This is a genomic window from Streptomyces flavotricini (genome assembly GCF_020639365.1).
Classification (GTDB): domain Bacteria; phylum Actinomycetota; class Actinomycetes; order Streptomycetales; family Streptomycetaceae; genus Streptomyces; species Streptomyces flavotricini.
The window spans coordinates 8,131,604-8,188,443 of the sequence record NZ_JAINUL010000001.1; the positions used below are offsets into that span (position 1 = coordinate 8,131,604).

Annotated in this window: 47 protein-coding genes and 5 pseudogenes (1 of these 52 cut by a window edge); 29 read left to right on the forward strand and 23 right to left on the reverse strand. The window is 71.7% G+C overall.

All coding sequences use genetic code 11. The features are described from left to right. The first annotated feature begins 251 nt into the window (after nucleotides 1–251). Nucleotides 252–596 (forward strand): hypothetical protein, encoded by a 345-nt coding sequence (locus tag K7B10_RS37250; protein ID WP_229343659.1) that lies wholly within the window; start codon nucleotides 252–254, stop codon nucleotides 594–596. A gap of 167 nt (nucleotides 597–763) precedes the next feature. Here K7B10_RS37250 and K7B10_RS37255 read toward each other — a convergent pair whose 3' ends face one another. Beyond that, a complete protein-coding gene (locus tag K7B10_RS37255; RefSeq protein WP_229343661.1) occupies nucleotides 764–1,489 on the reverse strand; it encodes a restriction endonuclease in 726 nt (241 codons plus the stop codon). Between the two features lie 521 nt (nucleotides 1,490–2,010). Here K7B10_RS37255 and lepB point away from each other — a divergent pair. Next, nucleotides 2,011–2,667, forward strand: a complete 657-nt coding sequence (gene lepB / locus K7B10_RS37260; RefSeq protein WP_229343663.1) for a signal peptidase I — start codon at nucleotides 2,011–2,013, stop codon at nucleotides 2,665–2,667. 63 nt (nucleotides 2,668–2,730) lie between these two features. On the opposite strand, the gene K7B10_RS37265 is transcribed toward lepB, so the two are convergent. Beyond that, a complete protein-coding gene (locus K7B10_RS37265; RefSeq protein ID WP_229343665.1) occupies nucleotides 2,731–4,248 on the reverse strand; it encodes a tetratricopeptide repeat protein in 1,518 nt (505 codons plus the stop codon). 3 nt (nucleotides 4,249–4,251) lie between these two features. Next, the gene (locus tag K7B10_RS41420; protein ID WP_229343667.1) at nucleotides 4,252–7,830 is read right to left on the reverse strand and encodes a CHAT domain-containing protein; all 3,579 of its coding nucleotides are present in this window, start codon (nucleotides 7,828–7,830) and stop codon (nucleotides 4,252–4,254) included. Nucleotides 7,831–7,891: 61 nt separating this feature from the next. Between K7B10_RS41420 and K7B10_RS37275 the strand changes: the two genes are divergently transcribed. Beyond that, nucleotides 7,892–8,326 carry a hypothetical protein gene (locus K7B10_RS37275; RefSeq protein WP_229343669.1) on the forward strand — a complete coding sequence of 145 codons (435 nt, stop codon included), beginning with the start codon at nucleotides 7,892–7,894 and terminating at the stop codon, nucleotides 8,324–8,326. Next, the gene (locus tag K7B10_RS37280) at nucleotides 8,323–9,240 is read left to right on the forward strand and encodes a hypothetical protein (protein ID WP_229343671.1); all 918 of its coding nucleotides are present in this window, start codon (nucleotides 8,323–8,325) and stop codon (nucleotides 9,238–9,240) included. Before K7B10_RS37275 ends, K7B10_RS37280 begins: the two co-directional genes overlap by 4 nt. 123 nt (nucleotides 9,241–9,363) lie before the next feature. On the opposite strand, the gene K7B10_RS37285 is transcribed toward K7B10_RS37280, so the two are convergent. Together K7B10_RS37285 and K7B10_RS37290 are read right to left on the reverse strand one after the other, a co-directional pair. After that, complete coding sequence (locus tag K7B10_RS37285; RefSeq protein ID WP_229343674.1) at nucleotides 9,364–11,403, reverse strand: protein kinase domain-containing protein; 2,040 nt, start codon at nucleotides 11,401–11,403, stop codon at nucleotides 9,364–9,366. Nucleotides 11,404–11,889: 486 nt separating this feature from the next. Beyond that, entirely contained in the window at nucleotides 11,890–12,630 is a 741-nt protein-coding gene (locus K7B10_RS37290; RefSeq protein WP_229343677.1) for a nucleotidyltransferase domain-containing protein, read from the reverse strand. 475 nt (nucleotides 12,631–13,105) lie between these two features. On the opposite strand from K7B10_RS37290, the gene K7B10_RS37295 reads away from it, so the two are divergent. Continuing rightward, nucleotides 13,106–13,369 (forward strand): hypothetical protein, encoded by a 264-nt coding sequence (locus tag K7B10_RS37295; protein WP_229343679.1) that lies wholly within the window; start codon nucleotides 13,106–13,108, stop codon nucleotides 13,367–13,369. Nucleotides 13,370–13,496: 127 nt separating this feature from the next. After that, nucleotides 13,497–14,906: an NAD(P)/FAD-dependent oxidoreductase gene (locus K7B10_RS37300; protein ID WP_229343681.1), complete on the forward strand. Its 1,410-nt coding sequence runs from the start codon at nucleotides 13,497–13,499 to the stop codon at nucleotides 14,904–14,906. Between the two features lie 238 nt (nucleotides 14,907–15,144). Here the strand turns inward: K7B10_RS37300 and K7B10_RS37305 are convergent, their stop codons facing one another. Next, complete coding sequence (locus K7B10_RS37305) at nucleotides 15,145–16,398, reverse strand: NAD(P)/FAD-dependent oxidoreductase (RefSeq protein ID WP_229343683.1); 1,254 nt, start codon at nucleotides 16,396–16,398, stop codon at nucleotides 15,145–15,147. 118 nt (nucleotides 16,399–16,516) lie between these two features. Between K7B10_RS37305 and K7B10_RS37310 the strand changes: the two are divergent. From K7B10_RS37310 to K7B10_RS37330, 4 genes and pseudogenes are all read left to right on the forward strand, one after another. Then, nucleotides 16,517–16,803, forward strand: a pseudogene (locus tag K7B10_RS37310) (GNAT family N-acetyltransferase); the annotation flags it as partial. A gap of 115 nt (nucleotides 16,804–16,918) precedes the next feature. Further along, nucleotides 16,919–19,264 (forward strand): Orn/Lys/Arg family decarboxylase, encoded by a 2,346-nt coding sequence (locus K7B10_RS37315; protein ID WP_229343685.1) that lies wholly within the window; start codon nucleotides 16,919–16,921, stop codon nucleotides 19,262–19,264. 285 nt (nucleotides 19,265–19,549) lie between these two features. Then, a complete protein-coding gene (locus tag K7B10_RS37320; RefSeq protein ID WP_229343688.1) occupies nucleotides 19,550–19,975 on the forward strand; it encodes a CBS domain-containing protein in 426 nt (141 codons plus the stop codon). A 457-nt stretch (nucleotides 19,976–20,432) separates the two neighbouring features. Next, entirely contained in the window at nucleotides 20,433–21,044 is a 612-nt protein-coding gene (locus K7B10_RS37330) for an endonuclease (RefSeq protein WP_267502708.1), read from the forward strand. Between the two features lie 612 nt (nucleotides 21,045–21,656). Here the strand turns inward: K7B10_RS37330 and K7B10_RS37335 are convergent. Then, a complete protein-coding gene (locus tag K7B10_RS37335) occupies nucleotides 21,657–22,595 on the reverse strand; it encodes a glycoside hydrolase family 16 protein (protein WP_229343693.1) in 939 nt (312 codons plus the stop codon). Between the two features lie 305 nt (nucleotides 22,596–22,900). Beyond that, nucleotides 22,901–23,434: a hypothetical protein gene (locus K7B10_RS37340; protein ID WP_229343695.1), complete on the reverse strand. Its 534-nt coding sequence runs from the start codon at nucleotides 23,432–23,434 to the stop codon at nucleotides 22,901–22,903. Between the two features lie 62 nt (nucleotides 23,435–23,496). Here K7B10_RS37340 and K7B10_RS37345 point away from each other — a divergent pair, with 62 nt between their 5' ends. The 5 genes from K7B10_RS37345 (at nucleotide 23,497) to K7B10_RS37365 (ending at nucleotide 29,475) form a co-directional block, all read left to right on the forward strand. After that, nucleotides 23,497–25,590: a bifunctional polysaccharide deacetylase/glycosyltransferase family 2 protein gene (locus K7B10_RS37345; RefSeq protein ID WP_372481580.1), complete on the forward strand. Its 2,094-nt coding sequence runs from the start codon at nucleotides 23,497–23,499 to the stop codon at nucleotides 25,588–25,590. Continuing rightward, nucleotides 25,587–26,864, forward strand: a complete 1,278-nt coding sequence (locus K7B10_RS37350) for an acyltransferase family protein (protein ID WP_229343697.1) — start codon at nucleotides 25,587–25,589, stop codon at nucleotides 26,862–26,864. Before K7B10_RS37345 ends, K7B10_RS37350 begins: the two co-directional genes overlap by 4 nt. 591 nt (nucleotides 26,865–27,455) lie before the next feature. Continuing rightward, on the forward strand, nucleotides 27,456–28,079 hold the full coding sequence (locus tag K7B10_RS37355) for a hypothetical protein (protein ID WP_229343699.1): 624 nt from the start codon (nucleotides 27,456–27,458) through the stop codon (nucleotides 28,077–28,079). A gap of 198 nt (nucleotides 28,080–28,277) precedes the next feature. Next, complete coding sequence (locus tag K7B10_RS37360) at nucleotides 28,278–29,006, forward strand: helix-turn-helix transcriptional regulator (RefSeq protein ID WP_229343701.1); 729 nt, start codon at nucleotides 28,278–28,280, stop codon at nucleotides 29,004–29,006. A gap of 34 nt (nucleotides 29,007–29,040) precedes the next feature. Next, the gene (locus tag K7B10_RS37365; protein ID WP_229343703.1) at nucleotides 29,041–29,475 is read left to right on the forward strand and encodes a nuclear transport factor 2 family protein; all 435 of its coding nucleotides are present in this window, start codon (nucleotides 29,041–29,043) and stop codon (nucleotides 29,473–29,475) included. Nucleotides 29,476–29,703: 228 nt separating this feature from the next. On the opposite strand, the pseudogene K7B10_RS37370 reads toward K7B10_RS37365, so the two are convergent. The 5 genes and pseudogenes from K7B10_RS37370 to K7B10_RS37390 form a co-directional block, all read right to left on the reverse strand. Further along, nucleotides 29,704–29,868 (reverse strand): annotated as a pseudogene (locus K7B10_RS37370) (IS5/IS1182 family transposase); the annotation flags it as partial. A 349-nt stretch (nucleotides 29,869–30,217) separates the two neighbouring features. Then, entirely contained in the window at nucleotides 30,218–30,703 is a 486-nt protein-coding gene (locus K7B10_RS37375; protein ID WP_229343705.1) for a hypothetical protein, read from the reverse strand. Continuing rightward, entirely contained in the window at nucleotides 30,700–31,212 is a 513-nt protein-coding gene (locus K7B10_RS37380) for an RNA polymerase sigma factor (RefSeq protein WP_229343707.1), read from the reverse strand. Before K7B10_RS37380 ends, K7B10_RS37375 begins: the two co-directional genes overlap by 4 nt. Further along, nucleotides 31,209–31,667 (reverse strand): DUF3995 domain-containing protein, encoded by a 459-nt coding sequence (locus tag K7B10_RS37385; protein ID WP_229343709.1) that lies wholly within the window; start codon nucleotides 31,665–31,667, stop codon nucleotides 31,209–31,211. Before K7B10_RS37385 ends, K7B10_RS37380 begins: the two co-directional genes overlap by 4 nt. Before the next feature lie 284 nt (nucleotides 31,668–31,951). Continuing rightward, the gene (locus K7B10_RS37390) at nucleotides 31,952–32,098 is read right to left on the reverse strand and encodes a hypothetical protein (protein ID WP_229343711.1); all 147 of its coding nucleotides are present in this window, start codon (nucleotides 32,096–32,098) and stop codon (nucleotides 31,952–31,954) included. A 915-nt stretch (nucleotides 32,099–33,013) separates the two neighbouring features. Here K7B10_RS37390 and K7B10_RS37395 point away from each other — a divergent pair. Next, nucleotides 33,014–33,376, forward strand: a complete 363-nt coding sequence (locus K7B10_RS37395; RefSeq protein WP_504967670.1) for a hypothetical protein — start codon at nucleotides 33,014–33,016, stop codon at nucleotides 33,374–33,376. 90 nt (nucleotides 33,377–33,466) lie between these two features. On the opposite strand, the gene K7B10_RS37400 is transcribed toward K7B10_RS37395, so the two are convergent. Then, entirely contained in the window at nucleotides 33,467–33,985 is a 519-nt protein-coding gene (locus tag K7B10_RS37400; protein WP_229343713.1) for a cupin domain-containing protein, read from the reverse strand. 82 nt (nucleotides 33,986–34,067) lie between these two features. On the opposite strand from K7B10_RS37400, the gene K7B10_RS37405 reads away from it, so the two are divergent. Further along, nucleotides 34,068–34,676, forward strand: coding sequence for a TetR/AcrR family transcriptional regulator (locus K7B10_RS37405; protein ID WP_229343715.1), 609 nt, complete (start codon nucleotides 34,068–34,070; stop codon nucleotides 34,674–34,676). A 116-nt stretch (nucleotides 34,677–34,792) separates the two neighbouring features. Here K7B10_RS37405 and K7B10_RS37410 read toward each other — a convergent pair whose 3' ends face one another. Further along, complete coding sequence (locus K7B10_RS37410; RefSeq protein ID WP_229343716.1) at nucleotides 34,793–35,338, reverse strand: hypothetical protein; 546 nt, start codon at nucleotides 35,336–35,338, stop codon at nucleotides 34,793–34,795. Nucleotides 35,339–35,809: 471 nt separating this feature from the next. On the opposite strand from K7B10_RS37410, the gene K7B10_RS37415 reads away from it, so the two are divergent. The 3 genes from K7B10_RS37415 (at nucleotide 35,810) to K7B10_RS37425 (ending at nucleotide 37,204) form a co-directional block, all read left to right on the forward strand. Further along, nucleotides 35,810–36,037 (forward strand): hypothetical protein, encoded by a 228-nt coding sequence (locus K7B10_RS37415; protein WP_229343718.1) that lies wholly within the window; start codon nucleotides 35,810–35,812, stop codon nucleotides 36,035–36,037. Between the two features lie 52 nt (nucleotides 36,038–36,089). Beyond that, nucleotides 36,090–36,656, forward strand: coding sequence for a SixA phosphatase family protein (locus K7B10_RS37420; protein ID WP_229343720.1), 567 nt, complete (start codon nucleotides 36,090–36,092; stop codon nucleotides 36,654–36,656). 110 nt (nucleotides 36,657–36,766) lie between these two features. After that, nucleotides 36,767–37,204 (forward strand): VOC family protein, encoded by a 438-nt coding sequence (locus tag K7B10_RS37425; RefSeq protein ID WP_229343722.1) that lies wholly within the window; start codon nucleotides 36,767–36,769, stop codon nucleotides 37,202–37,204. Nucleotides 37,205–37,229: 25 nt separating this feature from the next. Here K7B10_RS37425 and K7B10_RS37430 read toward each other — a convergent pair whose 3' ends face one another. Further along, nucleotides 37,230–38,624 carry an alpha/beta hydrolase family protein gene (locus K7B10_RS37430; protein ID WP_229343724.1) on the reverse strand — a complete coding sequence of 465 codons (1,395 nt, stop codon included), beginning with the start codon at nucleotides 38,622–38,624 and terminating at the stop codon, nucleotides 37,230–37,232. Between the two features lie 263 nt (nucleotides 38,625–38,887). On the opposite strand from K7B10_RS37430, the gene K7B10_RS37435 reads away from it, so the two are divergent. Next, entirely contained in the window at nucleotides 38,888–40,117 is a 1,230-nt protein-coding gene (locus tag K7B10_RS37435; protein ID WP_229343727.1) for a serine hydrolase domain-containing protein, read from the forward strand. Nucleotides 40,118–40,201: 84 nt separating this feature from the next. Then, entirely contained in the window at nucleotides 40,202–41,101 is a 900-nt protein-coding gene (locus K7B10_RS37440; protein ID WP_229343729.1) for an NAD-dependent protein deacetylase, read from the forward strand. 43 nt (nucleotides 41,102–41,144) lie between these two features. Here the strand turns inward: K7B10_RS37440 and K7B10_RS37445 are convergent, their stop codons facing one another. Then, entirely contained in the window at nucleotides 41,145–42,329 is a 1,185-nt protein-coding gene (locus K7B10_RS37445; protein ID WP_229345696.1) for a permease, read from the reverse strand. Nucleotides 42,330–42,519: 190 nt separating this feature from the next. Here K7B10_RS37445 and K7B10_RS37450 point away from each other — a divergent pair, with 190 nt between their 5' ends. Continuing rightward, nucleotides 42,520–44,286 (forward strand): FG-GAP repeat domain-containing protein, encoded by a 1,767-nt coding sequence (locus K7B10_RS37450; protein ID WP_229343731.1) that lies wholly within the window; start codon nucleotides 42,520–42,522, stop codon nucleotides 44,284–44,286. A gap of 104 nt (nucleotides 44,287–44,390) precedes the next feature. Here the strand turns inward: K7B10_RS37450 and K7B10_RS37455 are convergent, their stop codons facing one another. The 3 genes from K7B10_RS37455 to K7B10_RS37465 form a co-directional block, all read right to left on the reverse strand. Next, the gene (locus tag K7B10_RS37455; protein ID WP_229343733.1) at nucleotides 44,391–46,841 is read right to left on the reverse strand and encodes a SpoIIE family protein phosphatase; all 2,451 of its coding nucleotides are present in this window, start codon (nucleotides 46,839–46,841) and stop codon (nucleotides 44,391–44,393) included. Between the two features lie 220 nt (nucleotides 46,842–47,061). Continuing rightward, a complete protein-coding gene (locus K7B10_RS37460; RefSeq protein WP_229343735.1) occupies nucleotides 47,062–47,406 on the reverse strand; it encodes a GNAT family N-acetyltransferase in 345 nt (114 codons plus the stop codon). 26 nt (nucleotides 47,407–47,432) lie between these two features. Then, nucleotides 47,433–48,428, reverse strand: a complete 996-nt coding sequence (locus K7B10_RS37465) for a pirin family protein (protein ID WP_229343737.1) — start codon at nucleotides 48,426–48,428, stop codon at nucleotides 47,433–47,435. Nucleotides 48,429–48,528: 100 nt separating this feature from the next. Between K7B10_RS37465 and K7B10_RS37470 the strand changes: the two genes are divergently transcribed. Then, nucleotides 48,529–49,029 (forward strand): carboxymuconolactone decarboxylase family protein, encoded by a 501-nt coding sequence (locus K7B10_RS37470; protein WP_229343739.1) that lies wholly within the window; start codon nucleotides 48,529–48,531, stop codon nucleotides 49,027–49,029. Between the two features lie 123 nt (nucleotides 49,030–49,152). On the opposite strand, the pseudogene K7B10_RS37475 reads toward K7B10_RS37470, so the two are convergent. Next, nucleotides 49,153–49,521, reverse strand: a pseudogene (locus tag K7B10_RS37475) (VOC family protein); the annotation flags it as partial. A gap of 207 nt (nucleotides 49,522–49,728) precedes the next feature. Between K7B10_RS37475 and K7B10_RS37480 the strand changes: the two are divergent. Continuing rightward, on the forward strand, nucleotides 49,729–50,979 hold the full coding sequence (locus tag K7B10_RS37480) for a YhgE/Pip domain-containing protein (protein ID WP_229343742.1): 1,251 nt from the start codon (nucleotides 49,729–49,731) through the stop codon (nucleotides 50,977–50,979). Here K7B10_RS37480 and K7B10_RS37485 read toward each other — a convergent pair. Beyond that, nucleotides 50,960–51,361 (reverse strand): annotated as a pseudogene (locus tag K7B10_RS37485) (homoserine O-acetyltransferase); the annotation flags it as partial. The gene K7B10_RS37480 and the pseudogene K7B10_RS37485 sit on opposite strands and share 20 nt — an antisense overlap. Nucleotides 51,362–51,366: 5 nt before the next feature. Here K7B10_RS37485 and K7B10_RS37490 point away from each other — a divergent pair. Next, nucleotides 51,367–52,013 (forward strand): annotated as a pseudogene (locus tag K7B10_RS37490) (M4 family metallopeptidase); the annotation flags it as partial. 133 nt (nucleotides 52,014–52,146) lie between these two features. After that, the gene (locus tag K7B10_RS37495) at nucleotides 52,147–53,103 is read left to right on the forward strand and encodes a poly-gamma-glutamate hydrolase family protein (protein WP_229343745.1); all 957 of its coding nucleotides are present in this window, start codon (nucleotides 52,147–52,149) and stop codon (nucleotides 53,101–53,103) included. A 189-nt stretch (nucleotides 53,104–53,292) separates the two neighbouring features. Here K7B10_RS37495 and K7B10_RS37500 read toward each other — a convergent pair whose 3' ends face one another. Continuing rightward, nucleotides 53,293–54,402 carry a C40 family peptidase gene (locus K7B10_RS37500; RefSeq protein ID WP_229343747.1) on the reverse strand — a complete coding sequence of 370 codons (1,110 nt, stop codon included), beginning with the start codon at nucleotides 54,400–54,402 and terminating at the stop codon, nucleotides 53,293–53,295. Nucleotides 54,403–54,567: 165 nt separating this feature from the next. Here K7B10_RS37500 and K7B10_RS37505 point away from each other — a divergent pair, with 165 nt between their 5' ends. After that, on the forward strand, nucleotides 54,568–56,073 hold the full coding sequence (locus tag K7B10_RS37505) for a protein kinase domain-containing protein (protein ID WP_229343750.1): 1,506 nt from the start codon (nucleotides 54,568–54,570) through the stop codon (nucleotides 56,071–56,073). 198 nt (nucleotides 56,074–56,271) lie between these two features. After that, nucleotides 56,272–56,840: the 5' portion of an amidohydrolase family protein gene (locus K7B10_RS37510; RefSeq protein ID WP_030869333.1), read on the forward strand. It continues 397 nt past the right edge of the window; 569 of the gene's 966 nt are visible here — the first part of the coding sequence; the start codon lies at nucleotides 56,272–56,274; its stop codon lies off the right edge, out of view.

The following is a 56,840-nucleotide window of genomic DNA, read 5'->3' on the forward strand; positions in this document are numbered from 1 at the left end:
TGCCCCCGGACTGCCCGTCGGCAGCCCGGTTCTTAGGCGATCGCCGGAAATGACACCCGCATGAAAGCCGGTGCGCGAAGTACTCCCGGTGCTTCAACTGTACGCCCGTTCGGCCGGCCATGGCCGATCTGACCAGGTATTTCTCCGACGTTCGGCGAGGGTGTTCGAGGCTGGCAGTCTGAGTACCGCGCACCCGCGAGGTGAGTACCTGGACGGCTGTGCAGGTCCCGCTGCTGCGGTGGGATGGGGGCATGAAAGCAACCGCTCCCTCTGCGGCACACCCGGTGCCGGTGGCCAGGGGCAAGGACCGCACCCGGCTCTGGTCGGGCCTGTCCGCTGCCTTGTTCGTGCCCGCAGTCCTGGCGACCGTCATGCTGCTCCTGTCCTCCGTGCGCGTGTCAGGCTGCGTGACGTACGGGGTCCAGTGCACCAGAGGGCTTCCCGGGTGGCTGTTCCTCTGGAGCACCGGAGTCGGCATCGTGGCGTTCATCGCGGCCTTGGCCGCTCCCGCCCCGCAGGTACGGCGGGCGGCGCTCGCCACCCAGCTCCTCGCAGAAGTCACGGCGCTTCTGGTGATCCTCAGCTACTACGCCTGACCTGCCAGCCGTGGTCGCGGGGGCATCGGGCAGCCGGCTTCGTACGCGGGAATCCTGGGATCGGTCGGCGGCCGTGGCGGCCGACCGGTACCAGCGCACGGCGGCTCGGGGGTGTTCGGCGGTGACGGCCGCGCCTGCTGCGGACAAGGGCCGGCACGGGGTGTGGTTCATGACGATGCTCCCCGAGTCGGTACGGACGGACCCGCCTCCCACGGAGGGGGCGCCTGCTGCCCGGTCCACGCGTCCAGGGCCTCTCCGTCGACGCAGACGATCCCGCACGTGTCGGCGTACTCGGCCGCGGGTGCGGTGAGCGAACCGGTCGTGACCAGGACGGCGACATCGGCCCCATGGACCGCGAAGCAAGTGCCGCCGAACCGCTGGAGGTCCTGCGAGCCGACCCGGTTGTCCTCGGAGTAGTGCTTGCACTGGAGCACCACCCGCCGGCCGTCCGCCGTCGTCGCGAGGACGTCGGCACCCAGGTCGCCCGCGCCCCCGACCACTTCCACCGAGGTGCATCCGTCCCGCGCGCACAGGGCGGCCACCGCGTGTTCGAAACCGTCCGCGTCGACCGCGGCATGGTCGAGGGCCTCGCTCCCCACGTCGGGAACCTCGGGCGGTGGTGCGTACCCGGCCGGCGCCGCCAGCGGACGCGGCGACCGGGCGCCGCGCCGGCCTGGTGCGATGCTCCACTTCGCCAGTGCCGCTCCGAGCAGCAGTACGCCCAGGGCCGCGACCGGCGGCACCGGCAGCCCGGCCCAACTCGTCGGAGCGGCCTTCAGGAAGGCGGTCAGCCCGCCGATGCCGATGCCCAACAGCCCGACCGCGAGCACCACATCGCGCCCCCAGCCGGTCTCCCGCACGGACGCGGGCACGTCCTCCTCGGGTGTGGTCATGCCGAGGTCCCCTCCCCTCCACGCGCCGGGTCCCCGACCGCGGCGAACACTGTCCGACGCCCGTATCGCCGCGATTCCGGCTCTCAAACGGCCCCCGGGCGCGGGCTGTCCACCCGCCGGGCCGAAAATGTCCGTCCGTGCGGAGTTCCTCCTGCACGGTCACCCCTGCGACCCGCGTCACGGCGACGCCTACGACCGCTCGGTGGCCTGCTCCAAGGCGCCGGCGCTCTTCGCCCCGGTGCGATGCGCCTGTCCGTCGCCCGCATCTACGACTGGCTCGACGACACCCTCGCCGCCGCGGCCTGACGCGCCATGACCGCTCTTCTCGGCTGCCAGGCGGAGTTCCGCAACGCCGGAGAAGAGGCCTCTCCCGACCGCTCCTCCTCGCCCTGCTGCGAAGGCAGAGACCTGCCCTCGGAGCTGGCGGGCCGTATGGTCGGCCAGGTCCTGCGTGCCCTGACCACCGCGCCGGTACTCCGGGTCGGTAGTGTGCAGCGCGGACTGCCGGGAGGGGCTGAAGGATGAGACCGGGGCGAAGACTGCGGATCACGGCGCTGGTGCTCATGCCGCTCGGGATGCTGCTGGCGATCGGCACATGGCTGTTCGCCGACTTCGCGTTCGGGGGGCACAGCGTGGAATCCGACGGGATGCGGCCGACGTACGAGCAAGGCGACATCGCCTTCACGAAGAAGATCCATGGCAGTGAGCTCCACCGCGGAGACGCTGTCTTCTATCACCTGCCCGGCCGGTACGCGGACACTGACACGGTCTTCCAGCGTGTCATCGGTCTGGGCGGTGACCGGGTCAGCTGTGACGGCAAGCAGGTGCTGCTGAACGGCAAGCCGCTGAAGGAACCCTACGTAGCCGGGGGCAACCCCGCCGGGAGCGGCACCACTTATGACGTGGTGGTGCCGGAAGGCCGCCTCTTCATGATGGGCGACAACCGCGTCGCCTCCAACGACTCCCGTTCCTTCCTCACGGACGGACACAGTGGCGCCATCCCCGTGAACACGGTCCGTGAGCTGGCGTTCGAGGATGCGGACGGCGTGCTCCTCACGGTGCTCTCCGTCGTGATCGGTGGGGTCCTTGTCGCCCTCACCGGGATCGGATGCGGCCTCGCCGGACACCTGATCCAGCGCCGTGCCGTACGCACACGGCCCGTACATGTGACCGTCTGACATCAAAGTCCCGCTGCAAGTGGCTTGAGGCACGCCTACGGCATCACCCGTGGACGGTCGCGGTCACGACCAGTCGGGACGGTTGAGTGCCAGTGACGCACGGTGCGCGGCCAGCGCCCGGACCAGCGGATGTCCGAAGCCCAGCCCTTCGATGATGTCCGCCAGGCGCGTTTCCAGCAGGGCCTGGTGATCGCCGAGGCGATCCTGCTGAAGGAGCAACGTGAGTACGTTCACGGCGGCCATCAGGGTCTCGTAGTGGGTGCGGCCGAGGCTGCGATCCGCCTCCGCCAGGGCGTCCTCGGCCGCGGCCAGGGCCGCGTCGGCATCTCCTCCCGCATCCAGCGCGTACGCCATCCGGTAGCCGGCGGAGACCATGAGCGGATGTCCGGGGCCCAGGGCGGCCCGGCCCCGTTCGAGGGCCTCCCGGAAGGCGGTGACGGCCTCGTCGTGGCGGCCCTGGTCGCGCAGGGCCGTGGCGCGTTCGACGTGCGCGGCGACGGCCTCCTGGGTGGGCTCGTGGGACGAGGCGGCGAACCGGGCGATCCGTTCCTCGACCTCCGTGAGGTCGGCGGTCCGGTCCGTGTCGTCGTGGTCCCTGCGGGCCCGGAAGAGGGCGGCACGCACCACGATGGCGTCCGTGTCGTCCTGACCGAGGGCGGCCTCGAACTCGGGAAGCACCGCCTCCCACAGGGCGACGGCTTCGTCGCGGCGCCCTGCTCGGCGGGCGATGACGGCGAGGTTGTTGCGGGCCATCAGGGTGAGCCGGTGGGCGGGCCCGAGCACCTTGGTGCGGTGGGCGACGACACCCTGAACGATCCGCGTGGCCTTCTCGTACTCGCCGAGGGTCAGGCGGATGCCGCCGAGGTTGTTCCACGCCTCCCACACGTCGGGGTGGTCCGGGCCGAGCTGCGCGGTGCGGGCCGCGATGACCTTCTCCAACAGTCTTGCGCCTCTGCGGTGTTCGCCGGCCTGGTCGTACACGGAGGCCAGATTGGCCCGTACGGAGAGGGTTTTGGGTGAATCCGGTCCCATGTGCATCTCGGCGGTTCGGGCGACCCGCTCGGCCAGGGGGAGGGCGGCCGAACCCATTTGGTTGTTGAGCAGCAGTACGACGGCCCGGCCGAGGAAGGTGGCTCCGTCCGGCGTGTCGTCCTCGGGGCGGGTCAAGGCGGTCCACCGGGTGAGATGGGGCAGCAGGTGCAGACAGCGTGCCGTCTCCCCGGGGGAGCCGGGTTCGCCCAGGTGGCTTCGGAGGATGCCGAGGGCCAGGTCGCGGCCCTCGCCGCCGAGAGCAGTGTGGATCTCCCGTCGGGTGGCCTCGGGAAGCGTGAGGCGGCCGTCCGGCCGGGATGCGAGCAGCCCCGCCGCGGCGAGGGAGGACAGCTCTGCGGGGTCCGGCGGGCCGGCGGGGCCGGCGAGCAGGTCGAGGGGGACCGGGTCGCCGTCGAACCAGGACGCCACGACCAGCAGGCCGCAGGCTCCGACGCCGAGCGCGGCCAGTCGCAGGGGCAGCTCTCCGGCCGGGCGGCCCGGTGGCGGATCCCCGGAGGGGCGGTCGGCTGTCGGGTTCGGTTCGGTCATGGATCAGGCCCCCGTGTGGATGTACGACGCCCAGATGGTGGGTGTGGCGGGGTAGGCGGCACGCAGTTCCCGTACCGCCGCATGGAGGGCGAACGCGGCCTCGTCGGTACGCGGCGGACGCGTCCCGGAGGCCGTGAGGTGGGCGTAGAAGGCGCGGGAGACCTCGCCCGCGGTGGCGTCGCTGACGGGCCAGAGCGCGCCGGTGACATGGCGGAACCCGGCGAGCTGGAAGGCGCCGGTCAGATGCAGGGCCTCGTTGGTCAGATCGGGGCTGATCTCGGAGGTGCTGCAGGCGGACAGCATGGCGAGCTGGCGTCCGGGCAGGTACAGGGCGGAGAGTTCGGCGACGGTGAGGGGTGCGCTCTCGTGGTCGGCCAGCAGCAGGCGGCTGGTGCCGGGGGCATGGACGTCGGTCATGGCGTGGCAGGCCAGGTGTACGGCGTCGTGGTCGGCGAGCGCGGCGAGGACCACCTCCTTGGTGGCCTCGGCCCCGGCGATGAGCGTCGCTCCGGGCAACAGGGCCTGAAGGAGGGCCACTTCCTCCATGACACCGCGCAGCGGGGAGGCACCGGGGGCCTCCGGCTGGGCCACTATCAGGGTGCGGGGGTGCGCCGGGGCGCCGGGCATGCTGCGTACGTAGGCCAGGGCGCGCAGGCTCGCGGTGTACGAAGAGACCGCCCGGTCCAGCACCCCCTCGCCGGTCGGGGGTCCTGCGGCGTGCCAGGGAAGGTAGCTGAGGAACCCGACCGGGCACCACCACAGGCGGGGCCAGGGGCCGCTCTGCGGGGTCGGGGTTCCGGTGAGGCCGAGGGCTTCGAGGACGGGCCCGGCGGCGGCCGTCCAGAGCCAGGCGAGGGTGTCGCGCACCTCGGCCTGCGCGCTCTGGCGCACGCGCAGGGGATAGGCGTCCGAGGTGGCGAAGTGGCGGGCGGTGAGGAAGGTGAGGACCCTCTCGTCGGCCGACCGGCGGTCCAGTCCCGGGAGTTCGAGGACTTCCACGGGCCGGGCGGGGTTGCCGGTGAGGAGGAAGGCGTAGCCGCCGGAGCGGACGGAGGCGACGAGGACCAGCGGGCCGTCGGCGGCGAGTGCCGTGAGATCGGGGGCGTCGTCCGCCGGTTCCTCACCGCGCAGTCGCGACCAGTGTTCGGTGAGGCGGGCGCGCTCGGCGGCCAGTTCGCGGTCGAGTGCGCGGCGCTGTGTGAAGTCCTCGGCGGCCGCGGCCCGGTCCTGTGCGTCAAGGGCCCGCAACCGCGCGTCGATCAGACGGAGTTCCTTCGCACGTGCGGGATCGAGGTCGTGCAGGTCCCGCCGGATGTCCATGGCGTCTTCGGACAGCAGTCCCCGGCTGCGTTCGAGCACGGTGACCAGGCGCTCCGGGTCGTCGGCGGCCAGCCCGGTGGCGATGATGCGTTCGGTGAGCCGGGAGAAGCTGCGCAGGGCGTGTTCGCGGTCGTTCCACAGCGGCCCCGAGGTGACGGTCCGGCGCAGCAGGTCGACGGTCTTCGCCAGGTGCTCCAGGGCGTCCGGCGCGGTGACGTCGGTGGCATTCAGTTGGCGCAGGGCCGCGAGCATGCGCACGTCGGCCCGGCCGCCCTCGCTGTCCCGGGCGCGGGCGAATCCGGCGGCGGCCGCCGACCTCAGCTCCGCGGCCGCCGCCGGGTCGGTTTCGAGGGCGGCCAGGTGGTCGAGCGCGTGGGCGCGTTCGATCTCTGCCGCGACGAGGGCGGCACGGACGGCGTGATCGCCGAGGGCCAGCGCCCGGTCCGCCAGGGCGACAGCCGTGCGCAGCCGGCCGGGGTCGGCCTCGGCACCGCCCAGCAGCCTCTGGGCGCGGGCGAACTCGTTGAGGACGAAGGGCTCCACGTGGTCGCCCGGCGCCACCAGGGCCATCGCGCTTTCCCCCACGCTCACGGCCTCCTCCAGAGAGCTCAGCGGCTCGTCGGGAATCAGCACCCAGGCGTCGGTGAGCATGGACAGCAGACCGCAGAGCACGGTGACCCGGCGAGCCGGGACGCCCGCCGGTGCGGCAAGACGGAGCCGGACGTCGGGCAGTGCGGCGACGCGGCGCTGGGCATTCAGCGCCTCGCGCAGGAGCGCCAGATCGCGCGTCCGGCTGGCGTAACGGTGCAGGATCATCGCCTGGGCGGTGACGAGTCCGGCGTGCTCGGCGTGTTCCTCCGGGGCGAGGGCCTCGACTGCCCTCCTGCTCGCGTACACCGCCTCCCGCTGGGCTTCCAGGTCCCCGGTGAGTTCGAAGAGCACGTTGTGGGCCGTGGCGAGGTTGGCGCGGGCCATGGCTTCGTCCAACCGCTCGGCGAGCGTTGCGCAGTCGAGTGCGGTGCGGGCCAGCGCGATGGCCTCGCGGGCGGCGGGTACGTCCTGGGTGTGCTGGGCGAGCACCCGCAGGGCGCTGGATGCGTTGTTGGCGGCTTCCCCGCGGGCCTCCGGGTCGTCGGAGACGGCCAGCACCCGGCGGCACAGGGCGACGGCCTCGCGCAGGGCGGCCAGGTCGGAGTGCTCCTCGGCCTGCTGCATCCGGATGATGCCCAGCACGCGCATCAGCAGTACGTCGGCGGGCCGGTCGGGGCCGGGGTGGTCCAGCAGCGTCGCGCAGAGTGCGGCCAGCCGCTCGTACGACAGCGACTCGGGCCGGCGCAGGAGCATCCCCAAGGCCGCGTCGAGGTTGTTCACCGCCGTCTCCCCGGCGCGGTCGGCTGCCGCGTGGAACAGCGCCACCGCCTCGAACAGGGGCTCCTCGCCGTCCACCAGTCCCGCCAGGACCGCGAGCGCGCCCCCGAGGTTGACGCCGCGGCCGCCGTCCTCGTCCTCGCCCAGGGCGAGCGCCGTGCGGAAGCAGCGGACCGCCAGCTCGGCGGCCGGCCGGTCCTCCAGCCGCCGGGCCAGTTCCAGGGCGGCCAGCCCGGTGTTGGCGAGGGTGAGCCCGTGCGCCGGGTCGCCCGGCGGCAGCTCCCGCAGGGCCGCCCGCCCCACTTCGACGGCCTCGCGGCATGCGGCGAGGTCGCCGGTGGCCGCACGGTACAGGCCGAGCAGGGCCGCGGTACCGGTCAGCAGCTGCGGCAGGATCGGATGCGACGGCCCGGCGGACAGGCGGGCCAGCCGCAGTAGCGCCAGCGCGAGGGAGAGGTAGGCCCGGCCGGCCCGGTCCTCGTCGGAGACGAGATACCGCTGTGTCGGATCCTTGTGCAGCTCCCACCACACGGAGGGGTCGGTGGTGAAGCCGGTGTCCGCCGAGAAGTGCTCCCACGGATCCTGGCCGTTGGCGTAGAAGGCCCGGACGCGGGCTGGGACCAGGTGGGGTGCACTGGCGTAGACCGGGCCGAGCAACTGCGCGGCGGCCACCATCTCCACCGTTCGCCGTTCGGGCCGCTGCCGCATCGCGCGGTGGAAGAACAACAGCCCGGCCGTGACGAGCGCCTCCAGATCGAGGCCCTGAGAGCGGCGATGGGACAGCAGACCGACCGCCTCGCTCAGCGCCTCCCAGGACAGTACGTCCCCGCCGTCTTCCCTGCGCTCCGCGGCCCTGATCCTCGCCCGGAGGCTCTCCAGCAACTGCGCGCGCACGTCCCACCCACCGATCCACGGAGCGACTGACGTATCAAATTACCGCCGCTAGAATGGAGATGTGGCTCATCCCGCGGGTCCCGCACTCAGTCAAGAAGCCCTGGTCGAGCTCGCCGAGCGAGTGGAGCGCCTGTGCCGTGAACACGGTCGCGGCGGACAGCTGGTGACCCTGCTGGAAGAGGACGGCGTCGAGGGCCTGCTCGACGAGGCCGTCGCCCTGGCCACGGCCGCCCACTACGCACCCGCGCGGATGCGACAGGTTCTCGACGCGATCGAGAGGGCGCTCGCGGCACAGGGCGTGCACGGACTGACCCGCCCCGACCGTGCGTTCAGCGCACTGCCCGGTGTGCAGAGCGGTCCCGACGGGGCGACGTCGGCGCATGTCTGCCCGTTGTCCAGGTGCACGCGCGGCGAGGCCGAGCAGGGCCGGTGCGCGCTGGCGGACCGGCCGTTGGAGTCGATACCGCTCGACGGGCCGGGGCGCGGGCGGCCGTGACCACGCTGCTGCAGGAGTTGTCGAAGAAGGCGGCCGAACGCTGGGCGGCGATCCTGCTGGGGCCGGGGCTGCTCTTCGTCGCCTGTCTGATCCTTGCGCACCACCAGCGGTTCGGTCACGCCCACGACCTCGCGTACCTGCGGGCGTACGTAGGGGCCCTCGCCACGGACAAGGCGAACCAGGAGCCCGCCGGTCTGTTCGTGAAGGCGGCCCTGGTCCTGCTCGGTGCTGCGACCGCGGGACTGCTTGCCGCCTCGGCGGGCCGGTTCGTCGAACGGTGCCGGCTTCCCGAGCGCCCCTGGTGGTACGTCGCCGCCCTGACCGGATGGCGGGCCTGGCGGTGGGACCGTGCCGACGCAGCCCTCGCGCGTGCCGTGACCAAGGCCGGACAAGCATTGGCGCGGGACAGGCTGCTGGGCGTGACCACGGTACGCCGCTTTCCCGCCGTCGAGCGGCGGCAGGCCCGGCGGGACCGGATCTCCGGGACACGGCCGGTGAAGCCCACCTGGCCGGCCCAGCGGATGACCGGCGCCGCGGATCGCGTACGCCGCCGCTACGGCGTGGACCTCGCCGAAGTCTGGCCGCACGCATGGTCGCTGGCGAGCAGCGAGCTGCGCGGCGACATCCAGACGGTTCGGGACGGTTTCGCGGCCTCGGCCCGGCTGACCGCCTGGGCCTGGGGGTACGCGGCGATCGCGGTCTGCACCGGCTGGTGGCCCGCGGCGCTGCTGGCCGCGGTACTGCTCCCGGTGGCCGGGCGACGGGGCCGTGAGGCTGTCGACGCGCTGGCCACGCTGGCCGAGAGCGCGGTGGACCTGCACGTACGGGAGGTGGCCGAGCGCCTGGGCGTGGCCTGTCCCGACGCTTTCGGACCCACCACGGCCGCCGCGGTCAACACGATCCTCCGGGCCTGAGGCAGGAACTTCGCAGCGGCGTCCGTCCCGGGCGGGACGCGGGACATCCGCGGCTGGTCGCTCAGCGCTCCTGGACGAACGTGCCGGCCCTGCGGGATCCCTGGGAGCAGGAACGCTTCTCTCTCAGCGCCAGGCGGGATGTCCCTCGGCGGAGGCACCGGTGGTGAGCGTGCGCTCGCCGGTCTTGTCCGCGCGAACGGCCCAGATCACGGGCTGCTCGTACGGGCCGCGGACGAAGGCCACCCACGTGCCGTCGACGGACCAGGTGGGGTCCATCTCATGGGCGCTGGTGGCGATCAGTTCACGATCGTTGCCTCCGTCGGAGTCCACGAGGTGGATGTCGCCCTGGGTGCCCTTGCCGTAGGTCCCCGCCGTGTAGGCGAAGGTGGCGCCGTCGGGTGACCACACCGGGTCGTGTGCCGCGTGGGGCAGCCGGGTCACCTGCTTGGGGGCGCGGTTCGGGGCGGTGGGATCGACCACGTGGATCTGCCAGTTCTCGGGATCTGTCTGCAGGCAGACCGCGATGCTCTTGCCGTCCGGCGACCACGCGGGATCCTCGACCTGGCTCCCGCCCGAGGTGAGCTGGCGAGCCGCGCCGTCGGCGACGCCGACCACGAACAGCTGCTGTACGCCGTCCTTCATGCGAAGCACGGCGAGCTGGCTGCCGTCCGGCGACCAGGACACCCTGCCACCGGCGATGGAGGCGATCCGGCGCGCGTTCGAGCCGTCGGCGTTGGCGGTCCAGACGGCCGTGCCCTCGGGCGTGCTGCGGGTGAATGCGAACGACCGGCGGTCGGGAGACCACTGGGGCAGGATGTCGCATGTGCCTGCGCCGCCCGCGATGAGCTCCACGGGCTTCTCCGCCGAGGCGTCCCGGCGGGCGATGACGCTGTGGCACGTCCCGGGCCAGCCCGGGGCGGTGTCCTTCCGGATCAGCAGCGGATCGGCCGGGAACGGTGCAGGGGCCGGGGCCGATGCGGTGGGCGAGGAGGCGCGGGGCTTGGAACTGTCCTTGGTCGAGTGGCTCCAGGGCTGCCACACGAACAGGCCGGCGGCCGCGAGAGACGTCACGAGCACCGCCGCCACCACCGCGCGGCGACGCCTGGGCTTCCCCGCGATTACCGGAGGCACCTGCGCGGGGGCGGGGGAGAGCTGCGCCGCGGGCCCCGTCACGGTGCGCGACCGGTCCGTACGGGGCTCCGCGACGACGGGCGGGGCGGCATCCGGTAGCGGGACGTCCTCCGGGGCGTCCTGCCGGGTCTCCGACGGGCTGTCCGGTGCGGTGGGCCGCACCATCGGCTCCGGCGCCGGGAGCAGCTGCGTTGCCGCTTCCGGCAGCCAGGAGTCACCGTCCGCGTGGCGGACGGTGAGAGCACCGAGGAAGGCGGCCGGGGTGGGCCTTGCCGCTGGGTCCTTGGACAGACAGGCGCCGATGGCTTCGCGGAGTTCACTGGGCACCGCGGTCAGGTCCGGCTCTTCGTGGACCACCTTGTAGTGCCTGGCCGCGGACGGGCCGTCGCCGAAGGGGGCGCCGCCCGCCGCCTGCGTGAGCACCACCCCCAGAGCGAACATGTCGACCGCAGGGGTGAGCGCCCTGCCGCCGGTGAGCTGCTCGGGTGCCAGGAAACCCGGCGTGCCGACCTGCATGCCGGTCTGTGTCAGTGACGTGCCGTCCAGGGCGCGCGCGATGCCGAAATCGATGACGCGCGGCCCGTCCTCGGCGACGATGATGTTCGCGGGCTTCAGATCGCGGTGGATGACCCCCGCGCGGTGGATCGCGTCGAGTGCCTCGGCCAGGCCGGCCGCAAGGACGGTGAGCGTGTCCAGGGGCAGCGATCCGACGCGTGCGAGCACCGCTTGCAGGGTGGGGCCGGGCACGAACGCCGTGACCAGCCAGGCCGGCTCCCCGTCCGGGTCTGCGTCTACCACCGGAGCGGTGTGGAAGCCGCCGACCCGTCGCGCGGCCGCGACCTCGTCGGCGAACCTGCGCTTGAACCCGGGCTCGGTGCTCAGCTCGGGACGCACGACCTTGATGGCGACCGCACGGCCGGACCGGGACCGGCCCAGGTAGACCACGCCCATGCCTCCCTGACCGAGCCGTCCCACCAGCCGGTAGCGGCCCTCGCCGAGCGAGGTGGGATCCCCCGTTTCGAGCGGCTTCATACGTCCCCCGTTTCACACCTTGCGCGATGAACAGCCTCTCCCTACCCGTCGCGCCGTCCACCAGTCAAGCGAGGCCCTCCCGGAACCCCGACCGAGGTGCGTTCGACGACCGGTCCTCCTGGTCCGTGGGCCGTTCGGGGGGAAAGGAAGCTCGGGGCATGCCATGGCGTGACCGGCGGCGTGGCGGCCGCGACGGCCGCCGTTCTGCGAGGGAGCGGGCACCTGACCAGTCGAAAGCGCCGGTACTCGATGCGTCGGCCGCTCACCACGAGAGAGCGCGGACCCCGTTCACGCTCCCGGGCGACCACCCCGAACGGTCACACCAGGATGCTCAGGCGGACGGTCGAGCCGGTGCTGGCGCAGGCCGCCGGGTCGATGGCGCGCCCCGCCGCGCTGCGGGCCGGGGTGGTGTACGAGCAGAAGCCATGGACGGGCTTGCCAGTTGTCGGCTTGTCGGCTTGTCGGCTGCGGTGCTGACGCCGCGTGTCAGCGTGCGGCGCCAACCGAGTCGATGGTGCCGTGCCAGGTCCTGCGGTATCCCTCGCGGAGAGGGCCGCCGACGAGGTCGAGCACCTTCAGTGCCGCGCTGATCAGTGCTGCGGGGTCGCCCGACCCGCACAAGCGGTGGTGTCCTTCCAGAAGGGCGGCTCCGAGCTGTGGGTCGGCTTCCAACAGGCGGCGGGGCAGCCACTTCCCGCCACCGATCCACGCGTGATGGTGGTCGCAGAGCAGATCGGCGGCGGCATTGACCACGTACCCGGCCACGGCCAGACGCTCGATGGGGTCACTCGCGTCGGTGAGGTCGTCCAGGGCGTCCGTGAGACCGTAGCGTTTCGTATCGACGGTCTCAGGTTCCAGTGCAGGCGGACCTTCACGGAGGTCCGCTTCGGCCAGAGCGCGAGCGCGCCCGGCCTCGCCATTGCGGTCGACCAGAGCGAGACCGGAGGCGTACATGTTCTGAAGGACCGCCCGCCGTGCGGCGACGTCTGCAGCGAACAGCTCCCGGAGACCGGTCCGAGTGTGGACGAAGAGTTCAACGACCCGTTCCTCGAACCGGATCGTTTCCCGGTAGGTCAAGCCGCCGTCGTCGAGGAGCACCGCGATGTCCAGGTCACTGCTGGCAGTGGCGCGTCCGGTGGCCGTGGAGCCGGCGAGGACCACGGAGAGCGCATCGGGAAAGCGGCCGCGGACGAGACGTCGCGCCTGGTCAATCGGGTCTGCATGCATGAGGGGCAGAGTGCCAGGATCCTTGATCAGAGGCGAGTCGATTCCGCACGGCGTGGATCGAGGGACCCGATGCCGAAGCGACGCACTACCCGCACCCGCTGATGGCTTCCCTGCCGTGTCCGCTGTCCGCGGCGGACCCCGCCCGGCCCCTGCCCGAAGGCCGCACCACCGGGGCCCACCGGTCCTTCGTCGAGCCGCTCTACGGGCAGAACACACACAAGAGCATCGGGGCCACCCACGCCGAGGCGATCCGCGCGCTCGCCGACCGGCACGAGATCCCCAGCGACCAGCAGGCAGCCGAGCAGTCCGTGCGCGCGATACAGACGAACTGCCAGACCTTATGGACCTCGTGGGGCACGAACGCACGAACGGGAACACCGCCCCGGTCGGGGCCTGCGCGTCCGCGGCCTCGCTCGAATTCTCGGGCGCAGCCGGTCGATGTCGATGGTCCGGACATCCTGTTTCGAAGGGGTCGATGAGCCCGTACGCGCTCACGTTGCTCGGCTGCCAGCCGTCGGTGGCGAGGCAGGGTGCCGGGCGCTGGGTGGTGTCGGCGCGGCTGCGCTCGAAGCCCTTCTCGCAGTGGTGGGCGACGTGCGCGTCGTGGCGGCCGGCTTCGAAGGCGGGGGTGCGGTGGCGAGCGGCGGTGCGCGCGCACCCGTCGGCGTCCTTGACCTCCTCCGCCGAGTGGCTCGAGCGTTTCGAGGCCGGGGACGGCGCCGCTGACCTCCACCCCTGACGGGTGACTTCCCGCAGGGGCCGGTCTACGACCTCCGGATCCGGTCCGCCCCGCTTTCCGCGTGCATGGAACGGCCCACCGGGGAAGGTGTGCCGGTGACCCGTACACCCGAGAAGGGACGGACACCATGGAACGACCGAGGATCGTGGTCGTGGGCGCGGGCTTCGCCGGCGTCTCCTGCGTACGCCGCCTGGAGCGGACGCTTTCACCGGGGGAGGCGGAGATCCTGCTGGTCACTCCGTTCTCCTACCAGCTCTACCTGCCCCTGCTGCCGCAGGTGGCCTCCGGGGTGCTCACCCCCCAGTCCGTGGCGGTGTCGCTGCGCCGCAGCCGCCGCCACCGGACCCAGATCGTGCCCGGTGGGGCCGTCGGCGTCGACACCCGGGCCAAGGTCTGCGTCATCCGGAAGATCACCGGGGAGCTGGTGGACCAGCCCTACGACCACCTGGTGCTCGCGCCGGGAAGCGTGACCCGCACCTTCGACATCCCGGGCCTGGCGGAGCACGGCCGCGGCATGAAGACACTGGCCGAGGCGGCCCACCTGCGCGACCACGTGATCGCCCAGCTCGACCTGGCCGACGCCGCCGTACCAGGCTCGGCGGAACGGGCCTCACGGCTCGGCTTCGTCGTGGTGGGCGGCGGCTACGCGGGCACCGAGACGGCCGCCTCCCTGGAGCGGCTCACCATGAACGCCGTCGGCCGCTACCCCCGGCTGGACCGGCGCGAGATCAGCTGGCACCTCGTGGACGTGGCCCCGAAACTGATGCCCGAGCTCGGCGACCGGCTCGGCCGGGCAGCCCTGGAGGTGCTGCGCCGCCGCGGCATCGAGGTATCCCTCGGCACCTCCGTCGCCAAGGCGGGCCCCGAGGACGTCACCCTCACCGACGGGCGCGTGCTGCCCTGCCGCACCCTCATTTGGACTGCCGGCGTCGCCGCGAGCCCGCTCATCGGCACACTGGGCGCCGAGACCGCGAAGAGCGGCCGGCTCGTCGTCGCTGCGGACCTGCGGGTGGCAGGGGCGGAGGGCGTGATCGCGCTCGGTGACGCGGCCGCCGTGCCCGACCTCGCCGCCGGCGGGGACGACGCGGTGTGCCCGCCCACCGCGCAGCACGCCGAGCGCCAGGGCAGGGTCGCCGCCGACAACGTCGTCGCCACGTTGCGGGGCACGCCCCTGCGTCGTTACGTCCACAAGGACCTCGGACTCGTCGTGGACCTCGGCGGCCGCGACGGCGTCTCCCGGCCACTCGGCATCGACCTTCGCGGGATGCCCGCCCAGGCCGTGGCCCGCGGCTACCACTGGGCGGCGCTGCGCACCGGGGCCGCGAAGACCCGGGTGATGACGAACTGGCTCCTGAACGCCGTGGCCGGCGACGACTTCGTCCGGACCGGCTTCCAAACGTACAAGCCGGGGACGCTGCGCGACTTCGAGTACACGGACCACTACCTCACCCCGGAAGAGGTACGTGCCCGCACAGCGGCCGACGAGGTCGACAGCTCCGGCGAGCGAGACCGTCACCAGCAGTGGTCGGACGGGTAACTCCACGAAGAACGCGCAGGCCGCCGGGTTCAGGAACATGAAGCGGGCCATGTTCCACCCGCCGGCCGAGACGTCGCCGAAGCCCGGGTGGAGAAGGTGCGCCGTGCGAGCGGCGCCCACTCCTCCGACGCACCGCGTGTGAACACGGCCCGGGACGAAGCCGGCCTCGGTGCGGTCCTCGCGGGCCTCCGCGAACGGGGCGGCAGCCCCCGCTGCGTACGGCAGGCAATGACGTCCGTCAGGGCGTACCCGTGGCTTCGAGATCGGCGATGACCTCGCGTGCCGCCCGTGCTCCCGAGGCGAGTGCTCCCTGCAGCGAGCCCGTTGCCCGGTGGTCCCCGCAGACGTAGCGGCCCGGGGCGAAGCGGGTGGTGCGGGTCAAGAGCAGGGGCGGGGGCATGGCGGGCAGGGCGCCTCGTACCGTCACGCGGTGGACGGGTTCCCAGGTGCCGGTGTCCGTGCCGTACGCCTCGGCGAGGGCGGCGAGCACGGCGGCCTCCTCCACCGGTCCGGGCGTGCCCAGCACGGAGGTCGACACCAGGGCCCTGCCGTCGCTGGAGTAGCCGGGCTGGACCTCGGTGAGGACGCACGTGTTCAAGAACCTGCGGCGGGCGTCGACCAGCAAGGTGGGCTCGGGCAGAGGCGAGCGTCCGACAGCGTGGTAGAGCGTCGTGACGGTCCGGCCCGCTGACGGCGCGAGGCCGGGCAGCAGGCGTGCCGCGACGTCGGCTCCGGTGGCGACGACGACGGTCCGTGCACGCAGTTCCCGGTCGGCGAGCAGCGCTCCTGTCGGTGTCAGCCCTGTCACCGGCGACGAGGTGCGCAGTACCTCCGGGGGCAGCCCGGCGGCGAGTTGTGCCGGTACGGCGCCGATGCCGTCACGCGGCAGACAGAGCGTGCCGCGCAGCATGCTGCGCCAGACCAGGTGGAAGAAGCGGGCCGAGGTCTCCAGAGAGTCCTCCAGGAACACCCCTGCCAGGAAAGGTCGGAAGAACGTCTCGACGAAGTCCTCGGAGAACCCCGCGTCGGCCAGGGCGGTGCGGGTGGTGACGTCAGGCCGGGCCCGGACACGGGAGGCGGGCGCGAGCACGGCGCGTGCCGACAGGACACCGAAGGCCGCCAGATCGCGCGGCTTGACACGACCGCCGGTGAGCAAGGCGACGCCGTCGCGCGGGCGCCGCGTGGGATCAGTGAGGCGGAGCCGCCCGTCGTCGGTGTGCACCAGCACCCCCGGCGTGAACGGCCGCAGGAAGAGGGCGGGCAGGTCGAGGCGGCGCTTGACTTGCGGGTAAGAGGTGTTGAACACCTGGAAGCCGCGGTCGGCGGTGAAACCCGCTACCCGTTCCGTGCGGATGCGGCCGCCCACCGTGTCCTGCGCCTCCACGAGGCGCACGCGCAGGCCGGCCTTGGCGAGGTCGGATGCGCATGCCAGCCCGGCGGCTCCCGCGCCGATGATCGCCACGTCGTGCCCGTCGTCCTGTGTCTTGGCCACGAATGCCCTCACCTACCTTGCCCGACCGGGGTTGTAGCGGCTGCCGCCAGGCTACGCGCGGACGCGTGTGCGAGGACGTCGGACGCGCCGCCGGTCCGTTCCTCACCACTGCGCCGAACTCACGATCGGCTACGGCCTCATTCCGTCAGCGAGAGGCGGGGTTACGCCTCCGAAGCCCTGCGCGGACTGCTGCTGTTCGCTCGGGCACGCGGCGTCACCTGCGTGAAAGGCGACTCCGACCACGGCAACACCGCGTCCCAGCGCGTCATGATGGCAGCGGGCATGCGGCCTGCCGGAGAGGACGAACGCGTCAGGTACTTCGAGATCGCCTGGACCGACACGACGGCGAGGGCCGTCGGGATGCAGCCGCGCAGGCGCGGCGACCATGGCGCGTGCAGTCGATGACTTGCTGACCGGAGTGTTTTCTCGATCGGGTGATGCTGCCGTATTCCGTCCAGGTCAGTGGCCTTTGCATTCGACACTTGACGCATCACGTAGGGACGCCGCAGGTGGGAGCATCATGTCGAACGGTAGTGTCCTTTTGGCCTTGCGCGAGGACCCCATGGGCGGGGGCGTCAGCAGCGACCAGCTGCGCCGCATCGGCAAAGAGCTGGAGAACCGCGGGCTGCAGGTGCGGTGGGCGCGGACGGTCGAGGGAGCCCGTGCCGCCTTGCGTACGGAGGCGGGCCTGACGGCTGCGGTCGTCGCCTGGGACCTGCCGTCCGAGACGGGAGGCGACGCAGGCGGCGGGGGAGGGGCGGTCCTGCGCCAGATCACGGGCCGGTTCACCGCCCTGCCCGTCTTCGTCGTCATGAGCGAGGACTCCGACCACGGCCTGGAGCGGCTGCCGCTATGGGTGGCCGAGACCGCCGTCGGCTACATCTGGCCACTGGAAGACACACCGTCCTTCATCGCCGGCCGTGTCTTCAACGCAGCACGCACCTACGGCGACTCCGTCCTGCCCCCGTTCTTCAAAGCGCTCCGCCGATTCGACGACGCCCACGAGTACTCCTGGCACACCCCCGCACACTCGGGAGGGGTGGCGTTCCTGAAGTCGCCCGTCGGCCGCGCGTTCTTCGACTATTACGGCGAGCGGCTCTTCCGTACCGACCTGTCGATCTCGGTGGAGGAGCTGGGTTCCCTCTTCGAGCACAGCGGGCCCATCGGGGAGGCCGAGCGCAACGCGGCCCGCGTCTTCGGCGCCGACCGGACGTACTTCGTGCTGCACGGCGACTCCACCGCCGACCGTATGGTCGGCCACTACTGCGTCACGGCCGACGAGATCGCGCTGGTGGACCGCAACTGCCACAAGTCGGTGCTGCACGGGCTGGTGATCTCCGGTGCGCGCCCGGTCTACCTCGTTCCGACCCGCAACGGATACGGCCTCGCCGGCCCTCTGCCCGCGCGTGAGACCCAGTCCGGCGCAGTGGCGGCCAGGATCGCCGAGCACCCGCTGACACCGGGCGCCGTGTCCCCCCGCGCCCAGTACGCGGTGATCACCAACTCGACCTACGACGGCCTGTGCTACGACACCGTCCAAACGGCACGGGCCCTGGCCCCCAGCACTCCTCGTTTGCACTTCGACGAGGCCTGGTTCGCCTACGCCCGCTTCCACCCGCTCTACGCGGGCCGCTACGGCATGGCCGTCGGCCCGGACACGTTCGCGAGCGAGGAACGCCCCACCGTCTTCGCCACCCAGTCCACGCACAAGCTGCTGGCCGCCTTGTCGCAGAGCGCCATGGTGCACGTGAAGTCCTCGCCCCGGGCGCCGGTCGAGCACCACCGGTTCAACGAGGCGTTCATGATGCACGGCACCACCTCGGCCCTGTACCCGGTCATCGCCTCGCTGGACGTGGCTGCGGCGATGATGGACGGCCCACAGGGGGAGTGGCTGGTCAACGAGGCGGTCACCGAAGCGATCCGTTTCCGGCAGGCCGTCGTCCGCACCGGGCGCCGCATCGCGGACGCAGGTGACCGGTTGCCGTGGTTCTTCGGAGTCTGGCAGCCCGAAACCGTCACCGACCCGGTTGACGGGTCCACGGTTCCCTTCGCCGATGCATCCCCCTCGCTGCTGGCCAACGATCCTCGCTGCTGGGAGCTCGAACCCGACGCGGACTGGCACGGGTTCCCCGGCCTGGCGAACGGGCAGTGCATGCTGGACCCCATCAAGGTGACGCTGACCTGCCCAGGCGTCAACGCACGCGGGGAGTCGGACTCGTGGGGGATTCCGGCCCGGATCCTCACCGCCTACCTCGCCCACCGGGGCATCGTGGTGGAGAAGACGGATACCTACACCACGCTCGTCCTGTTCTCGATGGGCATCACCAAGGGGAAGTGGGGCACCTTGATGGACGCCCTCATGGACTTCAAGGCCCTCCACGACGCCGACACCCCCCTGCGGCAGGTGCTGCCCCACCTGGTCGAGCGCCACCCGCAGCGCTACAGCGGTACGACCTTGCGCGGACTGTGTCAGGAGATGCACGAACACCTCACCCGGGCCGAACTGATCGACGCGCTGGACACCGCCTTCCAGGACCTGCCCGAACCGGTCGTACCACCCCGTAGCTGCTACCAGCAGCTCATCCGGGGCGGCACCGAACGCCTTCCCCTCGCCCGAGCCGCCGGCAGGGTGGCCGCCGCCATGGTCACGGTGACGCCGCCCGGGATCCCGGTCCTGATGCCCGGAGAAGCGCTCGGCGCCCCCGACGGCCCGGTCCTGCGCTACCTCGGAGCCCTGGAGGCGTTCGACCGTGCCTTCCCCGGCTTCCACAGCGAAGCACACGGCGTGACCATCGACCCCGGCACCGGCGACTACCTCATCGAATGCGTACGGCCTGACCACGTCCCCGGCGCAGCCGGCCGGTGAACACGCGGCGGGGCCCGCGTCGCCGCCGAACAGCCGGCCGTCGTTCACGGGCTTCCTCCTCTGGGCCCGTGACGGGGAGTGACCGCTTCCGTGTCACTGCCCGTCACGGGCCCAGCCCTCCGGGGCCTGGGGGACCGCGAAGGCGTCCGCAAGGGGTCGCCCAGGAGCGCGTCCCGGGCGTGCCCGCGGCCGTCCCCGAGGTCCGGGCGCCGAAGCCCGTGCTTACCCCGGGCGACAGCGGGTAGACGTTGCAGCGCAAGGCCCTCTCCAGCATCGGGAGGATCGATGACCCGACGAGTGCACGAGGTGATGACGGGAAACCCGGTGACGGTCGAGCAGCTGACTTCGCTGGCAGAGGCCGCACGGGTGATGCGGGACGCCGGCATCGGGGACGTACTGGTCGTCGACCAGGGCCGGCTTCTCGGCATCCTCACGGACAGGGACATCGTCGTCCGCGCCTTGGCCGAGGACCGGGACCCGGCCGAAACGACCGTGCGGGCCATCTGCAGCAGCGATCCGCTCACGGTCGGGCCCGGCGACCGCGTCGACCAGGCCGTCGACCTCATGCGTCGGCACGCGCTCCGGCGCCTTCCCGTGCAGGCAGAGAACGGCGAACTCGTCGGCATCGTCACCCTCGGTGATCTGGAGGTCGAACGCGATCCGGGGTCGCCGCTCTCCGCCATCGCGGCGGCTGAAGGGAGAGACCGGTGAAGCGGACGTACCAGGCGCAGGAAGGTACGAGCGGTGCAGCGGCGACGCGGAGCTGCTGGGACGGCTTCCGGGAGGGTTCCCGCCCCGCACCGTCGACCGCGGACAGGAGCCCGGCGCCGGCTGCACGGGCCCGTGCAGCCCGCTGGCGGAGGACGAGCAGCGCGTCCGCTCCGGCGGGCGGATGAGCGCGAGCCGGTCCCGCTCCAGGACACGTCGCCCTACGCCGTGCCCGCCCCGGCGCCCCCGTGGCGGCTCGGTTGCCCTGGGACGCCCACGACGCCCCGGGCCTCACCGGGCGACGGTGGACCCTCACCGACGTCGACCGGCTCCTCACGTGCGACTCCTGGCAGGACCGCCTCGACCCGGCTCCTCGGGAAGACCCGCAGCACGCTCACCCACCTGACCCCCTGACGAACGGCGGCCCGCCGTGACACAGCGCACCACCGCACGACAGCTCATGAAGGAGTACGGGCGGACCCACGCTCGGGAAGCGGGCATCCGACTGCGGAACACGCCCGCGCCGCTGTACCAGTTGCTGACCCTGTGCGTGCTGTTCTCCGTACGCATCAAGGCCGACATCGCCGTGGCCGCGGCCCGCGCGCTGTTCGAGGACGGCATGCGCACGCCCCGCGCGATGGCGGCGGCCACGTGGCAGGACCGCGTGGACGCACTGGGCCGGGCCCACTACCGCCGCTACGACGAGAGCACGGCAACCGCGCTGGGAGCCGGGGCCGACCTGGTCCTGGACCGGTACCGCGGAGACCTGCGGCGACTGCGCGAAGCCGCGGGAGGTGACCCGGGCCGCGTCCGTGAGCTGCTCCAGGAGTTCCCCCGGATCGGACCGGTGGGCGCGGACATCTTCTGCAGGGAGGCGCAGGGCGTGTGGCCCGAGCTGCGCCCCGCGTTCGACAGCCGGGCCCGGCACGCCGCGGCGGAACTCGGGCTCCCGAAGACCGCCGAGGGCTTGGCGCGTCTCGTCGACGCCCAAGACCTGCCGGAGCTGGCGGCCGCTCTCGTCCGGGTCGAACTCTCCGGGAAGACCGAACTCTCCGGAAGGAAGGAAACCTAGCCAGGGGCACCCCAGGTGCCCCTCCCAACGATCCTGACCCCACACCGCCGACCGCGGCGGCAGGGACGAGCGGCACGAGCAGCATGGCGGGGATGGCGAGCTCCCCGTTGGAGAGCACGGGGACGGACTTCTGGGCGTCCAGTGGCACCGTCCCTGTTCAGGATGGGGTCTCTGTTGGGACGAGACGGTGACACGAGCGTGGCGAACCTTGATCATCTGGCGGGACAGGGGCACGGTGCCGGTCGACGCAGGGGCGTGGCTGGTTGCCGGACATCAACCTACGCTCACAAGGGCGGTGTGGAGGACGTCGGCACCTTCAACCACAAGCTGCTGCTGCACGGCACCGATCAGCAGCTCGCGTACTACTCCACGTCCTGCTGGGGGGGCCAAGTTCGAGCCCTGCCAGGAGGCTTCCGGCTCCGAGCTGCACCTGACCGAGGGCAAGTCCGTCACCACCTGCGAGATGTTCCTCGTTCCCGAGAACGTACAGCCCGTGTTCGTGGGCTTCCAGGGTGACCGGGACTACCGCAACCCGACTCTGGAGACCGGTACCGCGACCGAGGTCGTATGGAAGGCGGCTGACGCGGATGAACGACGCGAACCCCGACCCGGTCAGGACTTCGGCACGGTGTTGATGTAGTCGGTACCTGCGCTGTAGAAACCGTCCACCGTTTTCTGGACATCCGCCAGAGAAACAGCCTCATCGGCCTTGTAGTAGAACCAGTTGACCTTCATATCCCATGTGCGCGGACCACCGGCGAAGGGAAGGTCGATGAACCAGTTGCTGAAGTGGACGTCCATCTTCTCGCGCGGAACGTACTTGCCGGAACTGGTGAACAGGTCCTTGCCGTCCAGGGAATAGGTGACCTTTTGGTTCACGGCGGTGATCATCATGATGTGCCAGCCCTCAATGTGTCGCTTGAGCGCGTGGGTGACCCGGTCCGGCGGATCGGCCTTGTACCAGCTCGTGGTGTCGAGTTGCGGACCCACCGAACCCCAACCGCCGTTCGTCATGTACTCGTAATCGAGTTCGCTGTAGTTCGGCGAGGAGTCCGAGGCGGAGATCGGAAAGAAGGTCTGGACGACGTGGTCGCCGTTGCGACCGCTCGTGGGCTTGTCGCCGAAGTAGACCCGGGCGGCGTAGGTCCCCGTGAAGAGCGGGGTGCCGGTGCTCTGCACCTCGACCTGCTCGGTGCCCTGCCTGGTGCCGTCGGTGGAGGCCTGCAGCTGCAGGACCCTGCCCCCCTGGGCGCTCGTGTCGGCGGGGAAGTCGGCACGGGCGATGGACCAGCTGTCCTTGATCCCCGGGCCGCCCCCACCAGTACGGACCTCCCAGCCGTGGGCAGCGAGCGAGGGGTCGTCGGGGCCGCTGTAGTGGAAGCCGTCGAACAGGGTTCCCGGCGGACCGGCAGGGGCCGGCGAGGCACTGGGGGCGGGCGCGGCGGCATCGTCACCGGGGCCGCCGGAACACGCGGCGAGTACGCACAGGAGGGCGGTCAGCGCGGGCGCGGTCCACGCACGGCGACGAGAAGTGCGGCGGGGCTGGCTCACACGGGCTCCTTGGGGCGTAGAGGCGGTACCGGGACGCGCCCTTTATGCGAATAGATCAATTGCTGATCACATGCGGGGGTCATCCTAGGTTCGAGATGGCCACCGAGAAGGCCGCTGAGGTGACCGCAGAGGTGACCTCGGCGCCCCGGCCGCCGCGGTCCCGGTGAAACGGCGGGCCTACTAACCGGTATCACCAATTCCATTTCGATCCGATCACGGCCCCTGAATGGATCGTGCCAAATGGTCACATCGAACCCAAGCCGACTCAGGCCGGTGCACTAGCGTTCGCACTGCGGTCCCGCGGTCTACGTACCCTGCAATGAAAGGCCCCGCAAGGTGCGCCCAGTTGGCATTTCCATCGAACGCGGATCGGCGCGCCAGGAGCAACCTGACATATTCGAATCGAGCTTTGACGAGTTCGCTCCCGCGCCGGTGTTCGTCGACCAGTCGGGTGTGCGCGGCCGTCTGTTGCGGGGCTTCGGCTGGCCGGTCTCCGTGGTCGGCGCGATCCTGGCGGTCGCCATGGGGAGCAGCCTGATCGGTGTGCAGGCGGACGCCCCGGCGATGGGGATCCCCGCGCAGCCCTCGCGGTCGCCCGCCCCGCCACCCTCACCCGTGCGGTCGCTGTCGCCCGTCGCGTCCTCCGTGTCGTCCTCCCAGTCCTCACTCCGGACGGCCAGACCGTCTGCCACACCTCGGACGAAGACCGCGGCCACCACATCGAAACCCTCGGCCACCACCTCGAGGGCCTCGACCACCGCGCCGCAGGGTGCCAGGCCATCGGGGCGACCGGCCAAGCACCCCTGATCGCCCGTACCACCCATCTCCAGGAGCGTCATTGTCCCGCCACCAGCGCCGCCGACAGTCCCTGCTGCGGCCGCGCCGACTGGCCGCGCCGCCGCTGCGCTTCTTCATGCCGCTGTCCCTGCTGGCTTGCCTGCTCGCGCTCCTCGTCCTGCGCGGCCTCGCCACCAACGAGGCGTTCCACGACTCCCGGATCGCGATCTCCGTCGACAAGACGACCGTGCCGGACAACCTGCTCAAGGGCGGCCCGATCATCGACTCGCGGGGCACCAAGAACGACCACCCCGTGAGCTATCACATCCCGGACCACACCGTGGTCCTGAGCTTCGACGACGGTCCCTCGCCGGAGTGGACTCCGAAGATCCTGGAGGTGCTCGCGGCCCGCAACATCCGGGCGGACTTCTTCGTGACCGGCGCGATGACGACGCGCAACCCGGAGCTGATCCGGCAGATCGTCGCGGGCGGCCACGAACTCGGCGTGCACACCTTCACCCACCCCGACCTCGTGTACCAGTCCCACGCCCGGATCAGCTGGGAGATGGCGCAGACGCAGCTGGCGCTGGCCGGCGTCGCGGGCGTCCACAGCGCGCTGTTCCGCCCGCCGTACTCCTCCGACGCCTCGGCGCTGGACGACTGGAACTACCCGGTGATCAAGTACGTGGGCGCGCGCGGCTACCTCACCGCGTTCATCGACCGTGACACCGACGACTGGAAGCGTCCCGGAGTCGAAGCGATCGTCAAGGCGGCCATGCCGTCCAAGCCCGGTGCGGGTGAGCTGATCCTCCTGCACGACGCGGGCGGCGACCGTACCCAGACCATCACCGCGCTCGGGCAGATCATCGAGAGGCTGCAGGCCCAGGGCTACCGCTTCACCACCATCTCCGACGCGCTCGGCGCCTCCGGCGCCACCGTGCCGGTGCACGGATTCCAGCTGTGGGCGGGCAAGGGATACATCTGGGCCACCCAGGTCGCCGTGCTCACCCTGCCGGTGCTGGTCTGGCTGCTGGCCCTCGTCGGCTTCCTCAACTTCGGACGGTTCGCGCTGATGCTCGTCCTCGCGCCGATCCACGCCCGCCGCTCCAAGCGGCGGGACGCCTGGGGACCGCCCGTCACCGAGCCGGTCACCGTACTGGTCCCGGCCTACAACGAGCGCGAGTGCATAGCCAACACCCTCAACTCCCTGGCCGCCAGCGACTACCCGATCGAAGTGATCGTCATCGACGACGGCTCCACGGACGGCACCGCGGACATCGTCGAGGAGATGGACCTGCCGTTCGTCCGGCTGATCCGCAAGGTCAACGGAGGCAAGCCCAGCGCGCTCAACGCCGGCGTCGCGGCCGCCTCGCACGACATCATCGTGATGATGGACGGCGACACCGTCTTCGAGCCGTCCACCGTGCGGGAGCTGGTCCAGCCCTTCGGCGACCCGGGGATCGGCGCGGTCGCGGGCAACGCCAAGGTCGGCAACCGCGACAGCCTGATCGGCGCCTGGCAGCACATCGAGTACGTCCTCGGCCACAACCTGGACCGCCGGATGTACGACATGCTCGGCGTCATCCCGACCATCCCCGGCGCGGTCGGCGCCTTCCGCAGGGAGGCCCTGCAGCGGGTCGGCGGGATGAGCGACGACACCCTCGCCGAGGACACCGACATCACCATCGCGGTGCTCTGCGACGGCTGGCGGGTCGTCTACGCCGAGTACGCCCGCGCCTGGACCGAGGCTCCCGCCAGCCTCCAGCAGCTCTGGTCCCAGCGGTACCGCTGGAGCTACGGCAGCATGCAGGCGATGTGGAAGCACCGCGGCGCGGTGACCTCCCGCGGCCCGGCCGGTCGCTTCGGCCGGCTCGGGCTTCCGCTCATCGTGCTGTTCGGCGTGGTCGCCCCGCTGCTCGCGCCGCTGGTCGACATGTTCCTGCTGTACGGCGTGCTGTTCGGGGACGCCCCGATCACCCTCACCAGCTGGGGCGGCTTCATCCTGCTCCAGGCCGCACTGTCCTGGTACGCCTTCCGGCTCGACCGCGAGAAGCCCTGGCACCTGATCAGTCTGCCGATCCAGCAGCTCGTCTACCGGCAGCTGATGTACATCGTCCTGCTGCAGTCCGCGATCACGGCGATGACCGGTGGCCGACTGCGCTGGCAGAAGCTCCGGCGCACCGGCGAGGTCGCTGTACCGGTGGAGGCCCGACCGTGACCGCATCCATCGACCTCGGGCGCGTCCGGGACACCCTCCAGTTGAGAGTCCTGACTGCTTCGCGGCAGGAGCCGGAGCCGGCGCCGGCTCCGGCTCCTGCGTCGGGGGTCGAGGCACCGTCCACGCGCAAGGGCGGCCGGGACCGCTATCTCGACCTGCTGCGCGCGCTGGCGCTGGTCCGCGTGGTGTTCTACCACCAGTTCGGCTGGTTCTGGCTGCCCCTCGTCTTCCCGTCGATGGGCGTGATGTTCGCACTGGCCGGCTCGCTGATGGCCCGCTCGCTCAGTCGTCCCGCCCTCGGGGTGATCCGCGGCCGACTGCGCCGGCTGCTGCCGCCGATGTGGCTGTTCGGCGCCGTCATGGTCGCCCTCCAGATACTCGACGGCTGGGGCCCCGACTCCGAAGGCCACCCCACCTGGTGGTGGGCCAAGCTGGGCTTCTGGCTCCTGCCGCTGAGCACCCCGCCGTACGCGGACGAACTGCCCGGTTTCCACCATCTCGTGGAACACAGCTGGGCCGCGCAGGTCATCGTCCCGCTCTGGTACCTCCGCGCCTACCTCTGGTACGTGCTGCTCTCACCGCTGATGCTCCGGGCACTGCGGCGATTCCCGGTGGTGACGCTGTTGGCTCCGCTGGCGCTGACGATCGTCATGAACACGTTCTTCCCCGACCAGGAATTCATCTACTACCGGGTCTGGGAGACCGCCAACGACTTCGCGATGTTCGGCTCCTGCTGGATCCTCGGCATGGCCCACCAGGAGGGGCTGCTCAAGAAGATCCCGCAGTACGTGCTGCCGTCCATCGCGCCGCTGATCATGGTGGCCGGCCTCTGGTACCTGCAGACCCGGCCGGTCGATCCGACCGAAGCGACCGACATCGAGTCCTGGCCGATCGCCCAGGCCCTGTGGTCCCTCGGCTTCGTTGCCATCCTGCTCCACGTCAGCCCGTCCTGGGAGCGGTGGCCCAGGTCGCTGGAACGCTGGAACGGCCTGGTCAGCCTGCTCAACGCGCGCGCTGTCAGCGTCTACCTCTGGCACGAGACCGCGCTGGTGGCCGCTGTCCCGCTGGTCGACCCCCTCTGGAGCGTCCACTTCTTCTACGCGAACCTCCAGTGGCTGCTGGCCAGTCAATGGTTCACGCTGCTGGTGGCGATGCCGCTGCTCGGCCTGCTGCTGTTGCTCTTCGGCTGGGTGGAGGACGTGGCGGCCAAGCGCTCGCCGCGGCTCCTGCCGTACGCGCGCCGTCGGCGGGGCAGGCGCCGGGCCGCCGACTGAGGGGGCCGGGCCCCTCTTCGGTCGTACCGATCTCGACCTGCCAGGCGCTGTTCGGGCCGCTGTGAGGCAGCGGCCCGATGCGCGAACCTGCAGCGCCTCCATGGAAGTGTGGCGCGGGATCCGGCCAGCTTTTCGCGCGCCCGGTCGGCGTCGAGAAGCGGCAGCCGCAGCAGTGCGTCCACAGCCCCATGACGGCCGGGACGATGTGGAGTCGCCAAGCGGCGGAGAGCGCGGACCGTGCGGCCCCGGATGCCGGGCACGGCGGGGAGCAAGGCCGGTCGGACCAGCCATCACGGCAGCGGGGCCCGGCGAAGATCCGCCGCTGCGCCGAGGCGCCGCCCGCTCGCCGAGCATCCGGCCGCTGCCGAGCCCGGGCACCCGTGGACCGGGGGCGGTTTGCCGCAAGCCTGAGCCGGACAACGGCATCGACCGCCGTCCGGTGGTCCGGACGGGAGGTCTCTTGATCCATGACCAGGGGACCTCGCGTGTTCCGATCGGTGGCGCAGCCCCTAGTCTGTGCGCCGGTCGGTCCCAGGCGCGGGGTCCCAGAGAGCGGGGAACAGGATGTCCGTAGAACGTCACATAGCTGGGATGCTCCAACAGATCGCCCGTCAGCAGGACATCGTCGAGATCGCCCCCCAGGGCTCCACGCCGAAGGCGGCCGCCCTGGCGCACGCGGCGCAGCAGTACGGCTACACCTACGGCATGGCGTACAGGACCGGGTTCAAGAATTCGCTCGTCCAGGTCCGGATGTACCGGGATCCGCGGCCCGACGCCCGCGTCCGCGAGGCGGCCGCCATCACCGCCCATCCGCAGGCGGGCAACGGCGGGACGGTGCCGGGGCTGGAGCAGGGCTCGCTGAAGCCGCTCCCCGAAGCGGTCGCCGCCGTGGCCGTGCTGAAGGACCTCATCACCTTCGACGTCATGGCGCAGTACGTCGCCGACCGGGGCCAGAAGGTGATGTGCTACCTCGGCTGCGCGGTCCTGACCGTCGTCCTGCTCATCGACCGGTCGCCGGTCGAAGCGGTTGTTTCCGGCGGGGCGGTCGCGCTGCTCGTCACCGTGGCGTTCAAGGTGGGCGCGATCCGGCGCAGCAGGATCACACAGCGGCTGACGGACGCCGGGTTCCTCGTGGTACCCGACGGACAAGGCGGCCAGCGGTTCCTGCGCCCGGGGCAGCAGTTGCCCGGCCACACCAACCCGTTCGCCGCCTGAGGCCTTGGCCTGCGGCGCAGGAAGGACGTAGATCGGGGGCCCGGATCTTGTAGACCATCCCGCTGATGACCCGGCGATCCTCCGCCCGAGGCCGGCCCCTGAACGGACATGCTCGCCGGCGGCTGGTGGAGGGGTGGAGACGCCTGCCTGCCCAAACGCCTCCGGTCACGCTGTGACTCTGGACTACGGTCCCTTCCTGTGAACCGTACTGATCGTTTGTATGCGTTGGTGGAAGAATTGCGTGCAGCTTCGCCCCGCCCGCGGAGCGCCCGGTGGCTGGCCGGGCGATTCGATGTCAGCTCCCGCACCATCGAGCGCGACCTCAACGCCCTGCAGCAATCCGGTGTGCCCATCTACGCCGAGCCCGGCCGCAGCGGTGGATACGTCCTGGACAAGGACCACACCCTGCCCCCTTTGACCATGACCCCGGCGGAAGCGACGGCTCTGGCGGTGGCACTGCACGCACTGTCCGGGACACCGTTCGCAGGCGATGCCCGTTCGGCGCTGCGCAAGGTCTTCGCCGTCATGCCCCGACGCGAGCGCCACGCCACACACGAGCTCGCCGACCGTGTCCGGCTCGCTGACTCCCAACGGCAACCGACCAACGTCCCCCACACCTTGCGAGAGGCGCTCTCCACTCGACAGGTCCTATGCCTGCACTACACCGACGCGCAGGGCGCCGGCACCGACCGCATCGTCGAACCCATGGGTTTCCTGGGCGGCGACCACTGGTACCTCATCGGCTGGTGCCGGCTCCGTGCCGCGGTACGCGGCTTCCGTCTCGACCGCATCCGGCAGGCGTACGCCCTCGCGGAGACGGCCCCGCCGCGCCCCGTGGATCTTGCCGCCGTCGACACCCTGGGCTGGCGGTTCGTCTCTCTCGGCGAACTCGTAAACACCGACATAGGGCTGTCGCCCCAAGCGTAGAAGCTGGTGCCCCACGACAACGGAAAGGCACCCCATGCATCTGACGACCCAGCCCCCCACCGCCGGCGCCGCCCTGCCGAATCGAGAGAGCGGCACGAGGCTGCTGGAGGGGTGGACGGCGCTGTGGAACGGCGATCTCGCGCTCGCGGAGCAGATCATCGACCCCGGCTTCCGGCTGCGTTTCGCGAACGCCGTTGAAGGCACCGGCGCCGACTCCACCCTCGAACGCAGCACCCTCCTCACTTTCATAGCCGCCCACCGCCAGGCCCTTACCGGACTGACCTACGACCTCGATGGTCCGCCCGTCATCGACGCTGCTCACGGACAGCTCGCAACCCGGTGGGCCGCGACCTACGTTGACGGCTCAGGCACACCTGTCACGAAGAGCGGCATCGACATGTTCTCCATCACTGATGGCCGGATCTCCGCCGTGTGGTCGCTCACAGGCGACCGCCGGTTCGCCGCGTAGCGACCCTCCACACTTGCGTACGGAGATCGCGAGCCGTCACGTTCTCGGCTGAACCCTCCGCAGCCCCCACTCGAACCGAGCCGGCCGGCGCGTGCGCCGAGAGCGCGAGCACATTCACGGGTACGAGCCTGAGCACATTCATGCGTACGCCGACGGGCGGCGCGCTGGCCGTTCATCCTGGGGGTTGCCTTCGCGTTCGCGGTACTGGAGTGCGGCTTCCAGCCTCCGGAGGACGACGCGGGACAGGCCGAGGGGGCCGGCGTCGTCGAGGCGGTGCAGGATCGCCTCGTGCAGCCGGCCCCCCACACCTGCCCTCGACCCGATCAGGAACCTGCGGTGGGCCGTCGACTTCGATGTCCCGAAGCGCGGCGGTGGCGACCGCCAGGCGCAACCCACACCAGGTGGACGCCACCGCCTCTGCGACGGCAGTCGCGGAGGATCTGCCAGGTCTTCATTCGGGTAAGGACGTGCTGGACGCGTGCTCGGACCTGCTTGTGGGACGGGGGCACTCTGACCGTCGCCAGGGCGACGCCCGCCCTTGCCGTGGCTTTGTCCACGACTTGACGTCGGGTCGGCTCAGGCGTTCTCTCCTGCAAGTCTGTTGTCGCGACGACTCCCGGCTTCCCGAGGAGCCCGAAGACTGCAGTTCACAAGCAGGGAAGCCCATGGCGTTGGACCACGAGAGCGAACACGCAGAGCCTCCGGGCGCCGGTGTCCGGGGCGCCGTTGGGCCTCGCGATCATCAGCTCCTCCCACGTTTGGATTCGGTATGGACTCCCGGCGGGCTCGTGACCAGGGCTTCCAGGCGGACTGCCGCGCGTTCCAGTTCGCGGCGGGTGCCCAGCGGGACGATCGCCGCGCGGGCCGGGATCCGTACGCCGCCGGTCAGGGCCACGCGGGTGCCGCCGCCGGGTTCCGGGGCGGCCGCCATGCCGATGATCAGGAAGCGGCTCTGGAGCCAGCACCAGCCCGGCTGCAGGTGTCCGCGCAGCCGGGCACGGAAGCCGTGGCGGCTACTGGCCAGGACCTCGACGCGGTCGCCGCTGACCCGGAGCACACGTACGCGGCGCATGTCCGGCTGGAAGTCGCCGAAGCCGCCCTCCAGGTCGCCCATCACCGCCCAGACGGCCTCCAGGGGGGCCGGGAGTACCCTTTCGACGACCCGGGCGCCCGGGACGGCGGCGGCCATGATGCGCAGCCGGGTGACCGCGTCCACTGCGTACATCATGCCGACCACGCCTTTCGGAAGCTCGAACGGGCCCGGCTGAGCCGGGATTTGGCGGTGCCGGGCGGGATGGCGAGGAGGGCCGCCGCGGCGTCCTCGTCCAGGCCCTCCACGTCCCGCAGCACCAGGACGGCGCGGTGGTCGGGGGAGAGGCGGGCCAGGACGTCGGCGATGTCGGCCGCCAGCTGCGGGTCCCCGGGCTGGGGTACGTCGGCCAGCTCGGTGGCGGGCCGCGCCCGTGCGGCCCGGCGGGCGACGCGGACGGCCTCGCGGACGGCGATCGCGCGCACCCATCCGTACAGGGCCTGGGGGTCCTTGAGGGTGCGCAGGGAGGTGAACACGGCGACGAGGGCCTCCTGCGTGGCGTCGGGGCCGTCCGCCAGGGCGATCGGCTCGCAGACCCGGGCCACGTACGGGGTGAGGTGGTCGAGCAGATCGTGCAGGGCGAGGGTGTTCCCGGCGCGGGCGGCCCGCGCCAGGGCCACGCCCCGCTCACGGCGTTCGGTGCTCACGCAGTGACCCTCTCAGGCCGCGGGCCGCGCAGGACGCGCAGGGCCGCCCAGCCGAAACCCACGCACAGTGGCGTGTACAGGAGCAGGTTCAGCCGGTGGAAGGCCGGGCCCGCCTCGCCGATGCCCGCGTCCAGGCCGAGGGCCCAGCCGGCTCCGGCGAGGGCCCGCACGCCCAGACCGGTGGTGACGGCTCCGGTGACCAGGGCTGCGGGGCGTCCGCCGCGGCCCTGGGCGCGGGCCGCCACCGCCGCCGAGGCGACGGTGAGGGCGGTGGCCAGGGGCAGGACGACGGGCGGGGTGAAGGGCACGTCGGAGCCGAGGACGGCCAGGGACAGGGTGCGGGTGTCGGCGGCGGGCCAGGTGGCGCCTGTGGCCCAGTAAAGGTGGGCGAGGGCGTCGGCGGCGAGGAGGGCGGCGAGTGCCTTCCCGGCGCGGCGGGTGGTGAGGACGGCCATGGGATGCTCCCCGGTTGTGGGTGGCGGAGGTACCGGCACTCCGAGGAGGCGGCGTGGCCCGGGAACGTTCCCTGTGGGACGCGTCACACCGGGCCCGGACGGCGTGTTTGCCGAACGGCTTCTCGGGGGCCGGCCCCGATGGGTACCGGCCCCCGCTTCGTGTCCTCCGCAGGGGAGCGGGCCGGGACGCGGGCACCGGCCCCGAGGCGTGGGCCCTGAAGCACCCTCCACACCGGCGCACATGAAGCTCCGTGCCGAGCGCCGAAGTGACGCCGATGGCGTGGCTAGATGCGGGGCAGCCAGCCATCGGCGAAGTCGGAGCGCTCCCGTGCGCGCTGCGCCTTCTCCTCGAGGAGCCGGCGGAAGCCGGCCAGGGCGTAGCGCTCCCCGGTGCCCGCCCTGGGCCCGGGGATGCCGGCCACGGTGGCCATGCACTGCTGGGGCTGGGGCTGCCAGCCGGTGACCCCCCGGCGCGGCTGAGGCCGCGCGGGCCGCCCGTACCTCGCCCGCCGGATCACCTGCGCCGGCCTGCTCCAGCACCTCCGCCGCGGCGTCCTCGCCCAGCCCGTCGAACCGGCACAGTACGTACGCGGCGCGCGCGTACGGGGTCAGCCCCGCGAGCCCCCGGGCCGCCTCGTCGAGACCCTCGGCGCTGGGCCACATCCGCAGCCCCCACACCCATGGCGGCAACGGCCCGAGCAGCCGTCCGGCCGCGTGCCGCACCACCTCGGCCCGTACGGCTGCCAGCGCGTCCCCGCCCTGCCGTGTCCGGCGCCCCGCGGCCCGCAGGGAGTGCTGTACGGCGCGGTGGGCGCGCAGCAGCCGCGTGTGCCGGTCGAGGTCCGGCGGCAGCACCAGGTAGGCCAGGCGCAGCAGTTGGGGGTAGCGCTCGACGATGATCGCCTCAGCCTGGCGCAGCCCGGTTCCGGAGCCCTCACGTTGTCCCACGGTGCGGACAACGAAAGGATCATGGGATGGTCACATGTGGGCCGCTTCGGGCCGACTCCCGCTCGGCGGGGCCGGGGCCGCAGGGCTTGCTGCGGTGCAGGCCCGGAGCTTAAGGGGGGATCAGCTGGACCTTAAGCCTGGCTGTGGCCGCCTCGCCCGCGCCTCGGGCAGCGGACGGCATCCGCGCCGCACACCCTTCGACGACGACCGGCGGCAGGCCGTTCACCTGCGTCTTTGTACGCGTGCCAACGGCGCCCGGACCGCCGGGGCGGGCCGCGTGAGGTCCGAAACCTCCTCGCGGATGGATTTGTAAGACGGCGACAAGGATTCGAATCGCGCGTGACGCAGGCCGTAAGCAGGACGGGGGAGACCAGCATCCATCCGATCGAGGAGTGTCAATGTCCCGAAAGCGGACCATGAGTCTCAAGAAGAAGCTCGTGCTCACCGGCGTCACGGGAGCCCTGGTGACCGGAGCGGTCGTCACGACGATGGCGACGGGCAACGCGGCCGCCCCCGACGTCGTCTGCCAGGGGTCGACGGTGACGTTGTCGGGGGAGGGGGGTGCGCCGGCGGCGAGCAGTGGGACGTTTCCGGTGGGGACGAAGTTGAAGGTGACCAATCTCGACAACGGTCAGTCGACGACGGTGGCGGTGAACGGGCCGTCGGGCAGTTGTGTGCTGTTGAACAACTCGGCTTTCGACAAGGTGCGGGAGCCGGGCAAGAACCTGATCCGCAGGGCGCGCATCGAGCGCGTCGGCTGACCGGCGGGAGAGCCTGTTCGCAGGGCCCTCCGGGGGCGGCACGCGCCCCCGGAGGGCCCTCAGGGCATCCGAGGGCGGTCGGGTGCCCGGTCAGAGGCCGGGCGGGGGCGTCAGGTCGTACCTGGCGATGACGTCGGGCAGCCAGGCGGGCCGCCCGAACACGAGCCCGTACTTGGCGGCGAGTGCGGGTAGCGCGTCCTCGGGCGGCGGCTGCCCGTCGGCGAGCATCTCGGTCATCTCGCGGAAGAAGTGTTCGAATCCGGCCGGACTGATGATCTCGATCATGCGGGCGGGTACGGACCCGGCGTTCCACATCGTGTGCAGTTCCCCGCGCGGCTTGGTGATGTAGCCGCCGGCGCCCAGCACCGTTTCACGGTCGCCGGAACGGAAGCCGATCTCGCCTTCGGTGACGATCGAGTACTCGTCTTCGCGGGTGTGCAGGTGCGGCGGCACCAGTGCACCGACCGGGAAGGGGTGCTCGACGACGGAGACCGAGCCGTCGGTGTCTTCCCCCCACAGCTTGAAGGCGACCCCGATCGAGCCGAGGAAGCCCTCGGCGCCCTCGCCGGGACGAACGATGGTGAGAGGCGGGGCCGGCAGCTCTGTCATGGCGATCACTCCTCGACAGAATTTGGAGATACACTCATGTTCTCCTAAAAAGTCTCCACCGCATACGCCGGGACGTCAAGAATTGAGTGATCAGCAGCGTTCGACGACGCCGCGCGGCTATGAGATGCGCAAACGCGCCGAGGGCGTGGGCCGGACGAGGCAGCGCATCATCGAAGCCGCCGTGCATCTGCACGGCACCGCGGGCCCGGCGTCGACGAGCATCGCGGCGATAGCCGAGCGCGCCGGCGTCACTCGGCTGACCGTGTACCGGCATTTTCCGGACGAGAACGCCCTGTTCGAGGCGTGTTCGGGGCACTGGCTGTCGCGCCAGCAGCTGCCCCGGCCCGAGATGTGGGCCGCGTTCGCGGGTCCCGTGGACCGGCTGACGGCCGGGCTCCGCGACCTCTACCGCTTCTATCGCGCGGGCGAGCAGATGCTGACGCTCGTCATCCGCGACCAGCACGCCGTACCGGAGGCGATGCGCGAGGCCCGGGAGCGGATGAACAGGGAGTACGTCGAGGTGCTGGCCGGTGCCTGGCCCGCGGTCGACGTTCCGGTCCGGCGGGCGGTGATCGGGCACGCCGCCGCGTTCTCGACGTGGCGCTCCTTGTGCCGGGAACAAGGGCTCACGGACGAAGAGGCGGTCGAGGTCATGGTCACGCTCGTGGAAGCGGTCGACGCAAAGGCGTGAAGGCGTCACGGGCAGCCGCTGCACCGCCGTCTGAACCCGAGTACCCGAGTACCCGAGTACGGGATCCGGCCCTGCCGCCCGGTGCGGTACGGCGGGGCTCGGACCTCGGGGCGTCGTCAGCGCTCGGCGCCGGCGGGGGCGTTCGCGCCGACCGGGGTGGTCGCGCTGGGGCGGTCCGACTGGCAGCGCAGCTTCTCCGAGGCGGTCAGGGGGCCGGCGCGCTGGTAGATCCGGTCGGAGAGGTCGGTGGAGGGGTGGTCGATGACGGTGTGGAGGCGCCAGTCGTAGTGCGGGTCGGTGGCCTTGGTGGTGGCGTCGAACCGTCCTTCGGTGCGCCGGCGACCGGCCTGCGTCTCGATCCAGGAGGCTTCCGCCGGCTGGACGATCTCGGTGACCGGGCGTTGCTGGGTGGTGTTCCAGGCGGGGGCGGGGCCGGTGCCCTGTCCGTACTGCTGGCCCATGTTGCTCGGCGCTCCGGTGCCGCTGCCGGGCAGGCCGGCGGCCGCGGGCAGGTCACCGTAGGAGCGGTTGGCGGTGGAGACGGGGCGGGTGCGGTTCAGGGTGTTGCGGGTGCAGGTGGAGTAGGTCTCGGCGGGGGCGCGGGCGGGGGCGCAGTAGCTGAACGAGTAGTTCTCCTCGGCCGTGAACGTACAGCGGTTCACAGCGCCGTTGCCGTACAAGGCCTCGGAGGCGGGCAGGGCGCCGGCCGGGACGGTCTTGTCGACGGGCGCCGGCTCCTGGGTGACGGGCGGACGTTGGTGATGAGCGGGCCGCAGTAGCCGTTGTCGTTCTGGGCGGCGGAGACGGTGGAGGCGAAGGTGAGCAGCGGCTCGTTGGCTTCTGGGCCGCCCGCTTGGCCGCGGCGCTGTCCTGCTTCGCGGCGTCGCGGTCCTTGTCGACGCGATCGCGCTCTTCGGGAGGGGCCGAGCAGGGCTTGGCCCCTCCTCCGGGGCAGGGCTCCCCGTCGTCGAGGGGTGCCGCGAGGGCGGTGATGGGGTGGGCGTGGGCCGGTGGGCCGGTCAGCGCCGCCGCGGGCGGGAGGGCGCAGACGAGGGCGACTGCATCCTTTGGCCTACCGCGTTCTCGGCCCTGCGGAGGACGGTCTCGCGGCACCGCCGCGAGAGGGTTGATCCGTGCGAACAACCATCGGATACACCGTCGAAAGCATCGGCTACGTCATAGGAGCCCAGGGCCTTGTCAGTTTCGTTTCGCAGACCTTCTTCGGTACGGAGTGGGGCTGGCTGCACAAGCTCGTCGACCGTCCGTCCGCCGCTTACCTCGGCGTCGTCGTCGTGGGGCTGGCACTCGTCCTCGGCGGCGTGAAGACGCGGAAGGCACCCCCGCGACAGGAGTTCGCCTGACCGGTGGGCCCTTCAGCCCACGACGCCCGCTCCCGGGCCCTACGCTCGGGGCATGAGGCACAGTGACCACGTCACCGAGGTCCACGGCGTACGGGATGCGGGGCCGGACGGCGCGGTGCGCCGACTCGTGATCCTGCGACACGCCAAGAGCGCCTGGCCGGACGGGGTTCCCGACCACGACCGCCCCCTGGGGCCCCGCGGGCTGCGCGACGCGCCCGCGGCCGGCCGGCTGCTCGCCCGCTCCTTCGACGTGCCGGATCTCGTGCTGTGCTCCCCGGCACGCCGCACCCGGCAGACCTGGGACCTGGCCGCGGCGGAGCTGGACCGCATGCCGCCCGTCCGGCACGACCCGCGCCTGTACGCGGCGGACGCACGAGACCTCTTCGACGTCGTCCGTGAGGTCCCGCCCGAGGTGGGCACCTTGCTGCTCGTCGGGCACAACCCGGGCCTGGAAGACCTGGTGCTGCTGGCAGCAGGGGCGGCCGCGGGCGATGCGCTGGAGCGCGTCCGCACCAAGTTCCCGACCTCCGCAGTGGCCGTACTGACCCTGCAGGGCCCCTGGTCGCACCTCGGGCCGGGCACCGCGCTGCTCACGGACTTCGCCGTCCCCCGGGGCTAGGGGGTGTCCGCAAAGTCCCGCCTGCCCCGCGAGGCCCGGCACGGCCTGAGGGCGGGGGCCCGCGGTGCCGCGAGCGGCCGATCGACAAGACACCCCCTAGCATGCAACGCATGGCCATCACACTCGAGAACGTCGGGATCGCCGTTCGCGACCTCGAAGCAGCGATCTCCTTCTTCACGGACCTCGGCCTCACGGTCGTCGGCCGTGACACGGTCAGCGGTGAGTGGACCGACACCGCCGTCGGCCTCGACGGCAATCACGCCAAGATCGCGATGCTCCAGACACCGGACGGCCACGGTCGCCTCGAGCTCTTCGAGTACATCCACCCCGAAGCGATCGAGTCGGAGCCCACTCGTCCCAACGAGATCGGCATGCATCGCGTCGCCTTCTCGGTCGACGACATCGACAAGGCCCTCGAGACGGCCGCACGGCACGGATGCCGTCCGCTGCGAGGCGTCGCCACCTATGAGGACGTCTACAAGCTCACGTACGTCCGGGGCCCCAGCGGCATCCTCGTGATGCTCGCCGAGGAGCTGAAGAAGGACTGACGGCTGATCGGGCCGACCGCCCGGCCTACGGGCCCAGCGTCTGGTCGAGCCAGTCGAAGACGACCTCGCAGTGCAGTTGCGGGGCCATGGGGGAGCAGTGCAGCTGCGCCCCTTGGGCCGCCGTCAGCTTCAGGTAGTCCTTCGGCGAGGTGAGGGCGTCGTACATGCGGCGCGGCTGGCCGGGGTAGAACTGCTCGCCCTCGTAATCCAGCACCAGGGTCGGCGCCGTGATGCGGCCGACGACGTCCGCGATGGACAGCGCCTTGATGAGGTTGGCCGGCGTGTAGAAGTCGGTGAACAGCTTGCCCTGGCGGGCTTCGAGCATCGCGGGCACGGAGAACGGTTCGAACCGCTTCTTCATCACATCGGCCGCGTCCGGGGGCAGTTCGGGGACGACTTCCTTGTTCCAGATGTCGTTCGTCTGCCGTTTGTCCGGGGTGAGGATCTTCCGGATCTCGGGCGGGAAGCCCAGCCACGGCTCCACACAGCCCGGCATCGCCACCAGGGCGGCGATGCGCGTCTCGAACGCCGCGGCCCGCGGCGCGAGGTCGCCCGCCATGCTCAGGCCCGTCAGGGCGATCTTGCGGGAGTCCACGTCCGAGCGGGCCGTCAGCCAGTCGACGAGGGGGGTGACCACCCGCTCCCAGGTGGGGGTGAACACCACACGGTCCACGAACAGCAGTTGGCCCTGGCCCGGTCCGTCGTACACGAGCGCGTTCCAGCCCCGTTCCAGCGCGGCCGGGACCCCGTACGTCCACATGTCGACGTTCTGGCCGTCGCTGCCGTTGGTCAAGATCACCGTCGGGCGCGGAGCACCGGAGGTGTCGGGCCGGAAGAACCACACCGGCAGCGGTGTGCTCCCGTAGGGCACCTTCGCCCTCACCGGGGCGGGCTCGCACAGGTCGCAGAAGGTGTCCCAGGCGGCGCGTCCCGCCTTGTAGAGCTGCTCCTCGCTGCCGGGATCGTCCGAACCCAGGACGAAGAACAGCGCCTGTCCGTAGTACTGGGCCGCGCGCAGGGCCCGGAAGCGCTTGGTCTGGCCGTCGGCGGGGGCGCCCGGGGGCGCCGCCATGAGCCGGTCGCCGAGGTCGCGGAACGTCTTGACGTACGACTGCGCCGTCAGTCCGGCCGCGTTGATCGCGTTCACGGCCGTCAGGACCTCGCCCACCTCCGCGGCCCCGGCGCCCGAGCCGCCGAGCGCGAGGAGCCCGTTGAAGTTGTACGCGGGGTCCTTGAACAGCGTCATCGCGCCCGGGGTGATGCTGCCGCCCGCAGCAGCGGCCGAGCTGCGGGTGGCTGCGGCCGGGGCGCCCGCGGAGCCGCCGCGGGCGCAACCCGCCAGGAGCGCGGCTCCCGCGCCGGCGGCGAGGAGGGCGCGTCGCGTGGGTCCGGAGTGCGGATCGCCGTGTACGGGGCTCATGGCACCGGAGCGTAGAGCCGGCCCGGCGCCCCGACCTCCCGGACGGCCCGGCGCGGAGCGGGCCGGCCACGGCCCCGACCCGCCCCTGAACAGGGAGGTCGCAGCCCACGCCCCGCCGCACCGCCCTTGCGCCGTTCGGGCGACCGGAACCGTACCGGCCTGAACAGGCCCGCCTGAACGACCAACCCCGGGCGCCCGTGGGGCGTCCCTTCGACCACAGGGGGCAGCGCAGGCGCCCCCGCGCTGCTCCGGAGGTTCCACCCATGAAGCTGCGGTCCCCGGGCACCGCTTCGCTCGCGCTGACACTGGCCGCCTTCGTCAGCGCGGCCGTACCCACCCCGACCGCGTACGCCGCGTACACGGCGAATGCCGGGTGGGGAGGAGTCGGGCACGGCGCGACTCGAGCAGCCGTACGGGCCCTCGTCGCGTCGGGCGGATTGCCCGGAGCGGCCGCACACGTCCAGGAAGGGAGGGCCGGGTGGTCCACCGCGGCCGGCCGCGCCGACACGGCGACGGGCCGCGAGCGCTCGCCCGGTGAACACTTCCGCGTGGCCAGCATCACCAAGACGTTCGTCGCGACCGTCCTCCTCCAACTGGACGCCGAGGGACGGCTGCGCATGGACGACACGGTCGAGAGGTGGCTGCCCGGCCTGCTGCGGGGCAACGGCTACGACGGCTCCACGATCACCCTGCGCCAACTGCTGAACCACACGAGCGGCATCGCCGACTACACGGACGACCCCGCGTTCGTGCACGACGCCGCCGGCCCCGGATTCCCGGAGCACCGGTACGACTCCCACACGCCCGGGGAACTCGTCGCGATCGCCCTCAGGCACCCGCCGAAGCCCGACCCGCGTACGGCCCCGTCGTACTCGAACACCAACTTCGTGATCGCCGGCATGGTCATCGAGAGGGCGAGCGGCCGATCGTACGCCGACGAGGTCACGCGCCGTGTCATCCGCCCGCTGAAGCTCCGAGGGACGTCGTTCCCCGGCACCGCGCCGCAGATGCCGAAGCCGCACCCCGTCGGCTACTCCCGACTCCACCGGAGCGAGCCCGACGCCGAGATCCACGACGCCACGGAACAGAACATGACCTGGCTGGGCGCCGCCGGCGACGTCATCTCCACCGGGGGCGACCTCAACCGCTTCCAGCGCGCCCTCATGGGCGGTGAACTCCTCGGCCCGGCCCAGATGAAGCAGATGCTCGACGAGGTGCCGGCGGGGGACGGGTTCGGCTACGGGCTCGGGGTCGAGTTCGCGACACTGTCCTGCGGCGTGAAGGTGGTGGGCAAGAGCGGACGTACGAACGGCTCGTTGTCCGGGATGTTCGCAACGCCGGACGGGCACCACCTGCTGACGTTCAACGCCAACGGTGACTGGCTCCGGGACGGGTCGCTCTACCTCGGCGTGATCGAAGCGGAGTTCTGCGGCAAGACCGGGCCCCCGACCCCCGAGGGCGAGCTCGCCGACTCCCTTGCCCGGAGCCGGTGACCCGGCTCTGCCGGGACGGCCGTGCGGCCGTCCCGAGGGGCGCCGGCCGGGGCCGGCGTGCCGGCTGTTGCGTACGCTGGCGGTATGCGCATGCGCCCCACCCTGACCTGGACGCCTCCCGCGGGCCTGCGGCCCGGCACCGCCGATCCGGAGCCGGTCGCCGACGCGCTGCGCGGCGGCGATGTGCTGGTCCTCAGCGGGGCGGGCATGTCCACGGAGTCGGGAATCCCCGACTACCGGGGCAAGGGCGGGAGCCTGAGCCGGCACACCCCGATGACCTACCAGGAATTCACCGCCAGCGCCCGGGCGCGGCGCCGGTACTGGGCACGCAGTCACCTCGGCTGGCGCACCTTCGGCCGGGCCCTGCCCAATGCCGGGCACCGGGCCGTGGCGGCGTTCGGGCGCGGTGGCCTGCTCGCGGGCGTGATCACCCAGAACGTCGACGGGTTGCACCAGGCCGCCGGCAGCGAGGGCGTGGTGGAGCTCCACGGGAGCCTGGAGCGAGTCGTCTGCCTTTCCTGCGGCGCCTTCGAACCGCGCCGGGACGTCGCGCGGCGGCTCGCCGAGGCGAATTCCGGATTCGAGCCGGTCGCCGCCGCTCTGAACCCGGACGGTGACGCCGACCTCACCGACGGCCAGGTCGGGGACTTCCGCGTGGTCGCGTGCGAACGGTGTGCCGGCATCCTCAAGCCGGACGTGGTGTTCTTCGGCGAATCCGTTCCGCCGCGGCGGGTCGAGCACTGCCGCGAACTGGTCGGTGGGGCACGCTCGCTCCTGGTCCTGGGTTCCTCACTGACCGTGATGTCAGGGCTGCGGTTCGTCCGGCAGGCCGCCCGGGCCGGAAAGCCCGTACTGATCGTCAACAACGACCCCACCCGTGGTGACGAGCACGCTCTCGCCCGGGTCGCGCTTCCCTTGGGTCCGGCCCTCACGGCCCTGGCCGACCGGCTGGGCGTTCCGCTCGACGACCACGCGGCAACCTGATGCGGGCGGGTCCGGCCCGGCGGCCACCCGCGGCCTCCACCGGTCAGCCGCGTCCGCCATGGTCGTTGTGGCCGCCCTGCTCACCGTGCTCCTGGGCGCCTGGACCGCCCCCCATCATGGCGAGCATCCGGCGCCCGCCGGTGCGCAGGAACCGGATCAGGAACGCGGCGGCGAGCAGGAGGAACGCGATGTTGAGGTACGTCGTGTAGTTCCAGGAGATCCCCTCCATGGGGATCGTGGCGTCGGCCTGGTCGGGGATGAGCCCGAGGGCGCCGAAGACGAATTCCACGACGTAGCCCGCGATCACCGCTGCGGCGTAGAAGGTCCACAGGAGGAAGAGGGCGGTCCTCGGGCCGTAGTACTTCCGGTAGATGTTGAGGATCGGCAGGATCAAAAGGTCGGCGAAGATGAACGAGACCACGCCGCCGAAGCTGATGCCCCCCTGCCACAGCACGACGGCGAGCGGCACGTTCCCGATCGAGCAGACGAACGAGGCGATCGCGACCAGCGGGCCGATGAGCGGGCCGATCAGCTTGGACGCCAGCGGATGGCCGTCGAGGAAGAGCGCGCTCCAGAACGAGTCGGGGACCCAGGCGGCGATCGCTCCGGCGATCAGCAGGCCGGCCACGAGGTCCCGCAGGATCGCCGCCCACTCCATCACGAAGACGTGACTGGTGGAGGTGAACCCCTCGCCCGACAGCAGGCGCCGGGCGAAGGAGCCCTCACGCTTGACGGACATGTCCATCGCCGCGTGTCCCTCCATCGACCCGGCGACGCCGCGTTCGGCCTGCTGCCGCGCCTGGCGCAGCAGCCCGTCGTGCAGGAACAGCCGGAACAGCCCGGCCAGGGCGATGATCATGACGGGTCCGCCGACGAACTCCGCCGCGGTGAACTGCCAGCCCATCAGCAGGGCCAGGATCACGCCGAGCTCGATCACGAGGTTGGTGGACGCGATCTCGAAGGCCATCGCCGCGGTGAAGTTCGCGCCCTTGCGGAACAGCGAGCGGGCCAGCGCCACCGCCGCGTACGAGCACGAGGAAGAGGCCGCACCCAGTCCTGCCGCGACGGCCAGGGTCTTGGGACGGTCGTCCCCCAGGAGCGAGACCACCGTCGACTTGTGGACGACGGCTTGTACCACGGCGGACAGGGCGAAGCCCAGGATCAGGGCCCAGGTGATCTCCCACGTCATGGAAAGAGTGATCGACAGTGCGTGGACGACGGCGTGGATCATTCCCGAAGCCTCCCGGTTCGCGTCCCTCATCGGGCTCACCGACACGTCGCTGTTGCGAATCGCCGGGCTGGGAAACGCGAGTATGAATACCCGATCGGGTCAGGGAACCGTTTGCGTATGGATACGTGTCTCCCCTTGCACGGCAAGACGTGTCCGGGCGAACCCGGTTCGATCCTCAGGGGGGATCTTGACTTCCTCACATCGCATACGACTGCGCCTACTGGCCGCCGGCGGAGTGCTCGCCCTGGCCGCCGGCGCCCTGGCCGCGGCTCCGAGCAGCGCGGCTCCGAGCAGCGCCGCCCCGCAGCTCCGCACGTCCGGCTCCGCCACCGCCCTGCCCGCGGCCGGCCCGGCGGCGGATCAGGTCTCCGCTGCCGCACCGGGCGGCGACGACCTGTACCCGAGCGTCGTTCCGCCCGGCCGCGCCACGGGACCGGCGGCACCGGCCGCGGCCAAGCCGCGGCACGACGTCGACGGTGACGGCCTCAGCGACATGATCGTGATGGAGTACGACCACGGCACGGCCGTCTACTCGTCGAAGGTCGGGGCCTGGAGCGACTACGCGATCTACAGCGCCGACCCCGAAGCCTCGTACAAGGACTTGTTGCCGGTCGGCGACGTCGGCGGCACGACCAAGGCCGAGCTGCTCTCCCTCTCCTTCGACGGCGAGCTCACGCTGTACGAGACCGCCCTGCAGGGCACCTCCGCACCCCTGTGGTCCGGCCGCGGCTGGCAGATCTACAACCGGGTCATCGCCACCGGCGACCTCACCGGGGACCACCACCCCGACCTGCTGGCCCGTGACCACGCCGGCGGCCTGTGGCTCTACACCGGCACCGGAAGCGTCACCAAGCCCTTCGGCGCGCGGGTCAAGGTCGCCTCCGGATGGGGGGTGTACGACCAGGTGGTCGGCGCCAGCGACGTCGACGGCGACGGCCTCGGCGACGTCCTCACCCGTACGCTGAGCGGCGAACTGTGGTTCCACAAGGGGTCGGGGAGTGCCACCGCCCCGCTCAAGGCCCGCGTCAAGGTCGGCACCGGCTGGAACGCGTACAACGTGATCAGCGGCCCGGACGACGTGGACGGCGACGGCTTGAGCGACTTGATCGCTCGCGCCGGCGACGGCAAGCAGTACCTCTGCAAGTCGATCGGCGGTGGCAAGTTCGCCGCCCCCACCTACTACGGCAGCGGGTGGGAACGGAACAAGTTCATGGTCGGCGCCGGAACCACCCAGCTCTACGGCAAGGCACAGAACCTCGCCACCGAAGCGAACGGCACCCTCGCCAAGTACAGCGCCCTGGCCAACGGCACCTACCTGGTGCCGCCGACCAACGTCGGCACCGAGACGCCCGGCTCCCGCACCACGTACGCCACCGGGCTCAACAGCCACAACCACGCGAGCTACGTGCAGAACATCGGCAGTGACCTGTACATCCGCGAACAGCGGGTCAGTACGACGTGGAACTACACCCTGACGGTCGGCCCCGGTGATCTGACCGGCGACGGCAAGGGCGACCTGCTCAGCCGTGACTCCGCCGGCGCCCTGTGGCTGCACCCCGGCGACGGTGCGCTGGTCACCCGGTTCGGCGCGCGCGTCAAGGTGGGCACCGGCTGGAACGCCTACGACGCGCTCGTCGGCGCGGGCGACTACTCCGGCGACGGGCGGGCCGACCTGCTCGCCCGGGACACCTCCGGCCGCCTGTTCCTCTTCAAGGGCACGGGCACGGCCACCGCGCCGTTCGCCGCCCGTGAGCAGGTCGGCAGCGGCTTCGGCCAGTACGACCTGCTGTTCGTCCCGGGTGACATCGACGGCGACAGCAAGGGCGACCTGCTCGCCCGCCTTCCGAACGGTGAGGTGTACCGGTACAGCTCGACGGGCAACGCCGGCACCGCCACCTTCGCCGCCCCGGTGAAGTTCGGCAGTGGTTGGAACATCTACAAGAACATGATCTGAGTCCCGCGGCCGCCCGGTCGCGAAGCGGTGACGGCGCGGGCCCGTCCACCGGTGCCGTCCGGCCGGTGGCCGGGCCCGTGTCCGCCGCCGGCCGCGGTGGCGGCCTACGTGCGCCGGGCGAGTCGCTCGCCCGGTGCCAGCGGCACCTCGGCCCACACCTGTTTGCCGCTGCTGAGAGGTACCGAGCCCCACGACGCGGTCGTCGCCTCGACGATGAGGAGCCCGCGACCCCCGGTCGCCGTCCAGTCCACGGACGTGGGCTTGACCGGGCTGCGGGGCGAGCCGTCGTTCACGGCGATGCGCAGCCGGTCGGCGGACAGGGTCAGGTCCAGCCGGACCTCTCCCTGCGTATGGGCGATCGCATTGGTGACCAGCTCGGACACCACCAGCAGGGCGATGTCGAGTTCCTCTTCCACGCCCCACGAGCGCAGGGCGCGCGCGGCGAAGCGGCGAGCGTGCTGGACGGCGTTGGGCAGTCGCCAGACGGTCCAGTTCGTCCGCATGGGCCGGACGCGGGTGCCGTCGTAGCGCAGGAGCAGCAGCGCCACGTCGTCGTCCCGCCGGTTGACGCCCGCGAGCAGTTCGTCGGCCACCATCCCCGGGTCGGCCGGATCTGCCGTGGCCAGTACGTCGCACACCCGGCGCATGCCGTCCTCCAGACGGACGTTGGACGACTCGACCATGCCGTCGGTCAGCAAGGCCAGCAGGGTCCCCGGCACCAGGCCGACTTCCGTCAGCGGGAACTCGGCGTCAGCGACCACTCCCAGGGGCGGTCCTCCCTCGACCGCCAACTCCGAGGTGTTGCCGTCCGGGTAGCGCAGGATCGGTTGCAGGTGGCCGGCACGGACGAACCAGGCGATGCCCTCCTCCATGTCCAGGTCCACGTACAGACATGTGGCGAACAGGTCCGTCTCCATGCCGACGAGCAGCCGGTTGGCCCTGGCGATGACGACGTCGGGCGGGTGCCGCTCCACCGCGTAGGCCCTCACGGCCGTCCGTATCTGGCCCATGATCGTCGCGGCTCCGGCGCTGTGTCCCTGCACATCGCCGATGACGAGGGCCACGTGACCGTCGTTGAGCGGGACGACGTCGTACCAGTCGCCGCCCACTTCGAGCCCGGCGGTCGCGGGCAGGTACCGGGCGACGGCCATCCCGCCGGGCAGCGAGGGCAGTTTGCGCGGCAGCAGGCTGCGCTGGAGCATCGTGGCGAGTTCGTGGCCCGCGTCCAGTGCGTGCGCGCGCATCAGTGCCTGGCCCACCAGCCCCGCGGTGGCGGTCAGCAAAGACCGCTCCTCGGGCCCGAACCGGTGCTCACCGTCCCATCCGACGAGGCAGACCCCGACCATCCGGCCGTCCGCCGGCAGCGGCAGGACCGCGAGACCTCCGGGTCCGATGCCCGCGAGAGCGGGCTCGAGGTCCGCGCCCGGCGGCCACAGGCTCACATGGCCCTCCCGAATCGCGTTCTGCAGGGTGGGCACGTCGTGCATCGAGGCGTCCGGCCACTCCGACCGCCATTCCGAACGCCACATGTCCGGCCAGGCGCGCGGCTCGGGAGGGTCGAGCACGGTGATCACGAGCCGGTCGGCCTCCAGCTCGGCGACCAGCACGCGGCTCGCTTCCAGTGGGTCGCGCAGGGAATGGACGACGATCTGGCTGACGTCCCTGATGGTCGCCGCGCCGGCCAGTTTGGTGGACAGCCGCTGCACGATGGAGACTTCGTCGGCACTCGGCCGCAGGTAGGAGGCGTCGGCCACGACACCGAGGACCCGCACGGGGGTGCCGTCGTCGTCCGTCATCACCCGGCACCGCAGGCCCAGCCAGCGCAGTTCACCTCCCGGTCTGCGGATGCGGAACGCCAGCTGCTGCGGATCCGTCGTGAGCCTGTCCGGCTCCACGATGGCCATCAGCGCGGGGACGTCGTCCGGAACGGCCGCCGCGAGCAGCGTCTCCACGTTGCCGCCGAACTGGTCGGGCGGGATGCCGAGCAGCTCCAGTACGCGTGCGTGCGCCTCCATCCGGCCGGAGGCGAGGTCCAGGATGAAGGCACCACCCCGCAGCGGCACCAGGGTGTGTCCGAGTACGGGGCGCGGGGCCGTACGCCCGGGAGCGTGGGCGGCCGCCGATTCGAGTCCGGCGGCGACCTGGTCCGCGTACAGCTCCAGCAGGCTCCGGCGGTCGCTGCTGAACCCGTCGGGGACCTCGCCCGCGACGATCAGGCAGCCCAGATCCCTGGCGCCGTGCCCGAGGGGCAGGGCGCCGAGCGAGAGCCTGGCCGGCGACGCCCTGACGGAGTCGTTCCGTACCCGGCCGGGGAAGTGGTGCGGATCCTCCTCCACGTACGCGGCGAGCGCCTTCGGGGTCAGCCACAGCGGGCGGCCCGAGCGGTAGGCCTCGGCGGCCGGGGAGTGCCCGTCCACGGAGAGGACGGCCGGGAGCCCGTAGAGCATGGAGCGGTTTCCGGTCAGCTCGGCCAGGTGGAGTTCCTTGCGGCCGTCGGAGAGGACGTAGACAGCCGCCAGCTCAGCCCCGCAGAACGCAAAATGCTCTCTGGTCACGGTCTGTAAGCCCTCGCGTGCCGGCAGCCACCGTCGACCGCCCTCCCTCCATGCTGTCGCGCTTTGCACCATCAGCGCGAGTCAGGAGGGGCACGGGGTCGTGGCGGGGGCATGCCGCGCCAGGGGTGCGGAGGGGGCGGGCGGCGGGACGTTCGGGGGTGCACAGTCGTTCACCCGGTGCGGGATCCGGCCGCGCACCGTACGCCCTTCTGTGGAGAACTCAGCGTCCCAGCCGGGCGTCGAGCCAGCTGAGGACCTCGGGGGTGACGGGGTCCGTGATGTCCGCGAACTCCAGGTGCTTCGTGAGGAACTTGGCCACGTACGGGCAGACGGGCACGATCCGCAGCCCGGAGGCGCGGACGTCGGCCAGGGCCTGCTGGACGAGGGCGGCGGCGAGTCCCTGGCCGGCGTAGGCGTCGTCGATCTCGGTGTGGAAGAAGACCCGCTGGTCGTCGCGGTCGCGGTAGGAGGTGAGGCCGGCGCGGGTCTCGTCGACGAGGATCTCGTAGCGGTGGCGGGCGTCGACTCGGCGGACGACGGGGGAGGCGGTGGTCTGCTCGCTCATGGCGAAGGTCCTTTCGGTGCGGGGATTCAGTGCCGGGAGGGGTTCTTGCGGGGCGCGATGACGGCGTTGGGCAGGGCGGGGGCCGGGATCCGGTCTCCGGGGTGGCCGTCGACGGCGCCGAAGCGGTCGGAGGCCCGTTCCCATTCCTCCCGCGCCTCGACGATGTCCTGGTGGCTGCGGCCGACGAAGTTCCACCACATCACGATCTCCTCCTCGAAGGGCGGACCGCCCAGCAGGACCGTCCGGGCCGGCCGGTCGGACGCGTTGCCGAGGGTGAGGGCGCTGCGGCCGGGGGAGGCGTAGCCGAGTTCGGCGGGGCGCAGGAGGGTGCCGTCGAGACGGACGTCGCCCTGGTCGACGAGGAGCCCGTGCTCGAACTCCGGGTCGACGTCGAGGGTGACGGTGGCGCCGGCGTCGATCAGGATCTCGGCGCCGAGCAGCGGGGTGAAGGTGCGCACGGGGGAAACCGCGCCCGCGAGGTCGCCCAGGAACACCCGCAGCAGCGCCCCGTCGACGCGGAGTGGCTCGGGTGCGTGGTGCTGGAAGTCGCGGGCGGCGTGGCGGTGTTCGCCGGGGAGGGCCACCCAGAGCTGGACGCCGTGCAGGACCGTGGTGCCGGGGGTGGAGACCTCCGTGTGGCTGATGCCGTGGCCGCCGGTCATGAGGTTCAGTTCGCCCGGCCGTACGAAGGCGTGGGTGCCCAGGCTGTCGCGGTGCTCGATCTCCCCGCTGAACAGCCAGCTGACCGTCTGGAGCCCGGTGTGCGGGTGGGGTGCGACGTCCATCCCGCCGGAGTCGGCGACGCGGTCGGGGCCGTAGTGGTCGGCGAAGCACCAGGCGCCGATGAGCGTCCGGGACCGCTGGGGCAGTGTGCGCCGTACGGTCATCGCCCGCGGTCCGCCGAGCGGGACGTCCCGGGCGGTGAGGACCTCGACCTCGGCTCCTACCTCGGCCCCGACCTCGGCTCCGACCCTGACCTCGGCCCCGACCCCGACCCCGGGCTCGATCTCCGTGTGACCCATCTCCCCGGCCCCTCCCGCACAAAGTAGTTTTACTTTCAACAACTATGGGGTGATCATAGTCCCGAAAGGCGACCCGCGACAACAGGCGAAGGAGCACAGGGTGATCGAGACGGTACGGACCGCGGAAGCCCACCGGGCCGGCGACCGGATCTACGTCGACAAGCAGAGCCCCGCCGCGTACCAGGCGCTCGTCGGGACCGCCGACGCCGTCCGCGCGACGGCTGCCGAGGCGGGCCTGGACCGGATCCTCGTCGAGCTGGTCAACCTCCGGGTGTCCCAGCTCAACGGCTGCGCCTTCTGCCTCGACGTCCACACCCGGGCCGCACTGCGCGCAGGGGAGAGCACCCGGCGCCTCGGCGTGCTCGCGGCCTGGCGGGACACCGAGCTCTTCACCGCCCGAGAGGGCGCCGCCCTCGCCCTTGCCGAGGCCACCACCCACCCCGCGGACGCCCTCGCCCAGGAGCGGGCCTACGCGCGGGCGCGCGAGGTCCTGGACGACGACGAGATCTCGGCCGTGATCTGGGTGGCGATCACCATCAACGCCTTCAACCGGGTGTCGATCCTCAGCAAGCACCCGGTACGGGAGGCCCCCGCCCGCTGACCGTGCCCGCCGCTCGTGGGCGCAGTCCGGCCCGAGGGGCCGGGCCGCCTCCACGCGATCCGGGACACCTCCGGGTAAGGTCGCCCGCCCCGGGCCGATCCACCCTGATCCGAAAGACACGGCCTAGTCGTGCGGTGCCAAGGTGCGCAGGACGTCGAACTCGTTGCCCTCGGGGTCGGCCATGACCACCCAGTTCCGGTCCGGGCCCTGCCCCACGTCCACCTTGACGGCGCCGAGACCGGGCAATCTGGTCACTTCTTCCTCGGTGCTGCCGTCGATCGGGCTGACGTCGAGGTGAAGCCGGCTCTTGACGGTCTTGCCCTCGGGCACATCGATGAACACCAGGGTGGGCGGCATCTGGCGGGCCCGGACCTCCTCGGCTGTCGGCATCCAAGAGCCGATCTCGACCTTGCCCTCGCTCCGGTCGATCACCTTGAAGTCCAGGACCTCGCACCAGAAGGCCGCGAGCCTCTCCGGGTCATGGCAGTCGACGAGACACCGCCTAGTGCATCGGAGGGAGGCGGGCGGGGCGGGGCGCGGGCGGCGGGGGTGGGGGAGGGCATGCTGAGGTGTCGTCGGCCGAGGGCATTCGCCCGGTCGGCGACTCGACTGCCGACTGCCGACCGCCGACTGCCGACCGCACGCCACTGACTGCCGACCGTCGTTCGATGCCCGCCCACCGGGAAGCAACGGAGACCCATGTCCGCGCCCGCCGCCCCAGAAGCCACCGCCGCGACCCTGCTGCGCCGCCCCCAGATCTGGGTGGTCCCCACCATCCTCACGGGACTCCTCGCCCTCCTGCTGTCCCTGCTCTACATGGGCGGCATCGTCAATCCCAACGGGCACCTCCGCGACCTGCCGATCGCCCTCGTCGACGACGACACCGGAAGACAGGACCTCGGCGGGCGGATCACCGCCGCCATCGCCTCCGACACCGCGGGCGGCAAGGCCGACTGGCGCGTGATGACCCGCGCCCAGGCCCAGGACCAGCTCGACTCGGGGAAGGTCTACGGCGCACTGGTGGTCCCGGCCGGCTTCTCGGAAGCCGTCGCCGCGCTGACCACGTCCGGGGCCACCCACCGGCCGACCATGATCGTGCTCACCAACCCCGGCAAGGGCAGCCTCGGGTCCTCCCTGGCGAGCCAGATCAGCACCAAGGCGGCCCACAGTGCGTCGCAGTCGATCGGCCACGAGCTCACGCAGGCCGCCGGCGCCCAGGCGAGCCCGACGACGAAGGTACTGCTCGCCGACCCGGTCGAGGTCGTCACCCAGGTCGGGCACCCCGTCGGCACCCACAGCGGTCTCGGCCTGTCGGCCTTCTACTACACCCTGCTGCTGGTCCTCGCCGGGTTCATGGGCGGCAACGTCATCAGCAACGGCGTCGACACCGCCCTCGGCTACGCCGACAACGAGATCGGCCCGTGGCACACCCGGCGTCCGACCGTACCGATCAACCGCACGCAGACGCTGTTGCTCAAGATGGTGATGACCGCGGGCATCACGCTGGTCAGCTCCGCACTCGTGATGCTGGCCTGCATCACGATCCTGGGGATGGACGCCTCCCACCTGCCGCTGCTGTGGATCTACTCCTACTGCGCGGCCCTCGCGGTCGGCGTGGGGGTCCAGGCCATCAACGCCGCCTTCGGCGGGATCGGCCAACTGGTCTCCATGTTCGTGTTCATCGTGCTCGGCCTGCCGTCGTCGGGCGCCACCGTCCCCCTCAACGCGGTCCCCGGGTTCTACCGGTTCCTGTCCTACTTCGAACCGATGCGCCAGCTCAGCGACGGCGTGCGCGCGATCCTCTACTTCGACGCCCGCGGCGACGCCGGCCTCACCCGCTCGTGGATCATGATCGGGATCGGGATCGTCCTGGCACTGCTCTTCGGCTTCGCAATGACCCGGTACTACGACCGCAAGGGCCTCAAGCGCCTCACGCCCCAGCCTGCGTGAACCGGACGGCCGGCGGCTCCCCACCGCCCTCCAGGAGTTCCCGTACCAGTCCGCCGACCTGCTCCGTCTCCAGCAGGAAGCCGTCGTGCCCGTACGGGGAGCGGACGACCCGGACCTCGTCCGCGGTCGCGATCCCCCGCGCCAGTTCCTCCTGCTGAGCGAGGGGGTAGAGGCGGTCGGAGTCCACCCCGGCCACCACCGCCCGGGCCCGTACCCGGGCGAGGGCCGCGCGCGTACCGCCGCGGCCCCGTCCGATGTCGTGGGTGTTCATGGCCTCGACCAGGGCCACGTAGCTGGCCGCGTCGAACCGCCGGACGAGCTTGTCGGCCTGGTGGTCGAGGTACGACTCGACCCGGTACCGGCCGCCGAGCCAGGGCCGCTCCCCGGGACGACCAGTCCTTCACCATCACCTATGGTGACGGCGCGAGCGACCAGCACGCCTGACCCAGCTCGACGTGGCCGGCCACGAGTTCAGCCACGGCGTCACCTCCGCCACCGCGAACCTGCAGTACTCCGGCGAGTCCGGTGGTCTGAACGAGGCCACCTCGGACATCTTCGGCACCGCGGTGGAGTGGAACGCGAACAACGCCCAGGACCGGGGCGACTACCTGCTCGGCGAGAAGATCGACATCTTCGGCAACGGCAAGCCGCTGCGCTACCAGGACAAGCCGAGCAAGGACGGCCGCGGCTCGGCCGACTACTGGAGCGCCGGCGTCGGCGACCTCGACGTGCACTACTCCTCCGGCGTCGCCAACCACTTCTTCTACCTGCTGTCCGAGGGCAGCGGTGCGAAGGACATCAACGGCGTGCACTACGACAGCCCGACCGTGGACGGCTCCACCGTCACCGGCATCGGCCGGGTCAAGGCAGTCCAGATCTGGTGCAAGGCGCTGACCGCGTACTTCACGTCCACCACCGACTACCACGGCGCCCGCGAGGGCACCCTGAAGGCCGCCACCGACCTCTACGGCGCGAACAGCGCCGAGGCCAAGGCGGTGGACGCCGCCTGGGCCGGCGTGAACGTCAAGCCCTGACCGCGCCTGACCGCCTGGTCGCTGGACCACGCAGCGCCGCGCCGGTGTGCAACCGGTGCGGCGCTGCCGCGTCTTGCCCGGACCCCACTCCTCCACTTTCCGTCATGTCCGGGTCATCGGTGATGATCGCCGCATGAATCTCACCAGTCGGCGGAGCATGCTGACCTCTGCGGCGGCCACGATCGCCACCTTGCCCCTGCTCAATGACCTGGCCGGAAACGGCAGTACGGCCGTAGCGGACGAGGGCACCACCGCCTCTTCCGTTGCGGAGCGCTTCTCCTCGAACACCGACCTCTACACCAGCGGTGACTTCAAGGAAGGGACCGACTGGACGCGTCGCTTCCGGTGCAGTGCCCGGCCCGACTTCGGCGACAATCTGCGGTCGTCCAGCATCGCCGTCCGCAGCACGGCGATCCTGGCCCCGCACGGCGGCGGCATCGAAGCGGGCACGAGCGAACTGTGCCTGGCCATCGCCGGCTACTCCCACAAGGAGGGGCCGAGTGCCACCATGCCCGCCCCCGTGAGCGGGCTCGTACAGCGGGACTACTGGATGTTCGAGTCCCTCATCAACGACGACGCGCTCCACGTCACCTCCACCCACTGCGACGACCCGGCGGCCCTGGCCGTGTGCGCCAACAACCTGTACGCCGTCTCCCTCCACGGGTTCAGCCCCAAGGAGGGTCCGAAGAAGCAGATCCTCATCGGCGGCCGTGACCGGCGGCTGATGGCCAACCTGGCCTGGGCCTTCGACAAGTACGGTCTGGTGCTCCGCGGCGACAACGCCGACCTGGCCGTCCAAGTGACCATGGCGACGGCCGACTCCAAGATCAACGGCGATGACCCCCAGAACTTCGTGAACCGCACCCGCACCGGAGCCGGCGCCCAGCTGGAGATCTCCACCGAGCTCCGGCGGGCGATGTTCGGCACCTTCGACGGCGGGGAGAACCGCAGGGCCACCGCCGGTACGGGCAACGGCGTCACGACCAAGAACGAGGCCCACTTCTGGAACGGCTTCACGAACGCCGTCCGCGAGGCCATCGACGTGCACGAGCTCGGGCTGGCGAAGCCCGCGCCCCCCATCGGCGCCTGACGCCCCCGTCCACGAGGAACCGGATGCCGTCCCCGTCGCCTCTCAGCCGCCACTCGGCCCCGGCAGCCCCGGCAGCCCCGGCGGCCCCGGCCTCGGCCCACGAGAGGGGCCCCGCACCCTCCGGACGTCCGGACGGGGCGGGGCCTCGGCGGTGGCCGGGCTCGCCGCGGGGCAGCGCCGTACGCCGCGTCAGCGCGTGAGGAAGCGGGTGGCGCCCACGTAGACGCGGCCGGTGGAACCGATGGGCTCCTCCCTGACCGGGTCCCCGGTACGAGGCGAGTTGATCATCATGGGTTCGCCGTCCCTGGTCTCCGTGTAGATGCCGACGTGGGTGACCTCGGTGCCGGTGGCGGGCCGGAAGGCGACGATGTCGCCGGGCCTGAGGTCCTGCGTACCGGTGATCCGCACTCCCGCGGCCGAGCCCGCGGGAACCTGCCCGCCGCCCGCGTCGAACTGCGGCTGGGCGTCCCGGGGGATCGTCACGCCGAGGGCGGAATAGACCTGGCCGGTGAGACCGGAGCAGTCGTAGCCGAATCCGGAGGTGCCCGACCACAGGTAGGGCAGACCCAGGAAGGCGCGTGCGGCGGCGACCACGTCCGCGCCGCTCGGTGCGGCCGGCACCCGCGCCAGGTCGCCGGCCCGGAAGAACAGCCGGTCACCGCTGGGGGAGTAGGCGGTGACGACTCCGGGCAGCGGACCGGCCTTCACCGGGAAGGCGGTGTTGTACGAGTACTCGCCCGCCTGCCCTGATTCGCGTCCGGCCGCGGCGGCCCGGGCGGTGGCGTAGCCCCGGGCCGTGGGGCGGGCGACGCGTTCCTCGTGCGTACCGCCGGGCGCGCGCCGGTGCTCCGAGGTCAGTTGCCGGTCGGGAATCCAGCCGGGGTACGCGCCCAGCCCTTCCCCGTCCCTGGGGGTGGGCTGGCCGTGCACCCATACGTGGTCCCAGAGCACACCGCCGCGCCACTCGGTGCGGTCGACGCTCACGCGGCCGCCGTGCAGGGCCTGCGTCTCCCCGGCGACCTCGCGGCGCTCGTCCAGGGACATGGTGGTCAACCAGCCGCGGATGTCGGCGGGGTTGGTGGTCGCCGGGGCGTCCACGGGCCGGACCTGTTCGGGGCTCACCCAGACCTGGGCGACCGTCACATCGACGTAGCAGGTCGGGGCGCCGTGGCAGGGGCGGGCGGCGGACGCGTAGGGGTGGGCCTCGGCGGTGGGGGCCGCGGGGAGTGCGGCGGCCGGAGCGGCGAGGGTGAGGAGCATTGCGGCGGTGGCCGTCAGGACGGTCTTCACGGAGTACATGCGTCGATCCTGTCCAGGGCGGCGCGGCCGCGAACCCCCGCGCCCCGGACGGCCCCCGCGGCTCGTGGGAATGACCTCGCGCGGTCCGCCACGTGCGTTCGCGCTCGACCGGGCAGTTGCGGCAGTTGCCCCGGAGCCACCCGTTCTCGTCCTATGGTGATCCGCGTGAACGCTACGGGCGGGGAATTGATCGGGGGTCGGTACCGGCTCCTGGAGCTGATAGGCCAAGGCGGCATGGGCCGGGTCTGGCGCGGGCGCGATGAGACGCTGGGCCGCGAGGTCGCGGTCAAGGAGGTCCTGCTCCCGCAGGGCGTCTCCGACGCCGATCGCGACCAACTCGTACAGCGGGTGCTCCGTGAGGCCCGGGCCAGCGCCCGCCTCAACCACCCGGGGATCATCACCGTGCACGACGTGGTCGCGCACGGGGGAGCGCCCGTGATCGTCATGGAGTACGTCACCGGGGTCTCCCTCGGTACCGCCCTCACGCGGAACGGGCCGCTGCAGGTGCCGCAGGCCGCCGGAATGGCCCTGGCGATGCTCAAGGCGTTGCGCAGGGCCCACGAGGCCGGGATCGTCCACCGGGACCTCAAGCCCGACAACGTCCTGCTGATGGACGACCGGGTGATCATCACCGACTTCGGCATCGCGCACATGGCGGACGCCACCACCGCGTTGACCCGGACCGGTACGGTGATGGGCACTCCCGCCTTCATGGCGCCCGAGCAACTGCTCGGACGGCCGCCGTCCCCGGCCAACGACCTGTGGGCCCTCGGAGCCACGCTCTACACGGCCGTGGAGGGCGAAGCGCCGTTCAGCGGCGAGACGTTCAGCGCGCTGTGCATCGCGGTGGCGACCCAGGATCCGCGCCCGGCCGTGCGGGCCGGAGCGCTGGCGCCGCTGCTGGCCGCGCTCCTGACCAAGGAACCGGCCCAGCGGGCCACGGCGGAGCTCGCCCAGGCCGAGCTGGAGCGGCTGGCGCAGGGCAGCCGGTCCGGCCCCGAGGACGGCCCGGTGGATGCCCCGGCTGCGCCGCCGGCATCCACCCCGACGATGACGGCCCCGGCGGCCGGGGCGCCCGCCTTCGTGCCGGCTCCGGCTCCGGCTCCGGTCCCGGTCCCGGTCCCGGTCCCGGTCCCCGCACCGGCATCCGCTCCGCCCATGGCCGAGCCGCGGACGGCCGGAACGCCGCGGCCCGCCGTGCCCGCGGTACCGCCGACCACCGCCGCGGCGGCTCCCGGGCCGGCCTCGCCGGGCCGGTCGTCCTCGAGCCCGTCGTCGCCGAGCCCGTCGTCGCCGAGCCCGTCCCGCGCCCGGCTGATCCGCTTCGGCGGCTGCTTCGCCCTGCTGCTGCTGATCGGAACCCTGCTCCCGTGGAACTTCATGGAGCACTACCTCCGGGCCTTCAACATTCCGACCCTGCTCGTCCTGATCCTGTTCTCGCTCGGCCATGCCCTGCCCCGCCCCCGCTGGCGCCCCGCACGGGTCCTGCCGGTACTCGTCGTCGCCGACGCCGTCCTGTGGTTCTTCCTCCAGCGACTCCTCGCCTTGGGGGTGCGTCTGACAGACCTGGGAACCGCCTGGAATCCCGGGCTGATCGCCACCAACATGCTGATCTTCGCCACCGGCGCCTGGCTCCTGTGGTGGCAGGTGCCGGGCAGCCGTCCGGAGTGACCTGACCGGGCGGCACTCCGTGAGCGGCACCGCCGTCAGCGCCCCCGGACCACCCCCGGGGCGACCGCGACGCCCCGGAGTTGACAGGCGAAGGCCGCGCCCCGAGGGAAGCCGCCCCGCGCGGCCTTATGGTCCACGCGAAGCCCGTCGAACGGCGAAGACTTCGCCGGTACCCGTCCTCACGCCAGGAGCCTCCGCATGCCCGCACCCACCGGTCTGATCGACGTCCACCACCACGCCATCCCGCCCTTCTACGCCGAGGCCCTCGGCGACCGGAAGGCCATCCCCGGCGTGGACTACCCGACGTGGACCCCGGAGCAGAGCCTGGAGGTCATGGACGCCCACGGCATCGCCGCCTCCGTCCTGTCCATCACCGCCCCCGGTGTCACCTTCCTGGACGGCCCGGACGCCCAGAAGCTGGCCCGCCGCGTCAACGAGTACTTCGCCGAGCTGGTCCGCGAGTACCCCACGCGCTTCGGCGCCTTCGCGATCCTGCCCCTTCCCGACGTGGCCGCCGCGCGCGAGGAGCTCCGCTACGCGCTCGACGAGCTCGGCCTGGACGGCGTCGGCGTCCTGACCTCGTACGGCCACCGCTACCTCGGTGACCCCGAGTTCGAGCCCCTCTTCGCGGAGATCGCCGAGCGCGGGGCGGCCGTCCACGTCCACCCGGCGGCTCCGCCCAGCCGCGACCTGGCCACCTTCGACCTGCCGGTCTCCCTCTACGAGTTCACCTTCGAGACCACCCGCACCGCGGCCAGCCTGCTCTT

Excerpts from the sequence above, each read along its gene's own strand:
- K7B10_RS37400 (WP_229343713.1), bottom strand. The coding sequence starts at position 33,985 with ATGACAGAGCTGCCGGCCCCGCCTCTCACCATCGTTCGTCCCGGCGAG.
- K7B10_RS37300 (WP_229343681.1), top strand. The coding sequence starts at position 13,497 with ATGGAACGACCGAGGATCGTGGTCGTGGGCGCGGGCTTCGCCGGCGTC.
- K7B10_RS37320 (WP_229343688.1), top strand. The coding sequence starts at position 19,550 with ATGACCCGACGAGTGCACGAGGTGATGACGGGAAACCCGGTGACGGTC.
- K7B10_RS37315 (WP_229343685.1), top strand. The coding sequence starts at position 16,919 with ATGTCGAACGGTAGTGTCCTTTTGGCCTTGCGCGAGGACCCCATGGGC.
- K7B10_RS37425 (WP_229343722.1), top strand. The coding sequence starts at position 36,767 with ATGGCCATCACACTCGAGAACGTCGGGATCGCCGTTCGCGACCTCGAA.
- K7B10_RS37390 (WP_229343711.1), bottom strand. The coding sequence starts at position 32,098 with ATGGCCACCGTGGCCGGCATCCCCGGGCCCAGGGCGGGCACCGGGGAG.
- K7B10_RS37500 (WP_229343747.1), bottom strand. The coding sequence starts at position 54,402 with ATGTACTCCGTGAAGACCGTCCTGACGGCCACCGCCGCAATGCTCCTC.
- K7B10_RS37440 (WP_229343729.1), top strand. The coding sequence starts at position 40,202 with ATGCGCATGCGCCCCACCCTGACCTGGACGCCTCCCGCGGGCCTGCGG.
- K7B10_RS37290 (WP_229343677.1), bottom strand. The coding sequence starts at position 12,630 with ATGCATGCAGACCCGATTGACCAGGCGCGACGTCTCGTCCGCGGCCGC.
- K7B10_RS37430 (WP_229343724.1), bottom strand. The coding sequence starts at position 38,624 with ATGAGCCCCGTACACGGCGATCCGCACTCCGGACCCACGCGACGCGCC.
- lepB (WP_229343663.1), top strand. The coding sequence starts at position 2,011 with ATGAGACCGGGGCGAAGACTGCGGATCACGGCGCTGGTGCTCATGCCG.
- K7B10_RS37340 (WP_229343695.1), bottom strand. The coding sequence starts at position 23,434 with ATGACGCTCCTGGAGATGGGTGGTACGGGCGATCAGGGGTGCTTGGCC.
- K7B10_RS37365 (WP_229343703.1), top strand. The coding sequence starts at position 29,041 with ATGCATCTGACGACCCAGCCCCCCACCGCCGGCGCCGCCCTGCCGAAT.
- K7B10_RS37465 (WP_229343737.1), bottom strand. The coding sequence starts at position 48,428 with ATGGGTCACACGGAGATCGAGCCCGGGGTCGGGGTCGGGGCCGAGGTC.
- K7B10_RS37420 (WP_229343720.1), top strand. The coding sequence starts at position 36,090 with ATGAGGCACAGTGACCACGTCACCGAGGTCCACGGCGTACGGGATGCG.
- K7B10_RS37495 (WP_229343745.1), top strand. The coding sequence starts at position 52,147 with ATGAATCTCACCAGTCGGCGGAGCATGCTGACCTCTGCGGCGGCCACG.
- K7B10_RS37460 (WP_229343735.1), bottom strand. The coding sequence starts at position 47,406 with ATGAGCGAGCAGACCACCGCCTCCCCCGTCGTCCGCCGAGTCGACGCC.
- K7B10_RS37255 (WP_229343661.1), bottom strand. The coding sequence starts at position 1,489 with ATGACCACACCCGAGGAGGACGTGCCCGCGTCCGTGCGGGAGACCGGC.
- K7B10_RS37285 (WP_229343674.1), bottom strand. The coding sequence starts at position 11,403 with ATGAAGCCGCTCGAAACGGGGGATCCCACCTCGCTCGGCGAGGGCCGC.
- K7B10_RS37375 (WP_229343705.1), bottom strand. The coding sequence starts at position 30,703 with ATGATGTACGCAGTGGACGCGGTCACCCGGCTGCGCATCATGGCCGCC.
- K7B10_RS37385 (WP_229343709.1), bottom strand. The coding sequence starts at position 31,667 with ATGGCCGTCCTCACCACCCGCCGCGCCGGGAAGGCACTCGCCGCCCTC.
- K7B10_RS37395 (WP_504967670.1), top strand. The coding sequence starts at position 33,014 with ATGTCCCGAAAGCGGACCATGAGTCTCAAGAAGAAGCTCGTGCTCACC.
- K7B10_RS37355 (WP_229343699.1), top strand. The coding sequence starts at position 27,456 with ATGCTCCAACAGATCGCCCGTCAGCAGGACATCGTCGAGATCGCCCCC.
- K7B10_RS37480 (WP_229343742.1), top strand. The coding sequence starts at position 49,729 with ATGTCCGCGCCCGCCGCCCCAGAAGCCACCGCCGCGACCCTGCTGCGC.
- K7B10_RS37250 (WP_229343659.1), top strand. The coding sequence starts at position 252 with ATGAAAGCAACCGCTCCCTCTGCGGCACACCCGGTGCCGGTGGCCAGG.
- K7B10_RS37295 (WP_229343679.1), top strand. The coding sequence starts at position 13,106 with ATGAGCCCGTACGCGCTCACGTTGCTCGGCTGCCAGCCGTCGGTGGCG.
- K7B10_RS37435 (WP_229343727.1), top strand. The coding sequence starts at position 38,888 with ATGAAGCTGCGGTCCCCGGGCACCGCTTCGCTCGCGCTGACACTGGCC.
- K7B10_RS37330 (WP_267502708.1), top strand. The coding sequence starts at position 20,433 with ATGAAGGAGTACGGGCGGACCCACGCTCGGGAAGCGGGCATCCGACTG.
- K7B10_RS37265 (WP_229343665.1), bottom strand. The coding sequence starts at position 4,248 with ATGACCGAACCGAACCCGACAGCCGACCGCCCCTCCGGGGATCCGCCA.